54 protein-coding genes and 2 tRNA genes (2 of these 56 cut by a window edge) are annotated in these 56,732 nt (G+C 64.3%); 23 read left to right on the top strand and 33 right to left on the bottom strand.

The features are described from left to right. Positions 1-559: the final stretch of an exonuclease domain-containing protein gene (locus tag BG60_RS10455; RefSeq protein WP_034471356.1), read on the top strand. Its footprint begins 587 nt before the window's first position; only the last 559 of its 1,146 coding nucleotides appear in the window; its start codon lies off the left edge, out of view; the stop codon is at positions 557-559. Positions 560-566: 7 nt separating this feature from the next. Here BG60_RS10455 and BG60_RS10450 read toward each other — a convergent pair whose 3' ends face one another. After that, entirely contained in the window at positions 567-1,169 is a 603-nt protein-coding gene (locus BG60_RS10450) for a chorismate mutase (RefSeq protein ID WP_034471354.1), read from the bottom strand. Positions 1,170-1,403: 234 nt separating this feature from the next. Next, positions 1,404-1,553, bottom strand: a complete 150-nt coding sequence (locus BG60_RS38975; protein ID WP_008350916.1) for a hypothetical protein — start codon at positions 1,551-1,553, stop codon at positions 1,404-1,406. On the opposite strand from BG60_RS38975, the gene BG60_RS38180 reads away from it, so the two are divergent. After that, entirely contained in the window at positions 1,552-1,806 is a 255-nt protein-coding gene (locus BG60_RS38180; protein WP_144403752.1) for a hypothetical protein, read from the top strand. The genes BG60_RS38975 and BG60_RS38180 overlap by 2 nt on opposite strands. Before the next feature lie 377 nt (positions 1,807-2,183). On the opposite strand, the gene BG60_RS10440 is transcribed toward BG60_RS38180, so the two are convergent. The 3 genes from BG60_RS10440 to pepN form a co-directional block, all read right to left on the bottom strand. Continuing rightward, positions 2,184-2,259 (bottom strand) — tRNA-Thr (locus BG60_RS10440). 96 nt (positions 2,260-2,355) lie between these two features. After that, positions 2,356-3,375 carry a class 1 fructose-bisphosphatase gene (locus tag BG60_RS10435; protein WP_008350914.1) on the bottom strand — a complete coding sequence of 340 codons (1,020 nt, stop codon included), beginning with the start codon at positions 3,373-3,375 and terminating at the stop codon, positions 2,356-2,358. Between the two features lie 165 nt (positions 3,376-3,540). Then, complete coding sequence (gene pepN / locus BG60_RS10430; protein ID WP_034471352.1) at positions 3,541-6,258, bottom strand: aminopeptidase N; 2,718 nt, start codon at positions 6,256-6,258, stop codon at positions 3,541-3,543. A 200-nt stretch (positions 6,259-6,458) separates the two neighbouring features. Between pepN and BG60_RS10425 the strand changes: the two genes are divergently transcribed. The 8 genes from BG60_RS10425 to BG60_RS10390 all read left to right on the top strand — a co-directional run bounded on the left by BG60_RS10425 (position 6,459) and on the right by BG60_RS10390 (position 14,595). Continuing rightward, the gene (locus tag BG60_RS10425) at positions 6,459-7,178 is read left to right on the top strand and encodes a DUF4136 domain-containing protein (RefSeq protein WP_051079049.1); all 720 of its coding nucleotides are present in this window, start codon (positions 6,459-6,461) and stop codon (positions 7,176-7,178) included. Positions 7,179-7,365: 187 nt separating this feature from the next. Then, positions 7,366-8,064, top strand: coding sequence for a CDP-alcohol phosphatidyltransferase family protein (locus BG60_RS10420; RefSeq protein ID WP_008350908.1), 699 nt, complete (start codon positions 7,366-7,368; stop codon positions 8,062-8,064). Beyond that, positions 8,061-8,873 (top strand): HalD/BesD family halogenase, encoded by an 813-nt coding sequence (locus BG60_RS10415; protein ID WP_008350907.1) that lies wholly within the window; start codon positions 8,061-8,063, stop codon positions 8,871-8,873. The genes BG60_RS10420 and BG60_RS10415 overlap by 4 nt, the downstream gene beginning before the upstream one ends. Then, positions 8,870-9,886 (top strand): flippase-like domain-containing protein, encoded by a 1,017-nt coding sequence (locus tag BG60_RS10410; RefSeq protein WP_008350904.1) that lies wholly within the window; start codon positions 8,870-8,872, stop codon positions 9,884-9,886. The genes BG60_RS10415 and BG60_RS10410 overlap by 4 nt, the downstream gene beginning before the upstream one ends. A 24-nt stretch (positions 9,887-9,910) precedes the next feature. After that, positions 9,911-10,687, top strand: a complete 777-nt coding sequence (locus BG60_RS10405; protein WP_008350902.1) for a phosphocholine cytidylyltransferase family protein — start codon at positions 9,911-9,913, stop codon at positions 10,685-10,687. Beyond that, a complete protein-coding gene (aepX, locus tag BG60_RS10400) occupies positions 10,684-12,381 on the top strand; it encodes a phosphoenolpyruvate mutase (protein ID WP_034471350.1) in 1,698 nt (565 codons plus the stop codon). Before BG60_RS10405 ends, aepX begins: the two co-directional genes overlap by 4 nt. Beyond that, complete coding sequence (gene aepY, locus BG60_RS10395) at positions 12,374-13,531, top strand: phosphonopyruvate decarboxylase (protein ID WP_008350898.1); 1,158 nt, start codon at positions 12,374-12,376, stop codon at positions 13,529-13,531. The genes aepX and aepY overlap by 8 nt, the downstream gene beginning before the upstream one ends. Beyond that, positions 13,531-14,595, top strand: a complete 1,065-nt coding sequence (locus tag BG60_RS10390; protein ID WP_034471348.1) for a 2-aminoethylphosphonate aminotransferase — start codon at positions 13,531-13,533, stop codon at positions 14,593-14,595. Before aepY ends, BG60_RS10390 begins: the two co-directional genes overlap by 1 nt. Here BG60_RS10390 and BG60_RS10385 read toward each other — a convergent pair whose 3' ends face one another. From BG60_RS10385 to hemN, 8 genes are all read right to left on the bottom strand, one after another. After that, positions 14,596-15,030 (bottom strand): hypothetical protein, encoded by a 435-nt coding sequence (locus BG60_RS10385; protein ID WP_008350894.1) that lies wholly within the window; start codon positions 15,028-15,030, stop codon positions 14,596-14,598. A 149-nt stretch (positions 15,031-15,179) separates the two neighbouring features. Continuing rightward, entirely contained in the window at positions 15,180-16,508 is a 1,329-nt protein-coding gene (guaD, locus tag BG60_RS10380) for a guanine deaminase (RefSeq protein ID WP_034471346.1), read from the bottom strand. Between the two features lie 25 nt (positions 16,509-16,533). Further along, a complete protein-coding gene (locus tag BG60_RS10375; protein WP_034471344.1) occupies positions 16,534-17,904 on the bottom strand; it encodes an NCS2 family permease in 1,371 nt (456 codons plus the stop codon). 9 nt (positions 17,905-17,913) lie between these two features. Next, a complete protein-coding gene (locus BG60_RS10370; protein WP_008350888.1) occupies positions 17,914-18,936 on the bottom strand; it encodes an adenosine deaminase in 1,023 nt (340 codons plus the stop codon). 40 nt (positions 18,937-18,976) lie between these two features. Continuing rightward, on the bottom strand, positions 18,977-20,002 hold the full coding sequence (gene xdhC / locus BG60_RS10365; RefSeq protein WP_008350887.1) for a xanthine dehydrogenase accessory protein XdhC: 1,026 nt from the start codon (positions 20,000-20,002) through the stop codon (positions 18,977-18,979). 465 nt (positions 20,003-20,467) lie between these two features. Then, positions 20,468-20,986, bottom strand: coding sequence for a disulfide bond formation protein B (locus BG60_RS10360; RefSeq protein ID WP_033536679.1), 519 nt, complete (start codon positions 20,984-20,986; stop codon positions 20,468-20,470). Positions 20,987-21,131: 145 nt separating this feature from the next. Then, entirely contained in the window at positions 21,132-22,511 is a 1,380-nt protein-coding gene (locus BG60_RS10355; RefSeq protein WP_008350885.1) for an amidase, read from the bottom strand. 146 nt (positions 22,512-22,657) lie between these two features. Then, positions 22,658-24,040 (bottom strand): oxygen-independent coproporphyrinogen III oxidase, encoded by a 1,383-nt coding sequence (gene hemN / locus BG60_RS10350; RefSeq protein ID WP_034471342.1) that lies wholly within the window; start codon positions 24,038-24,040, stop codon positions 22,658-22,660. A 148-nt stretch (positions 24,041-24,188) separates the two neighbouring features. On the opposite strand from hemN, the gene BG60_RS10345 reads away from it, so the two are divergent. The 3 genes from BG60_RS10345 to BG60_RS10335 all read left to right on the top strand — a co-directional run bounded on the left by BG60_RS10345 (position 24,189) and on the right by BG60_RS10335 (position 26,038). After that, on the top strand, positions 24,189-24,476 hold the full coding sequence (locus BG60_RS10345; protein WP_033536695.1) for a YkgJ family cysteine cluster protein: 288 nt from the start codon (positions 24,189-24,191) through the stop codon (positions 24,474-24,476). Positions 24,477-24,548: 72 nt separating this feature from the next. Next, a complete protein-coding gene (locus BG60_RS10340) occupies positions 24,549-25,142 on the top strand; it encodes a DUF1439 domain-containing protein (RefSeq protein ID WP_008350882.1) in 594 nt (197 codons plus the stop codon). Positions 25,143-25,204: 62 nt separating this feature from the next. After that, positions 25,205-26,038 (top strand): undecaprenyl-diphosphate phosphatase, encoded by an 834-nt coding sequence (locus tag BG60_RS10335; protein WP_034471340.1) that lies wholly within the window; start codon positions 25,205-25,207, stop codon positions 26,036-26,038. Between the two features lie 69 nt (positions 26,039-26,107). Here BG60_RS10335 and trmB read toward each other — a convergent pair whose 3' ends face one another. From trmB to BG60_RS10320, 3 genes are all read right to left on the bottom strand, one after another. Beyond that, positions 26,108-26,848, bottom strand: a complete 741-nt coding sequence (trmB, locus tag BG60_RS10330) for a tRNA (guanosine(46)-N7)-methyltransferase TrmB (RefSeq protein WP_034471338.1) — start codon at positions 26,846-26,848, stop codon at positions 26,108-26,110. Positions 26,849-26,923: 75 nt separating this feature from the next. Beyond that, a tRNA-Gly gene (locus tag BG60_RS10325) sits at positions 26,924-26,998 on the bottom strand. Positions 26,999-27,052: 54 nt separating this feature from the next. Continuing rightward, the gene (locus BG60_RS10320; RefSeq protein ID WP_008350879.1) at positions 27,053-27,613 is read right to left on the bottom strand and encodes a YggT family protein; all 561 of its coding nucleotides are present in this window, start codon (positions 27,611-27,613) and stop codon (positions 27,053-27,055) included. A gap of 828 nt (positions 27,614-28,441) precedes the next feature. On the opposite strand from BG60_RS10320, the gene BG60_RS38970 reads away from it, so the two are divergent. From BG60_RS38970 to BG60_RS10310, 3 genes are all read left to right on the top strand, one after another. Continuing rightward, positions 28,442-28,603: a hypothetical protein gene (locus BG60_RS38970; protein ID WP_167354150.1), complete on the top strand. Its 162-nt coding sequence runs from the start codon at positions 28,442-28,444 to the stop codon at positions 28,601-28,603. A gap of 341 nt (positions 28,604-28,944) precedes the next feature. Next, the gene (locus BG60_RS10315) at positions 28,945-29,247 is read left to right on the top strand and encodes a hypothetical protein (RefSeq protein WP_034471336.1); all 303 of its coding nucleotides are present in this window, start codon (positions 28,945-28,947) and stop codon (positions 29,245-29,247) included. A 129-nt stretch (positions 29,248-29,376) separates the two neighbouring features. Next, positions 29,377-30,342 carry a threo-3-hydroxy-L-aspartate ammonia-lyase gene (locus BG60_RS10310; RefSeq protein WP_034471334.1) on the top strand — a complete coding sequence of 322 codons (966 nt, stop codon included), beginning with the start codon at positions 29,377-29,379 and terminating at the stop codon, positions 30,340-30,342. Between the two features lie 10 nt (positions 30,343-30,352). Here the strand turns inward: BG60_RS10310 and BG60_RS10305 are convergent, their stop codons facing one another. From BG60_RS10305 to BG60_RS10295, 3 genes are read right to left on the bottom strand one after another with little or no spacing between them, the layout of a single operon-like run. Further along, the gene (locus BG60_RS10305; protein ID WP_034471332.1) at positions 30,353-31,021 is read right to left on the bottom strand and encodes a LysE family translocator; all 669 of its coding nucleotides are present in this window, start codon (positions 31,019-31,021) and stop codon (positions 30,353-30,355) included. 4 nt (positions 31,022-31,025) lie between these two features. Then, a complete protein-coding gene (locus BG60_RS10300) occupies positions 31,026-32,024 on the bottom strand; it encodes an asparaginase (RefSeq protein WP_034471330.1) in 999 nt (332 codons plus the stop codon). Then, positions 32,021-33,616: a UbiD family decarboxylase gene (locus tag BG60_RS10295; RefSeq protein WP_034471328.1), complete on the bottom strand. Its 1,596-nt coding sequence runs from the start codon at positions 33,614-33,616 to the stop codon at positions 32,021-32,023. Before BG60_RS10295 ends, BG60_RS10300 begins: the two co-directional genes overlap by 4 nt. Before the next feature lie 587 nt (positions 33,617-34,203). Between BG60_RS10295 and BG60_RS10290 the strand changes: the two genes are divergently transcribed. Beyond that, positions 34,204-35,349, top strand: coding sequence for a lytic transglycosylase domain-containing protein (locus BG60_RS10290; protein WP_033536678.1), 1,146 nt, complete (start codon positions 34,204-34,206; stop codon positions 35,347-35,349). A 68-nt stretch (positions 35,350-35,417) separates the two neighbouring features. Here the strand turns inward: BG60_RS10290 and BG60_RS10285 are convergent, their stop codons facing one another. The 4 genes from BG60_RS10285 to ribBA are packed head-to-tail and all read right to left on the bottom strand — an operon-like array spanning position 35,418 to position 38,754. Continuing rightward, complete coding sequence (locus BG60_RS10285) at positions 35,418-36,611, bottom strand: pyridoxal phosphate-dependent aminotransferase (protein WP_034471327.1); 1,194 nt, start codon at positions 36,609-36,611, stop codon at positions 35,418-35,420. Continuing rightward, entirely contained in the window at positions 36,612-37,049 is a 438-nt protein-coding gene (nusB, locus tag BG60_RS10280; protein WP_008350865.1) for a transcription antitermination factor NusB, read from the bottom strand. Next, complete coding sequence (ribH, locus tag BG60_RS10275) at positions 37,046-37,555, bottom strand: 6,7-dimethyl-8-ribityllumazine synthase (protein ID WP_008350863.1); 510 nt, start codon at positions 37,553-37,555, stop codon at positions 37,046-37,048. The genes nusB and ribH overlap by 4 nt, the downstream gene beginning before the upstream one ends. A 35-nt stretch (positions 37,556-37,590) precedes the next feature. Then, positions 37,591-38,754, bottom strand: a complete 1,164-nt coding sequence (gene ribBA / locus BG60_RS10270) for a bifunctional 3,4-dihydroxy-2-butanone-4-phosphate synthase/GTP cyclohydrolase II (RefSeq protein WP_033536677.1) — start codon at positions 38,752-38,754, stop codon at positions 37,591-37,593. A 208-nt stretch (positions 38,755-38,962) separates the two neighbouring features. On the opposite strand from ribBA, the gene BG60_RS10265 reads away from it, so the two are divergent. After that, positions 38,963-39,298 (top strand): type II toxin-antitoxin system Phd/YefM family antitoxin, encoded by a 336-nt coding sequence (locus BG60_RS10265; RefSeq protein ID WP_409017137.1) that lies wholly within the window; start codon positions 38,963-38,965, stop codon positions 39,296-39,298. After that, positions 39,291-39,695, top strand: a complete 405-nt coding sequence (locus BG60_RS10260; RefSeq protein ID WP_034471421.1) for a hypothetical protein — start codon at positions 39,291-39,293, stop codon at positions 39,693-39,695. Before BG60_RS10265 ends, BG60_RS10260 begins: the two co-directional genes overlap by 8 nt. A gap of 19 nt (positions 39,696-39,714) precedes the next feature. On the opposite strand, the gene BG60_RS10255 is transcribed toward BG60_RS10260, so the two are convergent. The 4 genes from BG60_RS10255 to BG60_RS10240 all read right to left on the bottom strand — a co-directional run bounded on the left by BG60_RS10255 (position 39,715) and on the right by BG60_RS10240 (position 43,379). Beyond that, positions 39,715-40,329 (bottom strand): riboflavin synthase, encoded by a 615-nt coding sequence (locus BG60_RS10255; RefSeq protein WP_034471324.1) that lies wholly within the window; start codon positions 40,327-40,329, stop codon positions 39,715-39,717. A gap of 28 nt (positions 40,330-40,357) precedes the next feature. Beyond that, entirely contained in the window at positions 40,358-41,470 is a 1,113-nt protein-coding gene (ribD, locus tag BG60_RS10250) for a bifunctional diaminohydroxyphosphoribosylaminopyrimidine deaminase/5-amino-6-(5-phosphoribosylamino)uracil reductase RibD (protein ID WP_034471322.1), read from the bottom strand. 18 nt (positions 41,471-41,488) lie between these two features. Beyond that, positions 41,489-42,772: a glutamate-1-semialdehyde 2,1-aminomutase gene (gene hemL / locus BG60_RS10245; RefSeq protein WP_008350851.1), complete on the bottom strand. Its 1,284-nt coding sequence runs from the start codon at positions 42,770-42,772 to the stop codon at positions 41,489-41,491. 154 nt (positions 42,773-42,926) lie between these two features. After that, entirely contained in the window at positions 42,927-43,379 is a 453-nt protein-coding gene (locus BG60_RS10240; RefSeq protein ID WP_034471320.1) for a hypothetical protein, read from the bottom strand. A 146-nt stretch (positions 43,380-43,525) separates the two neighbouring features. Here BG60_RS10240 and BG60_RS10235 point away from each other — a divergent pair, with 146 nt between their 5' ends. Beyond that, complete coding sequence (locus BG60_RS10235; protein ID WP_008350845.1) at positions 43,526-44,737, top strand: Bcr/CflA family multidrug efflux MFS transporter; 1,212 nt, start codon at positions 43,526-43,528, stop codon at positions 44,735-44,737. Between the two features lie 428 nt (positions 44,738-45,165). On the opposite strand, the gene BG60_RS10230 is transcribed toward BG60_RS10235, so the two are convergent. The 6 genes from BG60_RS10230 to BG60_RS10205 form a co-directional block, all read right to left on the bottom strand. Further along, the gene (locus tag BG60_RS10230) at positions 45,166-45,369 is read right to left on the bottom strand and encodes a hypothetical protein (RefSeq protein WP_034471318.1); all 204 of its coding nucleotides are present in this window, start codon (positions 45,367-45,369) and stop codon (positions 45,166-45,168) included. Positions 45,370-45,458: 89 nt separating this feature from the next. Next, a complete protein-coding gene (locus BG60_RS10225; protein WP_034471316.1) occupies positions 45,459-47,570 on the bottom strand; it encodes a prolyl oligopeptidase family serine peptidase in 2,112 nt (703 codons plus the stop codon). A gap of 106 nt (positions 47,571-47,676) precedes the next feature. After that, positions 47,677-48,795 (bottom strand): ABC transporter ATP-binding protein, encoded by a 1,119-nt coding sequence (locus BG60_RS10220; protein ID WP_008350840.1) that lies wholly within the window; start codon positions 48,793-48,795, stop codon positions 47,677-47,679. Between the two features lie 30 nt (positions 48,796-48,825). Continuing rightward, entirely contained in the window at positions 48,826-49,683 is an 858-nt protein-coding gene (locus BG60_RS10215; RefSeq protein ID WP_008350838.1) for a carbohydrate ABC transporter permease, read from the bottom strand. Continuing rightward, positions 49,673-50,530 carry a carbohydrate ABC transporter permease gene (locus tag BG60_RS10210; RefSeq protein ID WP_235366287.1) on the bottom strand — a complete coding sequence of 286 codons (858 nt, stop codon included), beginning with the start codon at positions 50,528-50,530 and terminating at the stop codon, positions 49,673-49,675. Before BG60_RS10210 ends, BG60_RS10215 begins: the two co-directional genes overlap by 11 nt. A 255-nt stretch (positions 50,531-50,785) precedes the next feature. Further along, a complete protein-coding gene (locus BG60_RS10205) occupies positions 50,786-52,039 on the bottom strand; it encodes an ABC transporter substrate-binding protein (protein WP_008350833.1) in 1,254 nt (417 codons plus the stop codon). 586 nt (positions 52,040-52,625) lie between these two features. Here BG60_RS10205 and zwf point away from each other — a divergent pair. The 3 genes from zwf to BG60_RS10190 all read left to right on the top strand — a co-directional run. Further along, a complete protein-coding gene (gene zwf / locus BG60_RS10200; protein WP_034471314.1) occupies positions 52,626-54,086 on the top strand; it encodes a glucose-6-phosphate dehydrogenase in 1,461 nt (486 codons plus the stop codon). A 128-nt stretch (positions 54,087-54,214) separates the two neighbouring features. Then, the gene (gene pgl, locus BG60_RS10195; protein ID WP_034471312.1) at positions 54,215-54,925 is read left to right on the top strand and encodes a 6-phosphogluconolactonase; all 711 of its coding nucleotides are present in this window, start codon (positions 54,215-54,217) and stop codon (positions 54,923-54,925) included. Beyond that, on the top strand, positions 54,906-56,732 hold the 5' portion of the coding sequence (locus tag BG60_RS10190) for a bifunctional transcriptional regulator/glucokinase (protein WP_033536676.1). The gene runs 84 nt beyond the window's last position; 1,827 of the gene's 1,911 nt are visible here — the first part of the coding sequence; the start codon lies at positions 54,906-54,908; its stop codon lies off the right edge, out of view. Before pgl ends, BG60_RS10190 begins: the two co-directional genes overlap by 20 nt.

Raw genomic sequence — 56,732 nt, 5'->3', positions numbered from 1 at the left:
CGCGCACATCGACGAGGACACGATCGAGCAGATCGTTTCGGGCTGCGGCGTCTACATGTTTTATGGCGACGACGACGCGCCGCTCTACGCTGGCCGCAGCGTGCGCTTGCGTCAGCGTGTGCGTTCGCATCTCGTCGGCCCGCGGCGCTCGGCGAAGGATCTGCGTCTCTCCGCGCTGGTGCGTCGTCTCGAATGGAAGGCGACGGGCGGCGAAATCGGGGCATTGCTGGCCGAGGCGCAATGGATCGCGAGCGCGCGTCCAGCGCACAACCGCGCGCCGAAGTCGCGTTCCGGCGACGTTCGCGGCGCGCCTTGGCCGTATGCGGGTGCTATCGCGATCGAAGAGTGCGATGCGGCATCGGGGCAACGCGCGTGGCATGTCATCGACAACTGGCGCTATCTCGGCACGGCCGGCACGCTCGAGGAAGCCGGCGCGCTGCGCGCAAGCGCGGATTCTCCCGCGTTCGAGCTGTCCACTTATCGAATTCTGAGCGAGCGTCTCGCGCGCGGTCTCGTCGCGACACCGCTTGTCGCCGCAACGCTCGCGTCCGCCATCTGACGCGCCGTCACCCGACCGCGCCCACGCCGCCCGACGCGCAGACGTGCGACAGCGCGCGCATGAGCGGCGCGTTCATCGACGAGTTGTAGCGCGTCAGATGCTTCCATCGCGCGACGCTTTCCGCGAGCCGCACTGGGCAGTCTTCGGCATGGCGGATCGGCTCGACATGCGCGAGCGCCGAGACGAGCGACTGCGTCAGCCGATCGAGCTTCGGACGCGTGTCCTTGGCGAGATCGGGCGGCGCTTCTTCCGGCGCAGCTTTCAGCGCGCGCCAGTTCGCGAAGAGCGCGTTCTGCACATCCTTGCTGGCTTCGATCTGATCGCGAAAGAACTGACGCGCGAATTCGGGATCGACCTGCGCGGCGCCGGCCTTTTCCTCGACGTGCTTGAGCAACGCTTCTTCGCGCGGCGCATCGGTGATCGGCTCGTGATGCGCCCACTTCCAGCGCGCGACCGGCTCCGCGAGTGCGAGCCGTTGGGAGACGAGGGCGATGAGGTTGGTGAACGGAGTGTCGTCGCCGTCTGCATGCACGGAAGAGGGGGCGGCGAACGCAAGCGCACAGGCGAACGTGGTGGAGGCGAGGAGAGAAGGGGGCGATCGGCGGCGCATCGGGATCCGGGCAAAAGCGCCAGAATAGCGCACCGCGGTCAAACGGGAACGACGGCAGCCAACTGGCGGAGGGGATTTCACGAGGCGAGCCGTAGCGCACGACCCGCCCCGATGCGGTCATGAACGAGAGGCGCGACGCGTCCTGGCGTGAGCCATGTGCGGACCGGATGATCCGAGTGCGCCGCGCGCGGCGGGCGTCGTTCTCACGACGACGGCGTGATCCAGCGGGTCCGCCTACTTCGACTGCGCCGAGTCGCGCTGTTCGTCGAAGAACGCGCGCACATGCTCGGGCAGCTCCGTCGCGAGAAACTCGACGCCAACCGGTTCCGGATCCGGACAAAGCACCTTGTCGGGCGTCGGGATTTTCGTCGGTTTTGCGTCCATGATTTCTCTCCTGAATGACTACAACAATTGCGCTAACACGGTCGATGCGGCTATTGCGCCGCCGCATGCAGCCGAATTGCCGATTACGGTTCCTTCCATAGATGCGTTATCGGATCGCCACCGCTTCTGCTTGAGCCGAATCGGCGCGTTTCATCAAGAACGCATGATCGTTCGTGTCGGGACCGGAATGGCTTCGGTAATCGATTGCCGGCCGCTGTATTCGTTGCTGCAAAAACTACGTTTTATCGCCTAGCGACTGCCGCCCCGCGAGCCGCATCCAGCTTGGGCTGTACCCCGAAAGGCATCAGCGCGTACTTAAACTGTAGCTTTTCCTCTATGGATATAACGATACCGGGAAACCAGCGTTGACGCTTCATGGTGCGCAGCGGAAAATGGCTCGTTGTTGTACGAAAGCGCACATATAAGACGAATCAGGCGCGCGGGTGCTGCCGAATGTGAAATCGCTGAAGCCGATTTTCGGTTCGAATCGCAAACCTGTTGTCGCGATGGCGATCGTTGCGAAAGTGCGAAAGTGCGAAAGATTGCGGGGGTTTCGAGAAACGCGGCGCAAAAAGCAAAAACCCGCGACACATGCGTGATCGCGGGTTTTTAGAACTGCCTGAATTCTTGTGGTGCCGGAAAGAGGAATCGAACCCCCGACCTTCGCATTACGAATGCGCTGCTCTACCGTCTGAGCTATTCCGGCTCCGAATTTTTTCTTCGTTTTTTGCGTTCGTTTAGTTCGTCAGCAACGAAGAAGTGAGATTATGCAGAGCCTTTCTGGCTTTGGCAATACCTTAGATCAATTTTTCTTTTCGACGTGGTAGCGCGTCACGCGATCGACCTCGCTCTTCGAGCCGAGGAACACGGCGACGCGCTGATGCAGGCTCGTCGGAACGATATCGAGGATGCGCTGTTCGCCGTTGGTCGCGGCGCCGCCCGCCTGCTCGACGATGAACGACATCGGGTTAGCCTCGTACATCAGACGCAGCTTGCCGGGCTTCGACGGATCGCGCTTGTCGGCCGGATACATGAAGATGCCGCCGCGATTCAGAATGCGATGCACGTCCGCGACCATCGATGCGATCCAGCGCATGTTGAAGTCTTCCTTGCGCGGGCCGTCCTTGCCGTCGTTCAGCTCGCCGATGTAGCGCTGCACCGGCTCATACCAGTGACGGCTGTTCGACGCGTTGATCGCGTATTCGCGGGTCTCGACGGGGATTTTCATGTCGCGCTGCGTGAGCACCCAAGAGCCGAGCTCGCGATCGAGCGTGAAGCAGTTCACGCCGTGGCCGGTCGTCAACACGAGGACGGTTTGCGGACCGTACACCGCATAGCCCGCCGCGACCTGCTGCGAACCCGGCTGCATGAACGCCGCTTCGCTCGGATCGGCGCCGTCCGGGCAACGCAGCACCGAAAAGATCGTGCCGATCGACACGTTCACGTCGATGTTCGACGAGCCGTCGAGCGGATCGAACGTCAGCAGATAGTTGCCCTTCGGGTAGCGATTCGGAATCGGGAAGATCTTTTCCATTTCTTCCGATGCCATCGCGGCCAGATTGCCGCCCCATTCGTTGGCTTCGAGCAGGATTTCGTTCGAAAGCACGTCGAGCTTCTTCTGCACTTCGCCCTGGACGTTCTCGCTGCCCGCCGAGCCGAGCGCCTCGCCTAGGGCGCCCTTGCTGACGTGATAGCTGATCTGCTTGCAGGCACGCGCGACGACTTCGATCAACAGACGCAAGTCGGCAGGCAGGTTCTGATGTTCACGCTGCTGCTCGATCAGATACTTCGAGAGCGTGGTGCGGCTGGAAATGGAGGACATGCTTAGGCTCCGTGAGCGTTAGACGAATATTCACGATTCTAACCGCTCGACCCGGCCGCTCCATGTGACAGCGACCGCCTGCATCCGCCATAAGCGAGAACGGCCGCCGCGCGAGGTTCTCGCGCGGCGGCCGCTAAACACCAAAAACTCCCGACGAAACAGCGCTTAAGCAGCGAGCGCCTTTTCGACGACCTCGCGAACGTCGCGCGATTTCGCCTTCGCGGCGACGTCGCTCAACGCCGCGTGCATCTTCTCGCGCAACTGCGGCGTGAAGCGGCGCCACAGTTCGAGCCCGCGTGCGAGCCGCGCCGCGACCTGCGGATTGAGCGCGTCGAGCGCGATCACCTGTTCGGCCCAGAACGCGTAGCCGGAGCCGTCGGCGGCGTGGAATTGCGCGGGATTGCCGCTGCAGAAGCTGAAGATCAGCGAGCGCGCGCGATTCGGATTCTTGATGTTGAACGCCGGATGCTGCATCAGCTTGCGCACGATCTCGATTACCTTGCGATCCGGACCGCCGCGCTGCGTCGCCTGAAGCGCGAACCACTTGTCGATGACGAGCGCCTCGTTCTCGAAGCGGCGATAGAAGTCCGCGAGCGCCGCGTCCGCGACGGTCGCATCCGCGCCCTTGGTCGCGCTCGCAAGCAGCAGCGCGGAAAGCGCCGCCGAGCGGTCGGTCATGTTGTTGGCGGCGTCGTACTGCGCCTGCGCGAGCTTGACGGCGTCGCGCGGATCGTCGAGCTGGCTGAGATAGGCGAGCGCGAGGTTCTTCAGGCCGCGCTTGCCCGCGTCTTCCGGCGTCGGACGATATTCGCCCGGCGTGCGGTTCGCTTCGTACGTCGCGAGCCATTTGTCGCGCATTTGCGACGCGAGACGGCGGCTCATGAACACGCGCGCAGCGTGGACGGCGGCGGGATCGGACACGGTCATCTGCTCGGCCAGATAGCTCTCCGACGGCAGCATCAGCGCGAGCTCGCGGAAGGCGGGCGTGAGCGTGGTGTCGTCGAGCACGCGGGCGAACGCGGCGATCACCTGATCGTCGATGGCGAGCGCCTCGCCCTTGGCCGCGCGCTCGGCGAGCGCCAGCAACTCGCGCGTGGCGAGCCGCTGGCCGGCTTCCCAGCGGTTGAACGGATCGCTGTCGTGCGCGAGCAGGAACGCGAGTTCATCGTTCGTATAGTCGTATTCGACGATCACCGGCGCGGAGAAATTGCGCAGCAGCGACGGCAGCGGCGCCTCGTTCACGTCGACGAAAGTGAACGACTGCTCGCGCTCCGTGAATTCGAGCACGCGCGTCGTGCCGTTCGGTTCCTTCTCGCCTTCGAGGCGCAGCGGCAAGTCCGCGCCGTTCTGGCCGATCAGGCCGACCGAGAACGGAATCAGCAGCGGCCCCTTCTGCGTTTCGCGCGCAGCTTCCGACCCGTCGCCGTAACCCTGCGTGAGCGTCAGCGTGTAGCGCTTCGTCCCGGCGTCGTAATTTGCGCGCACCGACACGCGCGGCGTGCCCGCCTGGCTGTACCAGCGCTCGAATTGCGCGAGATCGCGATGATTCGCGTCGGCGAGCGCCTGGCGGAAGTCGTCGCAGGTCACGGCCTGGCCGTCGAACCGCTTGAAATACAGGTCCATGCCGCGGCGGAAGCCGTCGCGACCGAAAAGCGTCTGATACATCCGCACGACTTCCGAGCCTTTTTCGTAGACGGTCATCGTGTAGAAGTTGTTGATCTCGACGTAGCTTTCCGGGCGCACCGGATGCGCCATCGGGCCGGCGTCCTCGGCGAACTGCATTTGACGCAGCACGCGCACGTCCTCGATGCGCTTGGTCGCGCGCGCGGCGGCGCTCGCCGCGCCCTCGACGTCGCCGGCGGCCATATCGGCGGAAAATTCCTGATCGCGAAACACGGTCAGGCCTTCCTTCAGGCTCAACTGGAACCAGTCGCGGCAGGTTACGCGATTGCCGGTCCAGTTATGGAAGTACTCGTGGCCGACCACGGCCTCGATGTTGGAGAAGTCGGTGTCCGTCGCGGTTTCCGGGTTTGCGAGCACATACTTCGTATTGAAGATGTTGAGGCCCTTGTTCTCCATCGCGCCCATGTTGAAGTCGCTCACCGCGACGATCATGAAGCGGTCCAGATCGAGCTCGAGGCCGAAGCGCTTCTCGTCCCAGCGGATCGAGTTGATGAGCGAATCCATCGCGTGACGGGTCTTGTCGAGATCGTGCGGCTCGACCCAGACTTGCAGCAGCTTTTCCTTGCCCGAGCCCGATTCGATGCGTTCCTCGATGCACACGAGCTTGCCCGCGACGAGCGCGAACAGATAACTCGGCTTCTTGAACGGATCTTCCCATTTGGCGAAGTGGCGGCCATCGGGCAGATCGCCTTCCTCGATCAGATTGCCGTTCGACAGCAGCACCGGACACGCGGTCTTGTCGGCGCGCAGCGTGACGGTGTAGGTAGCCATCACATCCGGGCGATCGAGGAAGTAGGTGATGCGCCGAAAGCCCTCGGCTTCGCACTGCGTGAAGAAGTTGCCACTGGAGACGTAAAGTCCGGAGAGCGTCGTGTTCTCGGCCGGATTGCAGATGCTCTCGATGCTAAGCTCGAAAGCATCCGCGGGAATACTGCCGATGGACAGTCCGTTTTCATTGACGCGGACATCCGCGTGCGCGACGCCGTCGATCGCCGCGCTCACGAATTCGAGCTGCTCGCCCATCAGTTCGAGGCGCGATGCGTCGCCTTGGGCGTCGGGGTTGCGCCGCAGCTTCATCGTGTTCTTCACGACCGTGCGCGATGGCACGAGGTCGAATTCGAGCGCGACGGAATCGATCAGGAACGCGGGCGGCGTGTAGTCCTGGCGGCGAATCACAGCGGATGCGGTCGTGGTAGACATGGCAAGATCTTCATGTTTGGATTGAACGGCGCCGGCGTCTCGCGCGTGCGCGCCTGGTCGAATCATTGTACAAGCCGCCCGGCGATCGTGAATCGGGCGGCGCCACGCGTCGTGGACCCCACAAAACAAGGACGCCGCCATGCGACGCAAGGCGGTGCTGTCTATAACGGAGAAGGGTGCTGAACGAAGTGAGGACGACCATGAAATTCCCGATCAGGACGCTCGTCACATGGCCGCTGATGCTGGCGGCGATGTGGCTCGCCGGCTGCACGACCTACGTGCAGACGCAGGTCACTGCATTCTCCGACTGGAGCGGCAGCGACGCGACCCGCACCTACGCGTTCACGCGCAAGAGCGAGCAGCAGAACAGCATCGAGCAGACGACCTACGAGACGCTCGTCGCCAACGAACTCGCGAAGTACAACTTCCGTCAGGCGCCCGAGGCGAGCGCGAACTATCAGATCGCGATCGCCTATTCGGTTCGCGGCGACATGGTGACCGTGCGTCAACCGGTCTACTACGATCCGTGGCCGATGTACGGTCCGTGGGGCGCCGGCCCATACTGGGGCGGACCGTGGGGCGGGTGGGGGCCGTACGGTTCGTGGGGCGCGACGGGTTACGTCGATCAGAGCTATCCGGTCTATACGCACGCGCTGCAGATCCGCATGAACGACCGCAAGACCGGCCGCGAGACGTACAAGGTGACGGCGGTGAACGCGACGGGCGATCCGTCGCTGTATCAGGCGATGCCGTATCTCGTGCGCAGCGCGCTGGCGGACTTTCCGCTCGGTAACGGCACGGTCAGAACGGTGACGCTGCCGGTGGACAAGAGCGGCGGCATGTCGAACGAGACGGCCGCGTCGGCCGGACCGAACGAGCGCAGCGTCGCACCCGCGCCCGCAGCGAAAACCGTCGATTGATCGGGCCGTCGCATCGACGCGAAAACGGCATCGGAATTTTTTGCCGTCATGCGCAGTGAGCATTGCCTTTTACGGCTTCGGGAAATGTTTCAAACACGCCCGCCGCCCTTGACTAAACAGGGAAATATCGCGGCGGCGCCGGGCCGCAATATATGCAGCTTCGGTCAATTAGCGATATATTCCCGGGATGACAAAATCGTGTCCGCCCAATCCTGAAGCCGTTCCCGAGCCCACCACATGGGATGCGCGGCTCGCACGCCGTCTCGTCACGCCGCTCGTCGGCACGCCGGTAACGCCCAACCATCTGACCACGCTGCGCCTCGCCATCGGCTTGGCTGGAGCGTGGTATCTGTCGCTCGGCCAGTTCTGGATGTGCACGCTCGGCGCGCTTCTGATCGCGCTGTCGAATTTCGTCGATCACACCGACGGCGAACTCGCGCGCATCAGCGGCCAGTCGAGCAAGATCGGCCATTTCTACGATCTCGCGTGCGATGCGCTCGTGACGGTGCTGCTGTTCCTCGGCATCGGGTTTTACGTGGCCGTGCATCATCCGTCGATGATCGTGCCCGCCCAATGGCTCGGCGGCATGGCGGGCGTGGCGGTTGCGCTGATCTTTTTCCTGCGCATGCGTATCGAATCGATGATCGGCAAGTCGGGCACGAAACAGGCGTCGTTGGCCGGATTCGAAACGGAAGACGTGCTGTATCTGCTTCCGCTCGTGACCATTCTGAACGGCATGACGCCGTTTCTGATCGCCGCGGCGATCGGCGCGCCGCTCTTCGCCATTTATGTGGCGGTGGACTATCAGCGCGTCGTCGCGCAGACGAAACGCCGCGCGCAGGCCACGCATGCAAAAGACGACAAAGATTTCCAGGCGGTGAGATGAGCGATACGGCAACTCCGGAGAGCACGCTGACACAACCGGCGCAGACGGCGACGACCGCGCGCCCGTCGAAGCGCGATATCGATTCGACGATGAACGCGCGCCTCGCCGCGCTGCAGACGCCGAAGCTGCGCGACGAGTACGGTCAGCAAGGCTCGTTTCTCTATATCGAAGACTTCCTGCCGCGCGACTACACGGAGCGGCTGATCGCCGCCGTGCACGACGTGATGCCGTCCGTGAACCGCAACTATCTGCCGGGGCACAAGGCGGGCGGCAGCGTGAGCCGTCACACGCTCGACAAGCTCGCGCCGTTCATCGCCGACCTGTATCGATCGGAAGCGCTCATCAAGTGGCTGGAATCGATCACCGGCGACAAGCTGCAACTCTCGCCGGAGGACGATCCTCACGCCTACGCGCTTTACTTTTACACGAAGCCCGGCGACCACATCGGCTGGCATTACGACACGTCGTATTACGATGGCCGCCGCTACACGCTCCTGCTCGGCGTGATCGACGATTCGTCCTGCAAGCTCGATTACGAACTGCACACGAAGAATCCGGCGGTTCCCGATCAGCCGGGCTCCGTGCAATATCCGCCCGGCGCGTTCGTGTTTTTCGACGGCGACAAGCTGCGCCATCGCGTCACGCCGCTCGGCGAAAACGAGATGCGCGTGTCGCTCACGTTCGAGTACGTGACGAACCCGAACATGCGTCCGTTTCAGCGCTTCATCTCGAACATGAAAGACTCGATCGCGTATTTCGGATTCAGGCAGGTCTTTCGCCGCAAGGGCGGCAAGAACGGACAGGCATGAGCCGCGCGGGCACATTCCTGCTGTCGGTCGGCGTGGTGCTGTTCATCGCGCTGCTCGGCTGGCAAGGCTTCGGTTCGGTTGCATCGACGCTGGCCGCGGCGGGCTGGGGATTGATCGCGGTCGCGGCGTTTCACTTCGTGCCGCTCGTCGTCGATGCCGGCGCGATCAGCGTGCTCTTCTCCAGCAAGGAACGCGACGTGTCCCTGCGCGACGCCTTGCTCGCGCGCTGGGCCGGCGAATCGGTCAATAGCCTGATGCCAGCGGGCCAGATCGGCGGGCCGATGCTGATGGTCCGCTATCTCGCGCAGCGCGGCATGCGCGCGCGCGACGCGGCCGCCGTCATCACCGTCAGCACGACGATGCAGACCGTCGCGCAACTGATCTTCGCGCTGATCGGCGTCGTGCTGCTGACAGGCTATGCGGCGGGCGGCTCGTCATCGACGGTCACGATCGCCGTGCTCGCGGTGATCGGCGTGATCGGTCTGATGATCTTCGGTTTCTATCTCGCGCAGCGGCGCGGTCTCTTCGGCCGCGCGATGCGCTTTGCGTCCGGCATCGCCGCGAAGTTCTCGGCGAAGCGCGACTGGTCGTCGCTCGTCACGCGCGCCGAAGCCGTCGACGCCGCCGTCCACGAGATGTATCGCGAGCGCGGCAAGGTCGCGGCGAGCTTCGGGCTGAGTCTCGTCGGCTGGATCGTCGGCACGGGCGAAGTGTGGCTTGCGCTGCATCTGCTCGGCCATCCGGTCGGCTGGGCGGAAGCGTTGCTGCTCGAAAGTCTCGGCCAGGCGATTCGCGGCGCGGCCTTCGCCATTCCCGGCTCGCTCGGCGTGCAGGAAGGCGGCTATCTGCTGCTTGCGCGTCTGGTCGGCTTGCCGCCGGAAGCGGCGCTCGCGCTGTCGCTTGCTAAGCGCGCGCGCGAACTGCTGCTCGGCGTGCCGGGCATCGTCTATCTGCATTTCGTTGAAAAAGGCTGGCAGCGCCGCCGTCTCGCGCGCGTGCCGGATATCGACTGACCCACCCACGAAGGGAACACAAGCATGCGCGCAATTATTCTTGCGGCCGGGATGGGCTTGCGCCTCGTTCAGCCCGAAGGCCAGCAAAAGCCGAAGTGTCTGCTGCGCTTTGGTGATGCATCGTTGCTCGAACGCCATCTGCACTTTCTGAAAGCCGCGAACGTCGATGAAGTCGTCTTCGTGACCGGCTTCAAGAGCGAGCAGATCGAGGCGGAGCTTGCGGCGATCGACTGGAAGCCGAAGACGGAAATCGTCGTCAACGACGAATTCACGCTCGGCAGCGTGCTGTCCGTGCACACCGCGCGCGACGCGATGACGCGCGGCGGCGACGTCCTCCTGATGGACGCCGACGTGCTCTACGACGAACGCATCTTCGAGCCGCTCGTCGCGGGCGGCTCGTTGAATCGTCTGCTGATCGATCGCGATTTCGAAGCCGGCGACGAGCCGGTGAAGCTGTGCGTCGAGAACGGCGTGCCGGTCGAACTGCGCAAGCAGGTCGCGGCGGGGCTGAAGTACGACACGATCGGCGAATCTGTCGGCTTCTTCCGCTTCGATCACGCGACGGCCACGCGCCTCGCCGAAATCTGCGCCGATTATGTCGCGACGGGCCGCGCGAAGATGCCGCACGAAGAAGCGGTGCGCGACCTGTTGCTGGAAAAGTCCCACGCGTTCGATATCGCCGATGTGACCGGCGCGCCGTGGATCGAAATCGATTTTCAGAACGACGTGAAGCGCGCCGCGGACGAAGTGTTGCCGTCGCTCAACGCGCTGCGTCAGTTTGCAGGAGCCTCGCAACAATGAACGCACCCACGCAAATCCCGGTTGGCTACTCGCGCACGCTGCGCCTGCGCGAAATGCTGCAAAGCAACCGCCTCGAATTCCTGATGGAAGCGCACAACGGCATTTCGGCGCGCATCGCGAAGGAAGCCGGCTTCAAGGCGATCTGGGGCTCGGGCCTGTCGATCTCCGCGCAATTCGGCGTGCGCGACAACAACGAAGCGAGCTGGACGCAGGTCGTCGACAACCTCGAATTCATGGCCGACGCAAGCGATCTGCCGATCCTGCTCGACGGCGATACCGGCTACGGCAACTTCAACAACGTGCGGCGTCTCGTGCGCAAGCTCGAGCAACGCGGCATCGCGGGCGTGTGCATCGAAGACAAGCAGTTTCCGAAGACCAACAGCTTCATCAACGGCGAAGCGCAGCCGCTCGCGGATATCGACGAGTTCTGCGGCAAGATCAAGGCGGGCAAGGATTCGCAAAGCGATCCGAATTTTTCGATCGTCGCGCGCGTGGAAGCGCTGATCGCCGGCTGGGGCATGGAAGAGGCGTTGAAGCGCGCCGAAGCGTATCGCCAGGCGGGCGCCGATGCGATTCTCATCCACAGCAAGCTCTCGAAGCCCGACGAAATCCTCACGTTCGCGCGCGAATGGGCGGGGCGCGGTCCGCTCGTCATCGTGCCGACGAAGTACTACAGCACGCCCACCGATGCGTTCCGTCAGGCGGGCATCAGCTGCGTGATCTGGGCGAATCATCTGATTCGCGGCGCGGTTTCGGCGATGCAGGCGATCGCGAAGGAAATCCACGACAGCGAGACGCTCGTCAACGTCGAGGACCGCATCGCGTCGGTGAACGAGATTTTCCGTCTGCAGGACGCGGACGAATATTCCGCCGCCGAGAACATCTACCTGAGCGCGGCCAACGAGAAGCGCAGCGCGATCGTGCTCGCCGCGAGCCGCGGCGCGGGCCTCGAAGCGCTGACCGAAGCGCGTCCGAAGGTGATGCTGCCGGTCGCCGGCAAGCCGCTGCTGCGCCATCTCGTCGAGGCGTTCAAGAAGGAAAGCATCAACGACATCACCGTGGTCGGCGGATATCGCGCCGATGCGATCGAGAAGGGCGGCATCCGCCTCGTCGTCAACGAGAAGCACGAAAGCACGGGCGAACTTGCGTCGCTCGCGTGCGCCGTCCAGCACATGAACGGCGACACTGTGATTTCCTACGGCGACCTGCTGTTCCGCAGCTACATCCTGCGCGATCTGGTCGAGTCGGACAGCGACTTCTGCGTGGTCGTCGATTCGTCGCAGACGCTACAGGCGGGCGCGGCGGCAACCGATTTCGCGTACTGCTCGACCGCTGACGACCGCGCGCTCTTCGGCCAGAAAGTGTGGCTCGAAAGCGTGGTCGGCGCGGGCCAGATGATCGCCGATGGACGCGCGCCGCAAGGCCGCTGGATGGGCCTCGTCAAGGTGCGCGCCGCTGCGCGCGAACGCCTGCTCGCAACGCTCGGCACGCTGCAGCAACGCGCCGATTTCGACACGCTCGACACGGCCGCGCTTCTCAACGCGCTGATCGCCGATGGCCAGAAAATCGAAGTGCAATACGTGCACGGCCACTGGCGCGGCGTGAACGATCTCGACGATTTCCGTCGAGCGGGCGATTTCGCGCACGGTCAGACGCCGATCGGCTCGGAAAGCACGGAGAACGCGCGTGATTGAGGCCGCCCAGTTTGTCGAGGCGGCGCGCGAACGAGGCTTCGACTGGTATGCGGGCGTGCCGTGCTCGTTTCTGACTCCGTTCATCAACTACGTGTTGCAGGACGAATCGCTGCATTACGTGTCGGCGGCGAACGAAGGCGACGCGGTCGCGCTGATCGCCGGCGTCGCGTTGGGCGGCGGGAAGAAGCGTCGCGGCATCGCGATGATGCAGAACTCCGGTCTCGGCAATGCCGTAAGCCCGCTGACGTCGCTCACGTGGACCTTCCGTCTGCCGCAATTGCTGATCGTCACGTGGCGCGGCCAGCCGGGCGTCCACGACGAGCCGCAGCACGCGCTGATGGGCCCCATCACGCCGCAGATGCTCGAGACGATGGAAATCCCGTGGGAGCTGTTCCCCACGGAAGCCGGCGAGATCGGCCCGGCGCTCGATCGCGCGACCGACTACATGGACCGCACGGGCCGTCCGTACGCGCTCGTGATGCAAAAGGGCAGCGTCGCGCCTTACGAGCTGAAGAAAACCGGCTTGTCCGGCGTGCGCGTCAATGCGAATCCGGCGAGCGTGCAGCGCTTCGAAGGCGAGCGCGTGACGCGCCACGACGCGCTGCAAAAGGTCATCGCGAAGACGCCGAAGGATGCGACGGTCGTGCTCGCATCGACCGGTTTTTGCGGACGTGAGCTGTACGCGATCGACGACCGCGAGAATCAGCTCTATCTCGTCGGCTCGATGGGCTGCGTCACGCCGATGGCGCTCGGCCTCGCGCTTTCGCGTCCGGATCTGACCGTCGTCGCGCTCGATGGCGACGGCGCCGCGCTCATGCGGATGGGCGCGTTCGCGACGCTCGGCGCATACGGCCCGTCGAATCTCGTTCACCTGCTGCTCGACAACGGCGCGCACGAATCGACCGGCGGCCAGGCGACGGTGTCGCGCGAAGTCGATTTCGCGTCGATCGCATCGGCGTGCGGCTATGCGCTCGCGCTCGACGGCGACGACATCGGCGTGATCGATCGTCTCTTCGAAGCGAAGGATGTCGGCGGCGTGCGTTTCGCGCGGCTGTCGATCAGAACCGGCACGCCCGCCGACTTGCCTCGTCCGAAAATCACGCCCGAGGATGTACGCGCGCGTCTGCAACAACACATAGGAGGCCGTTGATGCTGCTGCTCAATCCGGGCCCTGTCACGCTGAGCGAACGCGTGCGCAAGAGCCTGCTGCAAACCGACTTGTGCCATCGCGAGCCGGAGTTCTTCGATCTGCAGGACGAAGCGCGCGAGCGTCTCGTCGCCGCTTACGCGCTCGATCCGGCCGTGTGGAGCGCCGTGCTGATGACCGGTTCGGGCACGGCAGCGGTCGAAAGCATGATCGCCGGGCTCGTGCCGGAAGGCGGGCGGCTGCTCGTCGTGGAAAACGGCGTGTATGGCGATCGCATCGCGCAGATCGCGAAGCAGTACGGGATCGATCACGAGGTCGTCAAATACGAGTGGATGCAGGCGCCGGACATCGACGCGATCGTCGGCCTGCTCGACACGAAGAAGTTCAGCAATGTCGCGATCATTCATCACGAAACGACGACCGGCCGCCTGAACGCGATCGATCAGCTTTCGCGCGCGTGCAAGGAACGCGGCGTCGGTCTGTTGCTCGACGCGGTGAGCAGCTTCGGCGCCGAAGCGATCGATTTCGCGGGCGGCGGCATCGCCGCGATTGCCGCGACCGCGAACAAGTGCCTGCACGGCGTGCCGGGCGCGGCGTTCGTCATCGCGCGTCGCGATGCGCTGGCGCAGGCCGCGAGCCGCAACTATTACCTCGGCATCGCGCGTCTCGCGAAGCTGCAGGACGAGCGCAACACGCCGTTCACGCCGTCGGTGCATGCGTATTACGCGCTCGTCGAGGCGCTGCGCGAGTTCGAGGAAGAAGGCGGCTGGCGCGCGCGGCATCAGCGTTACGCGAAGCTCGCCGAACAGGTGCGCGCGGGGCTGGCTGCGCTCGGCATCGAGAGCGCGTTGCCGCTGGAAGAGTCGTCGGTGGTGTTGCGTGCGTATCGGCTGCCGAGGGGCGTCACGTATGAAACGCTGCACGACGCGCTCAAGGCGAAGGGCTTCGTGATTTATGCGGGGCAGGGCGGCCTGTCGAAGGAACTGTTCCGCATCTCGACGATGGGCGCGCTCGACGCGAACGACATGGATCGCCTGATTTCGTCGTTCGTGACGCTGCTGCGCTGATTACAGCTTGCAGAAAATCGCCGTGATGAAGGGCGCGACGTGGCGCACGACCGCGTCGCTGCCCGCCGCGCGCACTTTCTGCTCGACTTCGGCGTCGCCGCCCCAGACGACCGCGCCGTATGCCGCATCCCCGATCGGCTCGCCCTTGCCCTGCCTGAAGAGCGGATCGTCCTTCTGATACGCCACCAGCGCGTAGACCTTGAATCCATATGCCGTCAGCGTCGCGCCTTTCGCCGCGCGGAACGCGTTGATCGAGTTCGGCTCGACGCGCATCGGCTTCTTTTCCAGCAAATTGTTTTCTTGCAGCGGCGCGATGAAAGCGTGCGGCGTCGACTTGCAATCGAGTTGCGCATCGAGCGCTTCCGCGTGGGCGAGCGCGGCCAGCGACGCGAGCGTCATCGGCAGAACAAAGCGAACGAGTCGGGCAGCGATCATGGCGAAGCAGCGAACGTAACAGCCAGCACTTTAACGAGATTGCAACAAAAGTGCTCATTCCGTCGAGTGGATCGTCGCGGTTTGCGTGACGCTACATACAAAAACGCCCTTCGAAGGAAGGGCGTCGGTTGCGCGGATTCCTGAACGCGTCAGGCCGCCAGTTCCAGCTTCGCCGTGTTGCGCGTGTCGCGCGCGTGCACGCGCTTGCCGGCCGCGTAGGTCTCGAAGACCGCGCGATCGTCGCCGAGCAGCGCGAACGCGAACAGCAGTTCTTCCAGTGATTCGGTGCGCGACGTCCGGCGCGCGAGCAGCGGCGTCGAGTTCGGATCGAGCACGACGAAATCCGCCTCGCTGCCGGGCGCGAGCGTGCCGATCCTGTCGTCGAGTTCGAGCACTTGCGCGGCGCCTGTCGTCGCGAGCCAGAACATGCGCGTCGCGGTCAGATGATGGCCGGTGAGACGCGCGATCTTGTGCGCGGCGCCCATCGTCTGAAGCATGGAGAAGGACGTGCCGCCGCCGACATCCGTCGCGAGCGCGACCGGCATGTTTGACTCGCCAGCTTTCTCGAAATCAAACAAGCCGCTGCCGAGGAAGAGGTTCGAAGTCGGGCAGTGCGATGCAACCGAGCCCGTTTCCGCCATGCGCGCGCGGTCCTTGTCGTCGAGATGGATGCAGTGGCCGTACACCGCGCGGCGACGCAGCAAGCCGTAGTGATCGTAAATGTCGAGATAGCTGCGATGTCCCGGAAACAGGCTCTCGACCCATTTGATCTCGTCGGTGTTTTCCGCGACGTGCGTCTGGATGAACACGTCGTTGTGCTTTTGCGCGAGCACGCCGCATGCTTCGAGTTGGGCTTCCGTCGATGTCGGCGCGAAACGCGGCGTCAGCGCGTACTGCTGACGGCCGCGCCCGTGCCAGCGCGCGATGAGTTCGGCGCTGTCGTCGTAGCCGGATTGCGCCGTGTCGCGCAGAAACTCGGGGCAGTTGCGGTCCATCAGCACCTTGCCCGCGATCATGCGCGTGCCGCGCGCTTCGCTTTCAGTGAAGAACGCATCGGCGGATTGCTTGTGAACCGTGCAGTAGACGAGCGCGGTCGTCGTGCCGCACGCGAGCAGCTCGTCGATGAAGAAGCTCGCCGTCTCGCGCGCCACGGCGGGATTCTCGAAGCCGCGCTCGGTCGGAAACGTGTACGTGTTGAGCCACGGCAAAAGGCCCGGCGCGGGCGACGCGATCATGTCCGTCTGCGGATAGTGGATGTGCGAGTCGATGAAACCCGGCACGATCAGCTTGTCGCGCATCGTGTGGACGGTCGCGTCGGCGGCGAGCGTGTCGCGCAGCGACGCATACGCGCCTGCCGCGACCACTTTGCCGTCATCGACGACGAGGAGGCCATCGGCCTCGTACACCGCGCCGTCGGCGGCATGCGCGGGGTCCTCGCGAAAGGTCAGCAATTGGGCGCGGTAGGCGGTCTGAGTCATGGTGCAACGTCTCCGTAACTGATTTTCAAAGCTGCGAAAGCAGGACTAACGAGAAAGCCGCGATGATCCACATCGCCGGCCTGATCTCACGCGCGCGCCCGGTCGCCGACTTCAGCACGACGAACGCGAGAAAGCCGTACGCGACGCCATCGGTGATCGAGTACGTCAGCGGGATCAGGATCATCGCGAGGAACGCGGGAATGGCTTCGTCGAAGCGATGCCATTCGATCTTCGTGATCGCTTCCATCATGAACACGCCGACGAGCACGAGCGCGGGCGCGGTCGCGATCGCCGGCACGAGCGACAGGAGCGGCGAAAGGAACAGGAACGGCAGGAAGCACAAGCCGGCGACGACCGCGACGAGACCCGTGCGTCCGCCCGCCGAAATGCCCGCCGCCGATTCGATGTACGCGTTCGCCGGGCTCGTGCCGAGCGGCGCGGAAATGAGCGCGGAGAAGGAGTCGACCATCATCGATTGGCGGATGTTGCGCGGATTGCCGTCCTTGTCGTAGAGCTTGCCGGCTTCCGAAATCGCCATGAACGTGGACAGCGCGTCGAAGAACGACGTGAACAGCATCACGAAGATGAACGGCCAGTAGATGACCTTCAGCGAGCCCATCAGATCGAGCTGCCCGAGCGCCGAAAAGTCCGGCGCGGCGAAGAGGCCGTTCCAGTTGACGAGCGTTTTCGTGGCGATGGCGGCGGGCCAGTAGGCGGTGCCGTCGCCGTAGAAGCGGCCGATCGGAATCGCGATGATCGTCGTGAACACGATGCCGAGCATCAGCGCGCCCGTGACCTTGCGCGCGACGAGAATCGTCGTGACGGCGAGGCCGATCAGAAACGTGACGACCACCGGATTGAGCGACGCCGAATGCACGATCGTCACCGGATCGCCGACGACGAACTTCGCGTTCACGAGCCCGATCAGGCTGATGAAGAGTCCGATGCCGCACGAGACCGCGTGCCGCAGATTCGCGGGGATCGCATCGACGACGAGCTTGCGCGCGTTGAACGCCGCGAGAATCGCGAAGATCACGCCGGACCAGAACACGCAGCCGAGCGCGGTCTGCCACGGCATCTTGCCGCCGTGAACCATGACGAACGCAAAAAGCGCGTTCATGCCCATGCCGGGCGCGACGAGCACCGGATTGCGCGCATACAGGCCCATTGCGCAGCTGCCGAGAAAGCTGACGATGACCGTGGCGGTGAGCGCCGCCGGAAACGGCACGCCCGCCGCCGACAAAATGCCCGGATTGACGACGATGATGTACATCGCCGTGAGGAACGTCGTGATGCCCGCGACGATTTCCGTCTTCGTGCGCGAGCCGGCCGCGCGAATGCCGAAGAATCGTTCGAGCGCGGTGCTGTCTTGTTGTGTTGTTGCGGTTGTTTCCATCGTGCTTGCTTACTGCTTCCAGTGCTGATCCAGGCGCGCGACCATCGCGTCGCGTTCTTCTTCGGTGACGAACGAGGCTTCGAGGCTGTTTTTCAGCAGCGTGTAGACCTCGTGATCGGTGAGCTTCAACGCATCGACGATCGCGAAGTAATTCGCGTTGACGTAGCCGCCGAAGTACGCCGGATCGTCGGAATTGATCATCACCGCGACGCCCTGATCGAGCAGATCCTTCAGCGTGTGCTTCGTCATGTCGTCGAATACGCAGAGCTTGATGTTCGAGAGCGGGCACACCGTCAATGCGATGCGCGCATCGGCGAGACGCGCGACGAGCGCCGCGTCCTCGATGCTGCGCACGCCGTGATCGACGCGATCCACTTTCAGCAGATCGAGCGCTTCGTAGACATACGACGGCGGTCCTTCTTCGCCCGCATGCGCGACGAGCTTCAGACCGCGTTCGCGCGCTTTCGCGAACACGCGCTCGAATTTCGACGGCGGATGGCCGCGTTCCGACGAATCCAGCCCGACGCCGATCAGCCGATGCGCGTACTTGTCGAACAGCGGCAACGCGCTGTCGAAGGTGGCGAGCGCGTCGTCTTCGGACAGATGGCGCAGGAAGCAGAGAATCAGCTTGCTCGACAAGCCGCGCTTTTCGCCTTCCGCGAGCGCGGCGTCGATGCCCGCGACGACCGTTTCGATCGGCACGCCGCGTTCCGTGTGCGTTTGCGGATCGAAGAAGATTTCCGCATGCACGACGTGATCCGCGAGTGCGCGTTCGACGTAGGCCATCGTCATGTCGTAGAAATCCTGCTCCGTGAGCAGCACGCTCGCGCCCGCATAGTAGATGTCGAGAAACGACTGCAAGTCGGTGAACGCGTAAGCCGCGCGAAGCGCATCGATCGAGTCGTACGCGAGCTTCACGTTATTGCGCTTCGCGAGCGCGAAGATCAGTTCCGGCTCTAGCGACCCTTCGATATGGATATGCAACTCGGCTTTCGGCGCGTGCGCAATCTTGTCGGCGAGTGTGGGATTCATTTGGGCTTTTGAGTTTTGGGGCTACAAGTTCGCCTGTGGGTCAGGCGGTCTGTTGCGACGACGCATGGCTCGAAGCGTTGGCTTCGACCGCCTGCAGCAGTTGGGCTGCCGCTGCAACGGCGATCACTTCGGGCGCTTTGTCGACGATGCCGTCGATGCCGATCGGACACACCATCCGCGCGATGCGCGCCGGGTCGATGCCGCGCGCCGCGAGCCGATGCTCGAACTGCTTCTTCTTCGTGAACGAGCCGATCATGCCGAAGAACGCAAAGTCGCCGCGCCGCAGGATGCATTCGGCCAGCGCGAGATCCACCGTGTGGTTGTGCGTCATCACGATGAAGTACGCGTTGGGCGGCGCATTATCGACAGCTTCGTCGGGCGCGTCGGTCGGCTCGATCGTCACGTTATCGGGCACGAACTGCGGTGCGGGAAATGCCGCATCGCGCTCGTCCACCCAGGTCACGTGACACGGCAGCGTCGCGAGCACGCGCACGAGCGCTGCCCCGACATGGCCCGCGCCGAACAGCACGACCTGAAAGTCGTTCGGTGCGATGGTCTCGGTCAAAAGCGCGCCGCGCTCGTCGAAACCGGCGCCGTCCCACAGCAGGCAGTCGGCGTCGGTCGCGCCCGGTTCGGGATCGGAGAGCATCACCGCATCGCGAAGCTCGGGATCCGGCGCGAAGGAAACGCTGCGCACGGTCGATAAACCTTGCGCGGTGCGCTTGCCGAGCGTCGTCACCCAGTTCAGATCCGCGACGTCGAGCCGCTCGAATGCGAGCACGACGGCGCCGCCGCAGCACTGGCCGAGGCTCGGGCCGAGCGCGAAACGCTCGAGTCTGCGCATGCGCGGGCTGCGCATGCCGTCCTTCAGCACTTGCCGTGCGGTTTCGATGGCCTTCCATTCCAGATGGCCGCCGCCGATCGTGTAACGCGCGTCCTCGCGGGTGACGATCATCTTCGTGCCCGGCTCGCGCGGCGCGGAGCCTTCGACACGCGCGACCGTCACGAGCACGACGGCGTCGCCGTGCGCGAGCAGGTGTTGCAGGTCGTTCAGCCAAACTTGCATCGAGTGAGCTCCGGAAGTGATCGGGTTTGTGCGGGGTTTGCGCGGATTTGCGTCGTCGCAGACGCTAGTTTACCGGGCGATGGACATCCCATCGGCCAGCGAGAGAAAAGCGGGAAAAGCGCGCACACGCAAACGCGTGCGAGCGCATAGGAATAGGGCGCAGAGCCGAAGGGAAGCGGATGGTTTGCGTTGTCATGATTCAGGAAGACATTGCGGACCGGGCGCGCGTTACGCGGTTTCCGTTCGTTTCATGCGTTACCGTGAAAAAAACCGGTTGCCTTTGAGCGAAGCGGACTGCGCGCACGTAGATCGCCATCCAGACACGACCTTAACACCGCAATATCTCAAAAACATTGCGGCAGACGTATCAAGATTATGCGGATGCGCTGATGCGGGAAAGAGAAAGCGCGCAAAGCGCGATGAAGCGGGGAAGGACGGGCGGCGCGGACGGCCGCCCGGAACACATTACCGGACGGTCGAGCGCAGTTTGCGCTTGAATCGCAGGCTGGCCGCGACGAGCACGAAGATCAGCGCGAACGCGATCAGCGACCACTGCGGCAGCGAGAGTCCGAGGATCGGCGGATACGGCGTTTCGCACAGACCGGCGACCTTGAACACTTGCGGCAGCCAGCTTGCGGGCGGCAGGCCGTCGACGATCGGTTGCAGCGCGTCGAAGCCGCAACTGAAGCCGGGATGCGACTGCACATAGACGTGGCGAATCGCGGTGATGAGACCGCCGAGCGCCGAAATCGCGACCAGCGTCTCTAAAAGCGCGATGCCGCGCCAGTTGCGGAATGCCGCGCCGAGAAACGCGAAGATCGCGATCAGCACGAAGAAATAGCGCTGGATGATGCAAAGCGGGCAGGGATCTTCGTTATGGAAGAACTGCAGATACAGCGCACCGCCGACGAGACCGAGACTGACCAAACCGAGCAGCACGAGCAGGCGGCGCTCGCGGCGCATCACCCGGTCGTCCTGATGCATCGTGAAGTGATGTAAAGAGTTGTTCATTATTTCGCAACGATTCGAGAAGGAAGCACCTGAGTTGCGCGGGGATCGCGGGGAATTCTAGCGCGAACGCCCGGTGCGCAAAATCAGCCGCGACGATTGGCCGAGTTTCCCGGCCCGTTCAGCGCGTCGTTTCCAGCACCGCTTCGACCGCCCGTCCGATCGACAGCAACGTGTCGTCGGAGTTCGGCGCGCCCGCGAGCATCAGGCCGACGGGCGCCTCGCCGCGCGGATGGCAGGGGAGCGAGAGCGCGCAGGCATCGAGAAAATTGAACGCGGTCGGATTGCGCAGGATCAGCGCGTTGGTGCGCGTGAAGGCGTCGTCATCCGATTCGAGATCGGCGATGCGCGGCGGCAGCACCGGCACCGTCGGGCAGAGAATCGCGTCGAAACGTTGCCAGAGCGTCGTGCGCGCGGCTTCGATCATCGCGGCGCGCGCCTCGCACAAGTCGATGTAATCCGCCGCGCTCGCCGCTTCGGCGCGTTGCAGGCGCGCCAGCACGCGCGGATCGTAATCGGCGCCGCGCTCGGCCATCAGCTTGCGATGCCATGCATACGCTTCGATCGCGACGAGCGGATAGCGATTGATCTCCGGCAGACGATCGAGCGGCGCAAAGCGCACGTCTTCCACGAGCGCGCCGGCCGCCGCGAGATGATTGACGGCCGCGGCGACGGCGCTGGCGACGCTCGCCTCGACGCCATCGGTGACGTAGTTCGTCAGCACGCCGAGGCGCACGCCTTCGAGCGGGCGCGTCGCGGGCACACCGGGATCGCGCCCCGCGAGAATCCGGTCGACGAGCGCGCAGCATGCGACCGACACGCCGATCGGACCGAACGAATCGAGCGTTTTAGACAGCGGCACGCCGCCTTGCTTCGGGATGCGGCTCGCGGTCGGCTTGAAGCCGGTGAGGCCGCACAGCGCGGCCGGAATGCGGATGGAGCCGCCGGTGTCGGTGCCGAGCGCGACGGCTGCCATGCCATCGGCGACCGATGCCGCCGCGCCCGACGACGAGCCGCCCGCGATGCGCGCGTCGCCCGGCACGTTCGCGCGCCACGGCGAGCGCGGCGTGCCGTAATGCGGATTGAGCCCGAGGCCCGAGAACGCGAACTCGCTCATGTTGGTGCGCCCGACGATCACCGCGCCCGCACGGCGCAGGCGCGCGACGGTCACGGCGTCGGCGCTGGCGGGCGCGTTGTCGGCGAGCGCCTTCGAGCCGGCGCGCGTCACCTGGCCTTCGACATCGAAGAGATCTTTGATCGACACAGGAATGCCCGCGAGCGGCGAGAGCACGGTCCCGGCGCGGCGCAGCGCGTCGTGCGCATCGGCGGCGGCGCGTGCGTGATCGGCATCGACATGCAGGAAAACGGTCGAGCCCTGGCCCGCCGGGTCGGCGATCCGTTCGAGCGCCGTCTCGACGAGCGCGCGGCTCGTCGTGCGGCCGCTTTTCAGATCGGCGGCGAGTTGGGCGAGAGGGGCGAACTGCGGCGAAGTGGTCGGCATGGCGTCGGGCAGTGGCGTCGCCGTCTGCGAGAAGCCGGCAATGCCCGGCGCTTCGCATCGGCAGTGAGTGGATGGACGCCGCAGCCGAAAGCCGGGGCGTCCAAGGTGGCTGTCATTCTAAGCCACCGACGCCGATCGAACACCGCTCAGATCGTGCGCGAGAAGCGCCGCAGACTCGATTGACCCAGATAGCGGTCGAATACCGATGCGACGTTGCGCACCAGCATGCGGCCAGCGGGCAGCACGCGGATCGCGTCGCGCGAGAGATCGATGAGGCCATCGCCGGCCATCGGCGCGAGGCGCGCGAGTTCGTCGGCGAAAACGGCGGGGAATTCGATGCCGTGCGCGTTCGCGACATCGTCGAAGCGCAGCTCGCCGCCGCACATGAGACGCATGATGACGTCGCGGCGCAGTGCATCGTCGGCGGACAGGCGCACGCCGCGCGCGATGGCGAGCCGCCCCGCGTCGATTGCCGCGGCATAGTCGGCGAGTTCGCGGGCGTTCTGCGCATAGACATCGCCGATCTTGCCGATCGACGACGCGCCGATGCCGATCAGATCGCAATCCGCATGCGTGCTGTAGCCCTGGAAGTTGCGCTGGAGCGTGCCGGCTTCGAAGGCGCGCGCGAGCTCGTCGCCGGGCAGTGCGAAATGATCCATGCCGATGTACACGTAGCCCGCGTCGCTCATGCGCCCGATCACGCGCTCGAGAATCGCGAGACGCACGGCCGGTGAAGGCAGCGCGCTTTCGTCGATCTGCCGCTGCATCTTGAAGAGTGCCGGCATGTGCGCGTAGCCGAACACGGAGACGCGATCCGGTTTCAGATCGACGATCGCGTCGAGCGTGCGCGAAAAGCTTTCGACGCTCTGATGCGGCAGGCCATAGATCAGATCGACGCTCACCGACTTGAAACCGTTCGCGCGCGCGGCGTCGAGCACGGTTTCGGTCATTTCGCGCGGCTGAATGCGATTGACGGCGCGCTGCACGCGTTCGTCGAAGTCCTGCACGCCGAGGCTCAGGCGGTTGAAGCCGAGTTCGCGCAGCAACGCGATGGTTTGCGCCGACGCCTCGCGCGGATCGACTTCGATCGAATATTCCGCGCGCTCGTCGGAAACGAGATTGAAGTGCTCGCGCGTCGCGGACATCAGCTCGGCCATCTCGTCGTGCGAGAGGAAAGTCGGCGTGCCGCCGCCCCAGTGAAGCTGCGTCACCGGGCGCGACGTATCGAAAAGCGCTGCTTGCAGCGCCAGCTCGCGCTTCATGCGATCGAGGTACGGGCGAGCGTGCGCGCGATTCTTCGTCGCGACCTTGTTGCAGCCGCAGTAGAAGCAGACGGTGTCGCAGAACGGAATGTGGAAGTAGAGCGAGAGATCGGCGTTCGCGTTGGACTGGCTCGCGGCTTCGCGATAGTGCGCGGCGTCGAAGGAATCGGTGAACTGGACGGCGGTCGGATAGGACGTGTAGCGCGGACCGTGCGCGTCGTAGCGCGCGAGCAGGTCGGGGCGAAAGAGCGGGGCGGCGGGAGTCATGGCGGACCTCGGGGGGAACGTCCGAGTGTAGTCGGACGATGCGCGCGAACATTGCGTGATAAGGTCGCAGCCCAATGGCAGCATTTGACGAACCGCAAAGAAGAGGCATGAGAAAATGCCGGTTCTCTTTGCGCTGTTCAGTCACGCCATGTCGATCGATTCTTCGCCCCATGCCTGCCGCGAGGGCTGCGGCGCCTGTTGCATCGCGCCGTCCATCTCGAGTCCGATTCCGGGGATGCCGGATGGCAAGCGCGCGGGCGAACGCTGCGTTCAATTGGGCGACGATCTGCGCTGCAGGATTTTCGGCGATCCGCGCAGGCCGGCGTGCTGCGGCGGATTGCAGCCTTCGCACGAGATGTGCGGCGAGACGCGCGAATATGCGCTGACGTGGATCGAGCGGCTCGAAACAGCGACGCAGCCGACGCAACTGTCGTGACGATCGACAGTCCAATTCGCGGACCGCGCCGAAGACGGCGCAGATTCGAAGAAGAACACTGGAGGATCAAGCATGACGGAACCCGTCGCGCCGCTGCGGCGCCGGTTCGTGCGGGCAGGGCTGATGGCGCTGCCCGCGCTCGCACTCGCATCGAAGGCCCACGCGGCCTCGAACTCGATATTCCCCTTCATTCCGGATCACTACACATTCTCGACGCAGCAGGTGCAAGCCGCCGTCGCGCGCAAGTTCCCGCTGCAACGCACGGCTTCGCAGATTTTCGACGTCGTCCTGAGCAATCCCGTCGTCGGGATGGCGCCGGATCGAAATCGCGTGACCGTGCGCGTCGATGCGCGACTTTCGACGCCGTTCATGCCGAATCCCGTGATCGGCGCGTTCACGCTCTCGACGCAGCTCGGCTACGATGCGCCGAGCCGTTCGGTCATTCTCGTGTCGCCGTCCGTCGACGATGCGCAGTTCACGGGCGATGCCGCGCAATATAACCAGCAGATCGCGTCGGTCGGCGCGCAACTCGCGGCGCAATTGCTCGACCGCTATCCGATCCACACCTTCAAGCCCGAGGAGCTCCAGTTCGCCGGGGTGTCTTACGAACCCGGTACAATCACAGTCCTTACAAACGGCATACGTGTGCAGATTGTCGAGAAGTGAATCGAAATCGCTGCGCAATGTGCATCAAAACCTACGGCTACACCGCGAACAAGGGCTGACGGATGGACTGGATATTGATGGTGAAGGCGCTCATCCTGGGCGTCGTGGAGGGCTTGACCGAATTTCTGCCGGTCTCGAGCACGGGGCATCTGATCGTGGCGGGCAGCTTGCTGAATTTCACCGACGCGCAATCGAAAACCTTCGACGTCGTCATCCAGTTCGGCGCGATTCTCGCGATTTGCTGGGAATACCGCGCGAAGATCGGCTCCGTCGTCGCCGGCCTGCCCGCACGCTCCGACGCGCGGCGCTTCACGCTCAACGTCATCATCGCGACGATTCCGGCCATCGTGCTCGGTCTCCTGCTCGAAAAGCACATCAAGGCGGTGCTGTTCTCGCCGGTGCCGGTGTCGGTCGCGCTGATCGTCGGCGGCATCGTCATTCTCTGGGCGGAGTCGCGCCAGCGCGAGCGGGGCGTCATCACGCGCGTGCATTCCGTCGACGATCTTTCCTATGGGGATGCCTTCAAGGTCGGCCTCGCGCAATGTTTCGCGCTGATTCCGGGCACCTCGCGTTCGGGTGCGACGATCATCGGCGGCATGTTGTTCGGGCTCGAACGGCGCGTGGCGACGGAGTTCTCGTTCTTCCTCGCCATTCCGATCATCTTCGGCGCGACGCTCTACGAAATGGCCAAGTACTGGCGCACGCTGACCGTGAACGATATCGGGCTGTTCGTCATCGGGCTCGTCGCGGCTTTCGTCAGCGCGTTCGTCTGCGTGCGCTGGCTGCTGCGCTACGTCGCGTCGCACGATTTCACGGCGTTCGCGTGGTATCGCATCGGCTTCGGCTTGCTGATCCTGATCGTCGGATACAGCGGCGGATTGAGCTGGGCCGACTGATCCCGCTCTCGCCACGCAAAGGAAAACGCCACGGCTTGCCGTGGCGTTTTCCTTTCTGCGCGATGCCGTTCAGCGGCGGCGGAACATCAGATCCCAGACGCCGTGGCCGAGCCGCAGGCCGCGCCGCTCGAACTTCGTGACCGGGCGGAAATCGGGGCGCGGCGCGTAGCCGTCGGCGGTGTTTTCGAGCGCCGGTTCCGCCGACAGCACTTCGAGCATCTGCTCGGCATAGTTCTGCCAGTCGGTCGCCAGATGGATATAGCCGCCCGGCTTCATGCGCGACACGAGCAGCGCGACGAACTTCGGCTGAATCAGGCGGCGCTTGTGATGGCGCGCCTTGTGCCACGGATCCGGAAAGTAGATGTGCACGCCGTCGAGACTGTCGGGCGCGATCATGTGTTCGAGCACTTCCACGGCGTCGTGCTGGAGGATGCGGATATTGCCGAGCCTTTGCTCGCCGATCAGCTTCAGCAGCGCGCCGACGCCCGGCTCGTGCACTTCGACGCCGATGAAGTCATCGCCCGGACGCGCGGCCGCGATTTCCGCCGTCGTCGCGCCCATGCCGAAACCGATCTCGAGCACGCGCGGCGCGTGGCGGCCGAAGTGCGCGTCCCAGTCGGCGAGCTGCGGCGTGTAGGGCACGACGTAGCGCGGGCCGAGATCGTCGATCGCGCGCTGCTGGCCCGGCGATACGCGCCCCGCGCGCGTGACGAAGCTGCGGATGCGCCGATGCCGCAGCGTGGCGTTTTCGTTGACGTCGGACGGGTGCGTGCCGTTGTCGTCGGCTTCGTCTTGGGGATCGTGGCTCATGAGGCGATGCTGGAACAGATGCGCGAAACTAAAAAGCCGCCCAAACGTGACTTGGGGCGGCTTTCGCTGGGATTCTGGAGCGGGCGATGGGAATCGAACCCACGTCTGTAGCTTGGGAAGCTACGGTAATAGCCATTATACGACGCCCGCATGAGCCGGCTATTGTAAGCGCAACGCGTCCCGAGGCGCAATTGCGCGCGGGTTTCAGATGCCGAAGAGCGTCATCGAGACGGCGACGCGCGTCACGACCATCAGCAGCACCTGGACGATCACGAAGAGCAGAATCGGCGAAAGATCGATGCCACCGAGTCGCGGCAGGATGCGCCGCAGCGGATCGAGAAACGGCGCGGTGATCTGATACAGCAGCGGCATCGCCGGCGACTGCGGATTGAGCCACGACAGGAGCGCCATGAGGATCGTCACCCAGATAATCAGGTTCAGCGCCCATTTGACGACGGTCAGCAACGCGACGAGCAGAAGGGTCGGCGCCATGAGTGTCGGATCGACGCCCGCGAGCACGACCATCAGCGTCACGTAGACAGCCGAGGCGATGAACGCCGCGACGATGCTCGCCCAGTCGATCTTCCCGCCGGGAAGAATCTTGCGCAGCGGCAGCACGAGCCAGTTGGTCGCCTGCATCACGGCGTTCGACACGGGGTTGTAGGGCGGCATCCGCACGACCTGGATCCATGCGCGCAGCAGGAGCGCCGCGCCGAACAGGGTGAAAAGGGTGTTGAGCAGAAAACGGGCGATATCGCCGAACATCTCGGGTCCTCTAGGATGCGTGCGCAGTGTTGCGACGTGCGCCGGGTCGGGTTAAGCGAAAGGTGAAGGGAGACGAAAGGCGCTAGCGGGCGCAGAGCCGCCCGCGAGTGATGTCTGGATGGCGGCCGTCCGCGCGGCGCGAATCTTGAATGCTGACCTTGATCATTGTTCGTTCTCTGGACTGAGTATCTCGTCGAAGTCATCGCGGCGCGCGGCGCATCATGCGCGTTTGCGCGCCCGTCGCACGCACGCCGTTAGACGAAGCTTCGCGTTTTTCTGTTCTCGGCGATTCGAACTCCCCGCCCAACAGGCTTGCCTGATGGGGCGCCGGACGTCACCTTAACATGGCTTTGCAGCCGCTTGGGGACGTTGTCGCACGCGCCGCGCGCGATTGGTCGGGCGATTGCGTGAAAGGTACGCGAAAGTTAATCGCAGGAGACTCATCCGCATGAAACGCCAGTGTCGGAAAACCCTAGTGTTGCCATTTTGAGACGATCGCGAAAAGCGTATTTCACGCAAAACTGGCAGGATATAAAGACGGAAAGCGAAAGGGCCGAGCGCTTCATTGGGCGGGATTGTTTCCCTTCGAATGAGTGGGCGAGAAATCAGACAGGACGAATTTTCCGGCCAAGAAGCATGCTTTTCGCTGAATGTGGTTTAACACACATCAATCGCATATCGACGTGAAGGCTTGGTTTCTTTGCGTACATTGAGGAACGAACAGGGCGCTCGATACTAAAGAGAAGACGATTTCAGCGGGAGCGCAGGCGCGGCGGGATGCGGCCGGCTCTCCCATCAAGGTTTCATTCGCTACGTTCGGAGGTTGCCGTGAGCATTTTCTCTTATAGAAAGCATCTGCGATTTTTGAGCCAAGCCCAACGGCGCCGCTGGTGGGATCAGAAAAAGCGCCTGACGCCTCGCGTCGTTATCGGCGCGGCTTATGTGCCGCCGAACGTCACGCGTGAATTCGCTTATGTCAAAGTGGGTTGAACGACGCTTCGAGCTTTTAAGAATCTCGCGCATTACATGAGAAGCCCCGGCGGACGCATTGTCCGTCGGGGCTTTTCCGTTCTTTTGTAAATAGACGTTACGCCGTTTTTTAACTTATGGCGTATATCGAGTCGAGCCACCGCGCGCAGGTCCGCCGAACGGTCGATCGGAGCCTGTTTGCGGCCATCGCCCGGCTTTCGGTCTCCTGGCAGCGTTAAGCATCTTGCAATTTGCAACAAATGACTCCGCCGACCGATCTGCTTTTTCGATAAATTCGACTCATACCGTCGCTCGTGAGCCGCCTGGACCGGCCATCATGCGTAGCGGCGAGGAGAACGAAAGTGAAAAAGCTCGGTGGTTTGTTGGTCGCTGGTGCGCTCGGCGTGGGATTCGTCGGTGCAGCGCAGGCGCATGTGTCGGTGGGCGTGGGTATCGGGGTGCCGGCCTATCCGGTCTATGCGGCGCCGCCGGCTCCTGTCTATGTCGCGCCGCCGCAGCCCGTTTATGTCGCGCCGCCGCCTGTCATGTATGCGCCGCCGCCCGCGGTGGTTTATGGCGGCTACGGCGGCTATGGCTACTACGGCCGTCCGTATTACCGGCATCACGGTTACTACCGTCACGGACCGGGCTACTGGCGCCGCTGATCGGCCCGAACGGCTTATTCCGAAGGCGATGCATGCATGCATCGCCTTCTGCGTTTACGGGCCGATTTCTGGATTTTTGCGACGGAACTGGGACAATGATGATCCTCCTCACCTCACGCTCTCACGCCGATGTCCACTCTTCCCGCCCCGACTTTCGATGACGTCGCCGACGCCGCCCGGCGCATCGAAGGATTCGCCCATCGCACGCCCGTCCTGACTTCCCGCACCGCCGACGCCATCGCGGGCGCGTCGCTCTTCTTCAAGTGCGAGAACTTCCAGCGCATGGGCGCGTTCAAGTTCCGCGGCGCCTACAACGCGCTCTCTCATTTCAACGACCGCCAGCGCGCAGCGGGCGTCATCACGTACTCGTCGGGGAATCATGCGCAGGCGATCGCGCTGTCCGCAAAGCTCGCCGGCATCCGCGCGACGATCGTCATGCCGGAAGACGCGCCCGCCGCGAAGATGGAGGCGACGCGCGGCTACGGCGGCGAAGTGATCACCTACGACCGCTACACGCAAAATCGCGAGGAAATCGGCCGCAAGCTCGCCGAGGAACGCGGCATGACGCTGATTCCGCCCTACGACCATCCGCATGTGATCGCGGGGCAGGGCACGGCGGCGAAGGAACTGATCGAGGAAACCGGTCCGCTCGATTATCTGTTCGTGTGTCTGGGCGGCGGCGGGCTCATCGGCGGATGCGCGCTCGCGGCGGCGGCGTTGTCGCCGGACTGCAAGGTGATCGGCGTCGAGCCGGAGGCGGGCAACGACGCGCAGCAATCGCTCGCTCGCGGCGAAATCGTGCATATCGACGTGCCGCGCACGATCGCCGATGGCGCCGCTTCGACGCACGTCGGCGAATACAACTTTCCGATCATCCAGCGTCACGTGGACCGGATCGTCACCGTGAGCGATGCGCAATTGATCGACACGCTGCGCTTCTTCGCGCAGCGCATGAAGATGGTGGTCGAGCCGACCGGCTGCCTCGCGGCGGCCGCCGTGCTGCAGAAGGTCGTGCCGGTCGAAGGCAAGCGCGTCGGCGTGATCGTGTCGGGCGGCAACGTCGATTTGCCGAAGCTGTCGCAGTATCTCGCGTGATGGCGGATCGTCACGACGCTGCGTTGACGATCAGATCGCGGTAGCCGTTCACGATCACGCTGTACGCGAAGTACGCGAACAGCACGGCGGACATCACGTGGCACGCGCGCAGGAGCTGCGTGCCGGCGCGCTTTCGGCCGTGGCTCGCGAGCGTGCAAATGAAGATCGTCCAGCCGAGTCCGCCGCAGAAGAAGCCGATCAGAAACACCGACGCGCTGACGGGACTCGTCGCGCCGGCCTTGGCGATGAGCGCGCCGCCGACCGCCGCAAACCACAATATCGCGCTCGGCGACGACACCGCGAGCAGGCATCCGCGCACGAAGCTTCGCCAATGCTTCGGGCGCGGCACGGTGAGATCCGCTTCGCCTTCGACGGGCGGCGCCGACGCCGGGTTGAGCGCTTCACGCGCCATCTTCCAGGTGAGAAAGAGCAGCACGACGGCGCCGCCGATCCACACGACCCAGCGCACGGCGGAGAACTGCAAGAGCGCGGACATGCCCGCGAGCGCGAGCGCCGCATAGAACAGATCGCCGAAGCACGTGCCGAGGCCGAGCACCATCCCCGGCTTGAATCCGTGCGACAGGGCGAGCGAAATGATCGCGACGTTGGCGATCCCGATATCCAGACACAACGACAGCGACAGAAAGAACCCGTCCGACAGCAACGACCACGAATGCATGTTGTTATTGATGGTTGTGAAGCGTGAAGCTGACATCGAGACGGCCGGTCGGCACGTTCATCGTGTTGCGTGTGGGCGGATTACGGAAGGCGGCGAGCGCATCGCGCTGTGCTTGCGTGCCGATGCCGAGCGCATCGAGCAGATGGACGACGACCGCGTTCACCACGGCCGTATTGCCGTCCTCGACTTTCACCGCGATGCCGATCGGACCTGTCTCGCGGCGCACGCCGATCGCGTAACTCGCGTCCGCGCCGGTCTTGGCGACGAGCGCGCCGCCGAACGCCTGCATCAGTAGCGTGCAGAAGCGGCCTTCGCCCGCGACGAGTTCCGGATGCGACGTCATCGCGCGATGGACGCGTGCGAGCGGCGAGCCGTCCGACGCGGCGGCGATGTTCATATAGAGCCGCGCGAGACGTTCGAGCGGGAAGGCGGGCGTCGGCAGATTGCAGCCGTCGATGGCCCATTGCACTTCGTCATCGGCGAGATCGACGGCGCGCGCCACCGTGCGCTTCACATGCGCCTGCAGCGGATGACCGGGCAAGTGGTAATCGGCGAGTGGCGCGTTCATCGCGCGCGCGCCCGCGAGCATGCCGGCGTGCTTGCCGGAGCAATTGCTGCAGACGGCGGTCGGCGTGAAATCGCGCCGGATCCAGTCCTTGTAAACGGCGTCCGAAATCGGCGGATGGCCGCCGCAGCGCAGATCGCTTTCTCGCGCGTTCGACTTTGCGAGCATCGCGAGCGCGCGCTCGATATGACGCGGCTCGCTGCTGTGCGATCCGCACATCAGCGCGAGGTCCTCGTCGGTGAAGCCGAAGCGTTCGAGCGCGCCCGTTTCGATGACGGCGAGCGCCTGCGCGGGCTTCGCGGCCGAGCGCGGCAGCGTCACGCGGCGCGGATCGCCGAAAGAATGGATGAGGCGGCCATCGGCATCGACGACCGCGACATGCGCCGCGTGCGTGTTCTCGATGACATCGCCTCGATAGAGCGTGGCCGCGATCGTCATTTGTCGAGTCCGAGTTCGGTCCAGAGCGTATCGACGCGGCGCTTCACGGCTTCGTCCATGACGATCGGGCGGCCCCATTCGCGATTCGTTTCGCCGGGCCACTTGTTGGTCGCGTCGAGTCCCATCTTCGAGCCGAGACCCGCAACCGGCGACGCGAAATCGAGATAATCGATCGGCGTGCTGTCGACCATCACGGTGTCGCGCGTCGGATCGACCCGCGTCGTGATCGCCCAGATCACTTCCTTCCAGTCGCGCACGTTCACGTCTTCATCCACGACGACGATGAACTTCGTATACATGAATTGCCGCAGGAAGCTCCAGACGCCGAACATCACGCGCTTCGCGTGGCCGGGATAGCTCTTCTTCATCTGCACGATCGCCATGCGATAGCTGCAGCCCTCGGGCGGCAGATAGAAATCGGTGATCTCGGTGAACTGCTTCTGCAACAGCGGCACGAAGACTTCGTTCAGCGCGACGCCGAGCACGGCAGGCTCGTCCGGCGGTTTGCCTGTGTAGGTGGAATGGAACAGCGCGTCGCGGCGCATCGTGATCTTCTCGACGGTGAAGACCGGAAACCATTCCTGCTCGTTGTAATAGCCGGTGTGATCGCCGTACGGGCCTTCGAGCGCGTGCTCGTATTTCGCCGACGCCCCCGCCGACGGACGCGGCGGCGCGCCTGCGGGCGCGGGCGGCGGCGCGCCGTCCTGCGGATAGATGAAACCTTCGAGCACGATTTCCGCGCGTGCCGGCACCTGCAATGCATCGACGCCCGGCGTCAGGCATTTCGCGAGTTCGGTGCGCGATCCGCGCAGGAGACCGGCGAACTGATATTCGGACAACGAATCGGGCACGGGCGTCACTGCGCCGAGAATCGTCGCGGGATCGGCGCCGAGCACGACCGCCACGGGATACGGCTTGCCGGGATTCGCGAGCGCAAACTCACGGAAATCGAGCGCGCCGCCGCGATGCGCGAGCCAGCGCATGATGAGCTTGTCGCGCCCGATCAGCTGTTGCCGATAGATGCCGAGATTCTGACGCGGCTTGTTCGGCCCGCGCGTGACGGTGAGGCCCCAGGTGAGCAGCGGACCGGCGTCGCCGGGCCAGCATGTCTGGATCGGCAGCCGATTGAGATCGACGTCGTTGCCTTCCCACACGATTTCCTGACAGGGCGGCGCGCTGACCGACTTCGGCGCCATGTCCCACACGGCCTTCGCGAGCGAGAGCAGCTTGCCGGCATCCTTCAGGCCCTTCGGCGGCTCGGGCTCCTTGAGCGCGGAAAGCAGCCTGCCGACATCGCGCAACGAACTCAGCGCGGCGACGTCGCTGCCGAGACTCACATCGGAACCGCTTTGCGCGTCCGTCTCGATGCCCATGCCGAGCGCGACGCGCCGCGTCGTGCCGAACAGGTTCGCGAGCACGGGCATCGTGTGACCGGTGGGTGCTTCGAACAGCAGCGCCGGTCCGCCGGCGCGCAACACGCGATCGGAGACTTCGGTGATTTCGAGAACGGGAGAGACGGGCTGCCGAATGCGGCGGAGTTCACCGAGCGCTTCAAGGCGGGCGGTGAAGTCGCGCAGATCTTTGTATTTCATCGATGGTCGGAAGTGGACTCGAAGGCGCCCGGAGGCAGAACTCGCCGGGCGGGACGGCTGCGCGCTAAGCGATTGTCGATTTTACCTGCGTCGGCGTCCGTGCGTTGGGCGACATTCAGCGAAAACCGCTTGGAATCGCCCGGGAGACGTGGTTTTCGGCTGCTGAACACTGTTCAATATAACTGTAAGTAATTGAAACCAAAGTCTATAGCATTGACGGATCATTAAACCCTGTTAGAATCGCTTGGCATCCATTGCAGGTTTTGAAACTTTTTACCTTAGCCTCAGGTCTGTCAGACGCCAATGCGTCGCCTGCGCCGCTCCTGCCCGGCGATCCATGGCTGTTGGTTGTCATTGCCGGCGTTTCACACGCCGGTTTTTCGCGTGGAAAGCCACGTGCGCGTTCAGGGCATGCAGTTCGTGCCGCGCAACCCGGCGGATTTTTGCCGGATCGGCTTTTCAGACGGCGCTTGCCGTATCCCCGATGCCGCTGACGCTTACCGAGAGTGAGCGGTGTCTGATTTGTCTTTCGAGTACGTGCTTCATTCGTATTCATCTGCGCAAATCATGCAACATTGGGAGTATCGATGAATGCTTCGGTTTGGTGGGGTTCCGACTCCCGCGCCGCGCAGGTTGTGCGCGTAGCGCTACGTCGCGGACGCCGTTTGAGTCACCATCTCTTCGCCGTGGTCGGTTGCGCGGCCGTTGTCAGTGCGCTCGCGCTCTGGCTGGCGCCTTCCTGGCGCACGACGTTCGCCGCAAAGATCATGCCGTTCGTGTCGGCCGCGGTCCAGGCCGGTCCGGCGCGTTTGCTCGCCGGCCAGCCGCTGCCGCCGTTCTCGGCGGTGCATCGCGCGCCCGGCGACGCCGCGCTGCCCGTGAACGTGGCCGCTAACACGGCGGCGCCCGAAATTGCCAAGGCGCCGGCCGCCGTGACCCCGTCGCTCGGCGCGGCGGCCAGCGACGACGCCAGCACCCGTCAGCTCACCGGCGGCATCAGCCTGGCCGTGTCGCCCAACGGGCTCGATCCGCGCACGATGCCGTCCGTCGGCATGCTGGCGAACCTGATTCCTGCGCAACGCGTCGTCGCGGATGCGCGCGATGACCGCGTGCTCGTCTCGGCGCGTGAGCAGAAGCTCGTCGCGAATTTCATCGCGCGTCGCTATCGCGTGGCGCAAGAGCCGGTCACGGAACTCGTGCGCGCCGCGTTCGATACGGGTCGCGAAGTCGGCCTCGATCCGCTGCTGCTGCTTTCGGTGATGGCGATCGAATCGGGCTTCAATCCGTATGCGGAAAGCGGCGTCGGCGCGCAGGGCCTCATGCAGGTCATGTCGAAGGTGCATTCCGACAAATTCGAGTACTTCGGCGGCTCGCACGCGGCGCTCGATCCGCTCGCGAACATCAAGGTCGGCGCGCTCGTGCTGAAGGATTGCATCGCGCGCGGCGGCTCGGTGGCGGGCGGCTTGCGCTACTACGTCGGCTCGACGACGCAGGACGACGGCGGTTACGGCGCGAAGGTGCTGGCCGAGCGCTCGCGTCTGCGCGATGTCGCGCGCGGCCGCAATGTGCCGATCAACGCGCCGCAGGCGCCGGTCCAGGCCGCGCCGAAGCAGGTTCTCGCCTCGACGTCCGCGGACAAACGCGTTCACGCGACGATCGAATCGCCGAAGAAATCGCAGGACGATGGCGACGGGGAGACGAAGCACGTCGCATCGGCGGAGCTGGGCGCGTAAGGCTTTCGGCAGACGTAAAAAGGAAAGGGCACCCGCGGGTGCCCTTTTTGTTGCGTGTGCCGTCGCGATTATCGACGGAACAGCGTGCCCAGTCGCTGGACCGCTTCTTCCAGCTTCGCCTGCGACGTCGCATACGACAGCCGGATGTAGCGCTGCGGCGCGTGGAAACCGAAATCCGCGCCCGGCACGAGCACGACGCCCGCGTCGTGGAGCATCGAATGCGTGAGCGCATCGCTGTCGCCGGCGGCGGGGTGATGAACCGTCGTCGTGTCGGCGTAGACGTAGAACGCGCCGTCCGGCACGACCGGCACGCCGAAACCGAGCGAGCGCAGCGCCGGCACGATGTAATCGCGACGCCGCTTGAACTCCAGTCGCCGTGCTTCGTAGATCGCGATCGTCTCCGGCTCGAAGCACGCGAGCGCCGCATGCTGCGCGAGCGCCGACGCGCAGATGAACAGATTCTGCGACAGCTTTTCGACCGCGCTGACCATCGCGTGCGGCACGACGAGCCAGCCGAGCCGCCAGCCGGTCATGTTGAAGTACTTCGAGAAGCTGTTCACGGTGACGACGTCGTCGCCGAAGGAGAGCGCGGACACGGGTTTCGCGTCGTAACTCAGGCCCTGGTAAATCTCGTCGACGATCGTGAAGCCGCCGCGCGCGCGCACCGTGTCGACGATGCGCCGCAGTTCGTTCGGCTCGATCGACGTGCCCGTCGGATTCGACGGCGACGCGAGCAGCACGCCGCGCGTCTTCTCGCTCCAGTTCTCCTCGACATGCTCGGCCGTCAACTGGAAGCGCTCGGCCGGGCCGCTCGCGATGAGCACCGGCTTGCCATCCGCCGCCGACACGAAATGCCGGTTGCACGGATAGCAGGGATCGGGCATCAGGACTTCGTCGCCGTTATCGACGAGCGCCATGCACGCCAGCAGCAGCGCCGCCGACGCGCCCGCCGTCACGACGATCCGCTCGGGGTCGACGGCCAGGCCGAAGGTATCGCGATAATGCTGCGAAATCGCCTCGCGCAGCGCGTGGATGCCGAGCGCGTTGGTGTACTGGGTCACGCCGCGCTTCAGGGCATCGGCGGCGGCGTTCGTGACCGGCTCCGGCGCGGTGAAATCCGGCTCGCCGATGCTCATGTGGATGATGTCGCGGCCCGCGCGCTCGAGCGCCTGCGCCTCTTTCATCAGCTCCATCACGTAGAACGGCTCGATTGCGTCGACGCGCGACGCCAGCCGCACGAGCGGTTCGGCTGTCTGGTTCATTTATGCTCCGCGGCCGCGCGCCTGCGCTTCGGTGGGCCGCATCACGACGGCGAGCTTGTCCAGCACGCCATTGACGTACTTGTAGCCGTCGGAGCCGCCGAAAGTTTTCGTCAACTCGACTGCTTCGTTGATGACGACGCGATACGGCACGTCGATGTGATGCTTGAATTCGAAGGCGGCAACCAGCAGCACCGCGCGCTCGACCGGCGACAGCTGCTCGATCGGACGATCGAGGCACGGCTGCAACTCGGCCGACAGCGCGTCGGATTCCTTGATCACGCCGTGCAGGATCGCATCGAGATGATCCTTGTCGGCCTTGTCGAAACCTTGAGAATTGCGCAACTGCGCGTCGATTTCGCCGGCGGGCGCGCCCGACAGCAACCACTGGTAAAGCCCTTGCGTCGCGAGTTCGCGCGAACGGCGTCGTGCGCTCTTCATGCGCGGTCCTCGTCTTCTTCGTCTTCGTCTTCATCGTCGCCGCCGAGCTGCTCGAGCGCGACGGACAGATTCGCCATTTCGACCGCCACGCGCGCGGCGTCGCGACCCTTTTCGGTCATGCGGGCGACGGCTTGCTCGTCGTTCTCGGTCGTCAGCACGGCGTTCGCAACCGGAATGCCGAAGTCGAGCGCGATGCGCGAGATGCCCGAGCCGCTTTCGTTCGACACGAGCTCGAAGTGATACGTCTCGCCGCGCACGACGGCGCCGAGCGCGATCAGCGCGTCGAACTGGCCGGATTCCGCGAGCTTTTGCAGCGCGAGCGGAATTTCGAGCGCGCCGGGCACCGTGACGAGCAGCACGTCCTGGCCGATCACGCCGAGGCGTTCCAGCTCCTCGATGCAGGCGTCGGCGAGGCCGTTGCACACCGGTTCGTTGAAGCGCGACTGCACGATGCCGATGCGCAGGCCGTCACCGTCGAGGTTCGGCTGGTATTGTCCGATTTCCATGAATGATTTCCGTTGGTTCAGATTGGGTTTGGCGTTCAGGCCGAGCGCAACTGCGTGATGCTCGTATCGGCGGGCGCGGCGGTGGCGGGGCAGCCGGGCATCGGCACGAAGCCTGTCACTTCCAGGCCGTAGCCCGACATGCTGCCGAGCTTGCGCGGATTCGCGAGCACTTCCATCTTGCCGACGCCGATATCGCGCAGAATTTGCGCGCCGATGCCGTAGGTCTTGAAGTCGATCGGGCGGCGCTTGAGTTCCGCCGCCTTGTCCTTCTGGTCGAACGCGCGGAACACGTCGACGAGATGTTCCTTCGTGTCGCCGCAATTGAGCATGACGATCGCGCCGAGATCGCGCGCGGCGATTTCCTTCATCGCGGCGTCGATGGTCCAAGAGTGCGTCGACGAGTCGATTTCGAGCAGATCCAGCACGGAGAGCGGTTCGTGCACGCGCACCGGCGTGTCGCGATCCGGACGCGGCGTGCCGCGCACGAGCGCGATGTGCGGCGAACCGGTGGGCTCGTCGCGATACAGCAGCGCGCGGAACGGACCGTGCGCGGTCTGCATCGTCCGCTCGCAGACTTTCTCGATGATCGATTCGGTGCGGCTGCGGTAGTGGATCAGATCGGCGATGGTGCCGATCATGATGCCGTGCTGCTGGCCGAACTCGATGAGGTCGGGCAGACGCGCCATTTCGCCGTCGTCCTTGATGATCTCGCAGATCACCGCGGCGGGCGTGAGACCCGCGAGCGCGGTCAGGTCGCAGCCGGCTTCCGTATGGCCCGCACGCACGAGCACGCCGCCCGGCTGCGCCATGATCGGGAAGACGTGGCCCGGCTGAACGATGTGCTCGGCGCGCGCATCGTGCGCGACGGCCGCGGCGATGGTTTTCGCGCGGTCGGCGGCCGAGATGCCGGTCGTCACGCCCTCGGCGGCTTCGATGCTCACCGTGAACGCCGTGCCGTACTGCGTGCCGTTGCGATGCGTCATGAGCGGCAGGTTCAACTGCTTGCAGCGTTCCTGCGTGAGCGTGAGGCAAATGAGGCCGCGGCCGTGCTTCGCCATGAAGTTGATCGCTTCGGGCGTGACGAATTCGGCGGCGACGACGAGATCGCCTTCATTCTCGCGGTCTTCTTCGTCGACGAGGATCACCATCCGGCCGGCTTTCAGTTCAGCGATGATCTCAGGAGTGGAGGCGAGCGACATGATGACGTCCCGAGCGGGCTCTGATTTGGGGAAAGCGCGTATTTTACGCCACGGCTGGTGGAGCGTCGGGGAAATCGACTCTCTTCGAGAGGTGGAGGTTTCCTAAGCCATTCGGACGAATGGCGCGACGGGCAAGCGTTTGGGAAACTGTCCTCACTGTAACTTTAAAGCGGATGGGTTTTGTACAATGTTGTGTACATTAAACTTAATGGGGCCGAACATGGCTTATAGGGCAAGGGACATCATTCCGCTCTCTCAGGCGCGTGCAAATCTCTCTGAACTCGTCGACGAGGTTCGCGGCGGCAATGAAAAGATCATCACGAAGAACGGAGAAAGCTATGCCGCGTTGATCAGCGCGGAAAAGCTCGAAGCGTTCTACCGCATGGAGAGGTCCCGCATTCATCTGGTGCTGCTGAACGACGCGTTGACCGCTCTGAAGAGCCTCGACAAGAACGAAACGGAAGATGCCGACGAGTACTTCATCCGTCTGAAAGCGCGTCTGGGAGCGCCGCAAACCGATGACGGAGAGTCGGACCGTGAATGATGAACGCAAGCGCACGACCATCCGAATCTCGAGCGAATTCAATGCCCGACTCACGGATATCGAGCGCTACTGGAACCGCGTAGACCGGCCTGAAATCTTCCTTCGGCTAGTCGAGGCGATCGAAAAGAAGGTCGTGCCGGTGCTTCGGCGCTTTCCGGCTCTTGGACGACGCCTTCTCAATTCGAAGCCGGATACGGTCGATGCTTTGCTGACGATCGAGGAGATCGTGGACGTCACGAAGTCGGGCGCGCCTCATCAAGGCGAGCTACACGAACATCTGTTCGATGACTACGTGCTGCTCTATCTGTTGTCCGGTGACACGATCACTTTCTTGTCGCTCCGGCACATGAAAGAGACTTCCTCCGAATTCAGGGACCTGTGGGGTCCGGAGCGCTAGGTCAGGACAACGCGAGCATTCACCCCGCACTCATCATCCGCTCCACATACCGCGCGATCAGATCGATCTCCAGATTGACCTTCGCGCCTTTGGCAAGGGCCCTGAGCGTCGTCACTTCGACGGTATGCGGAATCAGATTGATGGAAAACTCGCAGCCGTCGGCGCTGTCGCTGACGGAATTCACCGTGAGGCTCACCCCGTTCACCGTCACCGAGCCCTTGTAAGCCAGGTACTTGCCGATATCCTTCGGCGCCACGACGCGCAATTCGTGCGATTCGCCCACCGGCTCGAACTTCGACACGACGCCCAGCCCATCGACGTGACCGGATACGAGGTGCCCGCCAAGCCGGTCGTGCGCGCGCAACGCCTTTTCCAGATTCACGCCGGCGCCCGCATCGCCGAGTCCGACGGTCTTGTTGAGACTCTCGCGCGACACTTCGACGTCGAACCTGCCGGCCGATTTCTCGACAACCGTCATGCACGCGCCCTGAATCGCGATGCTGTCGCCGAGCTCGACGTCGGCGAGATCGAGATCGCCCGCGGTGACCGTCAGACGCACGCCCGCTTCCGGCTCGGCACCGAGCGGCGTGACTTTTTCGATTCGGCCCACGGCCGCGACAATTCCTGTGAACATCGGTCGGATTCCTCGATTCGGTGCTGGGTCAGCTCGCCACGTTGGCTTCGGCAAAACGCGCAAGTATGCGCAGATCGTCGCCGAGCCGGTCGATGCGATGAAATTTCAGATGCGGCCGCGCATCCAGCGTGTCGGGCGGCGCGAAGTCGAACATGCCGGGCGCGCTGCCGAGCAGGCTCGGCGCGAGATAGATCAGCAGTTCGTCGACGCAGCCTTCGCGCAGCAGCGAGCCGTTCAGCTTGTGGCCCGCTTCGACATGCAATTCGTTGATGCCGCGATCGGCGAGCGCCGTGAGCATCGCGGGCAGATCGACCTTGCCGTACTCGTTCGACAGCTCGATCAGATCCGCGCCTTTCTCGCGCAACGCGTCGATGCGCGCCGGATCGGCGTCGGCGGAATGGAAAATCCAGGGCGGCGCGCCGTCGAGGATGCGCGCGTGCATCGGCACATCCAGCCGGCTGTCGATCAGCACGCGTTGCGGCTGGCGCGGCGTGTCGACCGCGCGCACGGTCAGTTGCGGATCGTCCTCGCGCACCGTGCCGATTCCCGTGAGAATCGCGCAGGCGCGGGCGCGCCACGCGTGGCCGTCGGCGCGCGCGTCTTCGCCCGTGATCCACTGACTCTCGCCCGTCGGCAAACCGGTACGGCCGTCCAGCGTGGCCGCGACCTTCATTCGCACCCACGGACGGCGGCGCGTCATACGCGACACGAAGCCGATGTTCATCTCGTGCGCCTCGTTCGCGAGCAGTCCGCAACGCACGTCGATGCCGGCGTCGCGCAGCATCGTCAAGCCGCGGCCGGACACCGACGGGTTCGGATCTTCCATCGCGGCGATTACTTTCTCGACGCGCGCATCGATGAGCGCATGCGCGCACGGCGGCGTGCGGCCGAAGTGACTGCACGGTTCCAGCGACACATACGCGGTCGCGCCGCGCGGATCCTTGCCGCGCGAACGGGCGTCCTTCAGCGCCTGCACTTCGGCGTGATCCTGGCCGGCCGGCTGCGTGTAGCCCATGCCGATCACTTCGCCGTTCTTGACGAGCACGCAGCCGACGCGCGGATTCGGCGTCGTCGTGTACATGCCCTTCGAGGCGAGCGCGAGCGCGCGCTCCATGTGCGTGAAGTCGGTTTGCGAGAACATCGGCGCGGCCCGGAAACGTCAGGCGGCGAGCGACGCGAACGCGCCGCGCGCCGCGTCGATCGTCGCGTCGATGATCGCGTCGTCGTGCGCGCTCGACACGAAGCCCGCTTCGAACGCGGACGGCGCGAAGTACACACCGGCATCGAGCATCGCGTGAAAGAACGCATTGAAGCGCCTCGTGTCGCCTTGCTGGATCTGCGCGAAGCTGCCCGGCACGCTGTCCATGAAATACAGGCCGAACATGCCGCCGATCGAATCGGCGGAGAAGGGCACCTTCGCGTCGCGGGCGGCGCCGGTGAGGCCGTCGACGAGCTTGCGCGTCTGCTTGGCGAGATCGTCGTAGAAACCGGGACGCTGGATCAGTTGCAGCGTCTTCAGGCCCGCGGCCACCGCGATCGGATTGCCCGACAGCGTGCCCGCCTGATAGACGCCGCCGAGCGGCGCGAGATGAGCCATGATGTCGCGGCGTCCACCGAACGCGGCCGCCGGCATGCCGCCGCCGATGACCTTGCCGAGACAGGTGAGATCGGGCTTGATGCCGTAGACCTGCTGCGCGCCGCCGAGCGCCACGCGAAAGCCGCACATGACTTCGTCGAAGATCAGCACGGAGCCGTATTCGTTGCACCGTTCGCGCAGCGCGTTGAGAAACTCGGGCGTCGCGCGCACGAGATTCATGTTGCCCGCGACCGGCTCGACGATCACCGACGCGATTTCCGGCCCGAATGCCTTGAACGCCTCGTTCAATTGCTCGACGTTGTTGTACTCGAGCACGGTCGTGTGCTTCGCGATGTCGGCGGGCACGCCGGCGGAAGTGGGATTCCCGAACGTGAGCAGACCGGAGCCGGCTTTGACGAGCAGGCTGTCCGCGTGCCCGTGATAGCAACCTTCGAACTTGACGATGCGGCTGCGGTTCGTGAAGCCGCGCGCGAGGCGCAATGCGCTCATCGTCGCTTCGGTGCCGGATGACACCATCCGCACCTGTTCGATCGACGGCACGAGCTTGCAGATTTCCTCGGCGATTTCGATTTCGGCTTCGGTCGGCGCGCCGAACGAGAAGCCGTTCGCGAGCACGCGTTGTACGGCGCCGAGCACTTCCGGATGGACATGGCCGAGAATCATCGGGCCCCACGAGCCGATGTAGTCGATATAGCGCTTGCCATCCGCATCCCAGAAATACGCGCCTTCTGCGCGCTCGATGAAGCGCGGCGTGCCGCCGACCGAGCGGAACGCCCGCACCGGCGAGTTCACGCCGCCGGGAATGGTTCGCTGCGCGCGTTCGAAGAGAGCTTGATTCTTGGACATGGATGGAAGCCTGCACTGAAAAGTGGATGCGGGAGTCGCGAGGACACGCGCCCGGCTGCCGCTGCAACGTCTGCACGGCGCGCGAAACGCGCCGTCCGGCGCGAAAAACGATGCTGAAATTGTACCGGAGTCGTTGCAATGCAACCGTGTCCGGCTAGGGTCGCATCGAGCGCCGTCCGGTGCGTGCGGCCCACAGTTTTTCCAGCGCGCCCTCGGCGATCGGCTTGATGAGCGTGCCGGACATCTGCGCGTCCCACGTCTGCACGGAGAACGGATGCGCGCGCAATTCGTCGCGCGTGACGACGACCTGCTCGCGCGCATCGACGAGCCAGTCATAAACGAAGTCGATGCGCAGCCGATAGCCGCGCTTGGCTCCGGCATCCGGCACTTCGTACGGCGCGCGCGTCACCCAGCCCGACGCGAACACGCCCCTGGGTTCCTGCGACACGCGATGCACGAAGACCCGGTCGCCCGGCAAGAGTCCGCGCGCGGTGCCGCAGCCCCATACGTCGGCAACGGCATCGCCTGCGGCGACGCGCCGCGCGAACTCGGGCAAGTCGGGCCACGGCCATTTCTTTGGGCTCCAGATCAGCAGAAAGGCGGTCATGGGTTCGGTCGGACGAGAAGAGAGCGATGAGCTTAACGCAGCGTCGCGACCGGGGCCGGATCGCGGCAAGGGCTCGCGTACAATGTTTGCTCCTTGCGCGGTAAGGATGCCGCGCGGCCTCAACGCTTCCCCGTCTCCCGAACCCCATGTCCGACACCACCCGGCGCCGGCCCGATGGCCGTTTGATCCTTCTGCTCGGCGCGCTCGCCGCGTGCGGCCCGCTGTCGATCGACATGTATCTGCCGAGCCTGCCGTCGCTCGCCGCCGCGTTCGGCACGAGCCCGGCCGCCGCGCAAAGCACGCTGACGAGCTTCATGTTCGGCTTCTCGTTCGGCATGCTGCTCTACGGTCCGATGTCCGACGCCTATGGCCGCCGCCCCGTCCTGCTCGGCGGCATCGCGCTGTACGCGCTCGCGAGCATCGGCTGCGCGGCGGCGTTTTCCATCGACGCGCTCGTCTTCGTGCGCTTCCTGCAGGCGCTCGGCGCGGGCGCGGCGTCGGTGCTCGCGCGCGCGATCGCCCGCGACGCCCACGCGCCGACCGACGCGGCACGCGTCCTGTCGATGCTGTCCATCGTCACGTCGATCGGACCGTTGCTCGCGCCGCTGATCGGCGGGCAATTGCTGCTGCTGGGCAGCTGGCGCGTCGTGTTCGTCGCGCTGACGCTCTTCGGCGTGACATGCGCGGTGACGGCGTATCTGCGCGTGCCGGAGACATGGCCTAAGGAAAGGCGCGCGAGCGCGGCGGTCGGCAAATCGTTCGCCGCTTACGGGCATCTGCTGACCGATCCCGTCACCTGGGGCCACATGATGTGCGGCGGCATGGCTTTCGCGTCGATGTTCGCGTACATCACCGCCACGCCGTTCGTCTATATCGATTACTTCCACGTCAGGCCGCAGTATTACGGGCTGCTGTTCGGCCTGAACATCGTCGGCATCATCGCGGGGAATGTGCTCAACACGAAGTTCGTCGGCCGCGTCGGCGCGATGAAGATGATTTCGGCTGCATCGTTCGTGAGCGTCGCGGCGGCGCTCGCGGTCGCGTTCGTGGCGCTGACGGGCTTGGGCGGCCTGTGGTCGATCGTCGTGACGCTGTTCTTCGTGGTCGGCGTGGTCGGACTGCTGTCGGCCAATTGCACGACCGAGCTGATGCATCGGTATCCGCACAACGCGGGCGCGGCCGCCGCGGTTTTCGGCGCGATGCAGCTCGCGCTCGGCGCGCTCGCGAGTCTCGCCGTCGGCTTGTTTCACGATGTTTCGCCGCATGGCATGGGCATCGTGATAGGCGTGTGCGGCGTGCTGACATTCGCCGGGCGCACGCTGGTGCTGCGCTCGCACGCGGCGCCCGTGAAGGTCTGAACGGCGCGCAGAAACAAAAAAGCCTCGCTATGTGGCGAGGCTCAACATTTGATGCTCGTTTTTGCGGTCTCGAATCAGATGTGCCTGGGTCAAAGGTGCTTCCTGGGTCGATCGCAGTTGTTTGTCGATTCGGTAACTTACTGGGTCAAAGTTGTTTACCGGCTCGCTTCGGTCGCAGGGGCAATAGGCATGTTCTCCAGATGAGCGATCAGTGGTGCCTGGGTCAAAGGTGCTTCCTGATCGGGTTCGTGTCGATTCGGTTATTCCTCGTTGCCGTTTCAGCCTTGTCGACGAAGCTGGACTGCATCAAGGAATGAGACGAGTGTAGGCCGTCGTCGAACGACGACATATCGAAGGAGTTCGAATCGGTGGGCAAGGCCGCGTGACGGCCGAAACGCGCTGTTGCGCGCCGTGAAACCGATGTTCGCCTAAACTGCGCGCGCGAGCGTCGGCATGGGCGGCGCGAGACGAATGCCGCGCGCCGCGAGCGCGGACAGCGTGGCCTCGTTGACATCGGAGATCACGCAGAGCGCGACGATCTCATGCAGGTTCGACGTGACGAAGGCGCGTTCGCCGGCGGCGAACGCATCGGGGTCGAGCGTGAAGCGTGTCGGCGGGATCGGGATCGGCATGACTCGGGAAGCGCATTGGAAGGGTCCAGATCCTGCAGAATGCGTTCGCGCTTCTCGATAGGCATCGACTGAAACGTCCCCGCGTGCTGCTATTCGAGGGGGCCGATCGTCGCCGCGAGAAACGTGAAGGCCGCGGCTTCCGCCTGCGCGACCGCTCCGGGTTCGACGCCCGCGCCGTGCCCGCCGTCGCCGGTCTCCTGATACCAGACGTCGGCGTGGCCTTGCGCCTGCATCTTCGCGGCCATCTTGCGCGCGTGGCCGGGATGCACGCGGTCGTCGCTCGTCGATGACGTGAACAGCGCCGGCGGATACGTCACGTCGGCCTTCACGTTCTGATACGGCGAATACGCCATCAGATGATGAAGATCGCCGGCGTCGTCGGGATCGCCGTATTCGTCGATCCACGATGCGCCTTGCAACAGCAAGTGAAAGCGCGCCATATCGAGCAGCGGCACTTCGGACAGCACGGCGCCGAAAAGCTCGGGCCGTTGGACCATGCACGCGCCGGTGAGCAGGCCGCCGTTGCTGCCGCCCCGAATGGCGAGCTTCTTCGGCGTCGTGACGCCGCTATCGACGAGCGCTTGCGCCACCGCGGTGAAATCATCGAACGAAATTTGACGGTTCTCGCGCAATGCCGCCTGATGCCACGCCGGGCCGAACTCGCCGCCGCCACGGATATTCGCGACCGCGTACAGCCCGCCGCGTTCGAGCCACGCGATGCCCGTGGTTGCGTCGTAGCCGGGGTCGAGCGCGACTTCGAAGCCGCCGTAGCCGTAGAGCAGGCAAGGGCGCGGTTCGGCGGTGGTCTCGATGTCTCTTCCGATCAGCCAGTACGGAATGCGTTCGCCGTCCGGCGCGATCGCGTGGCGGCGCACGGCGGCGAGACCGGTTGCGTCGAATTGCGCGGGAAGGCGCGCGAGCAGTCGCCAGGGCGCGTCGCTGGCGAGATCGGCGTGATAGAGCGACGGCGGCAACAGAAAATGCTCGACGTGGATGAGCACGGTGTCGTCGCGTTCGCTGTCGATCGAATCGACCCATGACTGGCTCGCTTCCGGCAGCGCGAATTCGCGCGCCTGCCATGCGTCATCGGGATTCGCGTCCGGGCGCAGCAGCGTGACGCGCGGCGTGCCGTCATCCATCTGCGAAACGATGAGGAACTGCTTCGTGAAGTCGATGCCCGCGAGGACGAGGCGTTCCGACGGCGTGAAAAGCGCCGTGAACCGGCGCGAGCCGGCGAGAAACGCGTCGCGGCGGATGACGGTCAGCGTGCCGGGCGCGTAGCGGCGCCCGCCCGCGTTCCAGAACTTGCGCGGCGTGACGAAGAGCCAGCCGTTCCAGTGCTCGATTTCCGCGTGCGACGGCAGATCGTACTGGCGCCATTCGTTGGCGGTTTCGTCGAGCCAGTAGTTGAGCGTGTCGTAGAACGTGACCGCGCGCGACGCGAGATGCAGCTTCTCGATCGGATCGTAGTCCACGCCCGCCGACACGTCGCGCCGATTGCCTTCGAACACGACTGGCGCATCCGCGAGCGGCGTGCCGCGCTTCCAGCGACGCGCCTGCCGTGGAAATCCGGATGTCGTCAGCGCGGGGCTCGGGTTCGTCTTGCTGTCGTCCCAGCCGACGTACACGGTGTCGCGATCGATCCACGAGATGTCGTGCTTGCCGACATCGGGCAATGCGAAGCCATCCGCGACGAACGTTTTCGACGCGATCTCGAACTCGCGCACCATGCACGCGTCCGAGCCGCCCGGCGACAGGCTCACGAGCGCGCGATCGTAGTCGGGATAGAGCATGTCGAAGTCGGCGAGGGCCCAGCGTGTGTCGCCCACCGCGTCGGTGTTCAGGTCGAGCGCGTCGACGTCGAGGATCGTTTCCCATGCGGGCTTGCCTTCGAGCCACGCAGACCACGGCGTGCGGCGTACGATGCCGAGCGGATGCGCGTCGTCCTGCCATGTGTTGTAGCCCCAGTCGCCGTAACGCGAACAGGCGACGATGCGGTCTTTCGACGTGTACGCCTTTTCGAGCCGGCCGGCGAGGGCGCGCGCGTCGGGCGTGTTGCCGAACGCGGCTTCGGTGCGGCGGTTCTGGGCGTCGATCCACGACTGCACGCGGGCGTCGTCGAGCGCTTCGAGGCCGATGAAGGGATCGGGGCCGTCGGAGGGCGGCCAGGCGAGTTCGGGATTCTGATCGAGGATAGTCATGCGGAATCGGAGCTTCGAAAGGCAAAACGCCGATTGTGCCTGTTATGGCGGCGCAATGAAAAAGCCGCGCATCAGCGCGGCTTTCGACTTGAACGACCAGGCAGACTCAAGCCAGCCGCTCTTCCGTCTGCGGATCGAACAGCACGGCCTTCGACACATCGAACAGCAGGGTCATGTTCGTCATCGGCTGCGGATTGCTCGCAGGGTGCACGCGCGACACGACGCGCTTGCCGTTCACCTGCGCGAACACGAGCGTGTCCGGGCCGGTCGGCTCGATCACGTCGACGCGCACGTCGACCGGCTGCAGGCTCGCATCCGACACATCGTGCGCGCTGCGCGAATCGGTGATGCGCTCCGGACGCAGGCCCAGAATCACATCCTGCCCGACCTTGCTGCGCAAACGACCCGCATCGAACGGCAGATTCAGCACCTTCTGCGTGACGCCCGTATCGAGTTGCAAACCGACGCCCGAACCCGACTCGACGAGCTTGCCCGTGATGAAGTTCATCGGCGGCGCGCCGATGAAGCCCGCGACGAACAGATTCGACGGCGAATCGTAAATCTCCTGCGGCGCGCCGAACTGCTGCACGATGCCGTCCTTCATCACCGCGATGCGATCGCCGAGCGTCATCGCTTCGATCTGATCGTGCGTCACGTAGACGATCGTCGTGCCGAGGCGCTGATGCAAGAGCTTGATCTCCGAACGCATCTCGATGCGCAGCTTCGCGTCGAGGTTCGAAAGCGGCTCGTCGAACAGGAACATCACCGGATCGCGTGCGAGGGCGCGGCCCATCGCGACGCGCTGACGCTGCCCGCCCGACAGTTGCCCCGGCTTGCGATCGAGCAGATGACCGATCTGCAGCGTCTCCGACACGCGATCGACGATCTTCTTCTGCTCGTCCTTCGGCACCTTGCGAATGTTGAGACCGAACGAGATGTTGTCGCGCACGCTCATCGAAGGGTAGAGCGCGTAGGACTGGAACACCATCGCGATATCGCGGTCCTTCGGCGAGAGGTCGTTGACCGTCTTGCCGTCGATCATGATGTCGCCACGGGTCACGGTCTCCAGACCCGCGATCATGTTCAGCAGGGTCGACTTGCCGCAGCCCGAGCCGCCGACGAGGATCAGGAACTGACCGTCCTCGATATCGATATTGACGCCCTTGAGAACCGGCACCCCGTTCGGGTAGGTCTTGTACACGTCACGGATGGAAAGGCTTGCCATGTGAATCCTCTATCTCTCGATACTGCTCGTTTAACCCTTCACCGCGCCGGCCGTCAGCCCGCGCACGAAATAACGTCCCGCGATCATGTAGACGAGGATCGTCGGCAATGCGGCGATGATCGCGCCGGCCATGTCGACGTTGTATTCCTTCACGCCCGTCGATGTGTTCACGAGGTTGTTCAGCGCCACCGTGATCGGCATGGAATCCACGCCCGAAAACACGATACCGAACAGGAAATCGTTCCAGATCTGCGTGAATTGCCAGATCAGGCACACCATGAAGATCGGCAGCGACACCGGCAGCAGAATCTTCGTGAAGATGGTGAAGAAACCCGCGCCGTCGATGCGCGCCGCCTTCACGAGCTCGGCCGGAATGCTCACGTAGAAGTTGCGGAAGAACATCGTCGTGAACGCGATGCCGTAGATCACATGCACGAGCACGAGGCCGGTCGTCGTGTTCGAAAGGCCGAGAAAGCCCTGCAGACGCGCCATCGGAAGAAGGATCGCCTGGAAGGGGATGAAGCAGCCGACGAGCAGCATCGTGAAGATGGCGTCCGCGCCGCGGAAGCGCCAGTGCGTGAGCACGTAGCCGTTGAACGCGCCGATGAACGACGAGATCAGCACGGCGGGGATCACCATGCGGACCGAGTTCATGAAGAACGGCTCCATGCCGTCGCAGCGCACGCCGGTACACGCTTCCTGCCACGCTTTGACCCACGGCGCGAACGTGAAGTGCGTCGGCGGCGTGAGCAGATTGCCCGTGCGAAGCTGGTCGAGATCCTTGAACGACGTCGACAGCATCACGTAGATCGGGAACAGGAAGTAGAGCGCGAAAAGTATGAGCACCGCGTAGATGACGGCGCGGCTCAGGGTCATCTTAGGCTGCATTGCGGGTGCTCCTCGATTCGAGATACATGAGCGGCACGAGCACGGCGACGACGGTGGCGAGCATCATCATCGACGATGCGGCGCCCACGCCCAGTTGCCCGCGATTGAACGAGAACGTGTACATGAAGATTGCCGGCAGCGACGACGACGTGCCCGGACCGCCCGCCGTCAACGCGACGACGAGGTCGAAGGTCTTGATCGTGATGTGGCAGAGGATCAGCAGCACGGAGAAGAACACCGGGCGCATGCTCGGAATCACGATCTTGCGGTAGATGGTCGGCAGCGTCGCGCCATCGACTTGCGCGGCCTTGAAAATTTCGCCGTCGACGCCGCGCAGACCGGCGAGGAAGAGCGCCATCACGAAGCCCGTCGATTGCCACACCGCGGCGATCACGACGCAGAAAATCGCCTTGTCCGGGTCGCCGAGCCAGTTGAACGAGAAACTCGTCCAGCCCCAGTCATGAAACACTTTCTCCAGACCGAGGCCGGGGTTCAGAATCCACTGCCACGCGGTGCCGGTCACGATGAACGAAAGCGCCATCGGATAGAGGAAGACCGCGCGCAATGCACCTTCGTTGCGGATCTTCTGGTCGAGAAGGATCGCAAGGAAAAGGCCGAGGAACACGCAAATCCCGATGAACGGAATGCCGAACCAGCCGAGGTTGGCGGCGGAAGTCCACCAGACATCGTTGGCGAAAAGCTGTTTGTAGCGGTCGAAGCCCGCGAAATCGTAGCGCGGCATGAGCCGCGATTCGGAAAGCGACAGATACCCGGTAATGGCGATGAAGCCGTACACGAAAACGAGCGCGATCACGACGCTGGGAGCGAGCACCAGCTTCGGAATCATGCGATCGGCGAGCGCCGCCGTCGGTGACGCGCGACGGGGCGGGTTTTGCGGTTTCTTGTCCGCGGCGATGGAGGCAGTCACGACTCGACTCCTGGAAGATGCGCCGGCGCTTTTCGTGCGTTTAGGTGCACTGACTGGCGCTTCTGTGGCGAATGCCTGCTGGCGCTGAAATGTTGCGACGTTACAGATGCAGTCCTGCTCTGTCTTGCCCCGCCCGGCGCATGCCTTTCGCACACGCGCCGGGCGGATGCGGCCTTACTTCGTCTTGGCGGCGTTCGCGAGTGCGGCAACCGCGCTCTTCGAATCCTGCGACGAATTCATGAACTTCGTCACGACGTCGGTCATCGCGCCGGCGACGGCATCGCCCTGAGCCATGCCGTGCGCGAGCGACGGAACATAGCCGCCCGATTTGATCGCCGTCTGTTCATCAGCGTAGGACTTCTTCGCGCAGTCGTCGAACTTATCCATCGGGACGCCGAGACGCACCGGGATCGACCCCTTGTTCAGACTGAACTGCTCCTGGAATTCCGGCGTCATGATGGTCTTCGCGAGCGCGAGCTGGCCCGGCGTCGCAGCCTTCTGGCCCTTCTGCTGGAAGAACACGAACGAGTCGACGTTGAACGTGTAGGCCTTCTCCGTGCCCGGCACCGGCGCGCACACGTAGTCCGTGCCCGCCTTCTTGCCGGCGCCGGCGAATTCGCCCTTCGCCCAGTCGCCCATGAACTGCATGCCGGCCTTGCCGTTGATGACCATCGCGGTCGCGAGGTTCCAGTCGCGGCCCGTGCGGCCGCTATCGAAGTAGCCCTGGATCTTGCGGACCGTGTCGAACACCTGAACCATCTTGTCCGAGGTCAAGGTCTTCTGATCGAGATCGACGATCGCCTTCTTGTAGAAGTCCGCGCCCTGCGACAGCACGACGTCTTCCCACAGCGTCAGGTCCTGCCACGGCTGGCCGCCCATCGCGATCGGCATGATGCCCGCGGCCTTCATCTTGTCGGCGACCTGGAAGAACTCGTTCCAGTTGGTCGGGACCTTGCCGCCCGCCTTGTCGAGCGCGGCCTTGTTGATGTACAGCCAGTTCACGCGATGCACCGAGAAGGGCGCGGCGACGTAGTGGCCGTCGGCGTGGATGATCTTGTCGATTTCCGGCGGCAGGTTCTTTTTCCAGTCGCCCGCGACGGAATCGATCGGCACGAGGACGCCTTGCTCGGCCCATTCCTGGATCAGCGGACCCTTGATCTGCGCCGCCGACGGCGCGTTGCCCGAGATGACCTGCGTCTTCAGCGCGGTCATCGCGGCCGCGCCCGCACCGCCCGCGACAGCGAAGTCCTTCCAGGTGTAACCCTGCTTCGTCATGTCGTCCTTGAGCACGCCGACAGCCTTGGATTCGCCGCCGGACGTCCACCAGTGCAACACGGAAACGGCCTCGGCAGCCTGAACCGCCGACGCCGTCGCGCCGCACAGAAGACCTGCGGCGCACAGCGCGCCCATGAGCTTACGGACTTTCATTGTTTATCTCCTCCAGACACCTGACAAGAAACGATTGGCTCCCGATGCAGCCAGAAGCATGGCTAAGAAGCGGTGGTCGAAAAAACGGCAAAACTGGATGGCCGGGAATCGGCGGTGTCGGCGGGGATGCGGCAGGCGCGAGTCACGACGGACGCGACGTGCCGGGCCGGCAGACCGATAGTCGGCCGCACGGCGCTCAAGAGATGAGTGGGTTGAATCGCAACGGCTGTCTCCTCTTTTGATTTTTACCCGTTCGTTCGAGCGTTGCCCCGAAAGACGCACTCGACGGCGAGGCGCGAGGCCTGAACGATCGTGAGCCGCAAGGGGCGCTTTCCGTGGAAAGCGGCGCGCCGCGCGCTCCGTTAACATGCGCTCAGAACGATCATCTGTAAAAAAGCTCGTCACCAGACTTGTCTGATTGACTTTGGCAATTTTCTGTAGATGACATTTCCTCTTGATTTGGATTGTAGTTAAACTACAATTCAGTGTCAAAAAAAATTTTATCGGACTACGCTGTCATCCGTAGTCACCCGGGCGACTCGCCCCGATTCGACTCACATCCGCTCTCGAACCCACGTAGAGACTCATGCAAAGCGACTCGAACTTCACCTTCGTACTCTTCGGCGGCACCGGCGACCTCTCCATGCGCAAGATTCTTCCCGCGCTCTTCGAGGCGCATCGCGCGGGCATGCTCAATCCGGCGGGCAGAATCGTCTCGGTCGCGCGCGAGGCCAAGCAGCAAGAGGAATACCGCGCGTGGGTCGAGGATCACGTGAAGCCGCATGTAGCGAAGAACGGCATCGATGGAGCCGCGTGGCAGAGCTTCATCGAGCGCTTCGAGTACGTCGGGCTGGACCTGGGACGTCCGGAGGACTTCGTCGTCTTGCGCGACGCGCTCGCCCGGTTCGACGGCACGCGCGTCTTCTATCTGGCGACGGGGCCGTCGCTGTTCGTGCCGATCTGCCGGGCGCTCGCCGATGTCGGCCTGAACCAGAACGCGCGCATCGTGCTCGAAAAGCCGCTCGGCTACGACCTGAAGTCGTCGAACGCGATCAACGACGCCGTCGGCGAAATCTTCCAGGAAGAGCAGATCTATCGGATCGATCACTATCTCGGCAAGGAGCCGGTGCAGAACCTGCTCGCGCTGCGCTTCGGCAACGCGCTTTTCGAGCCGCTGTGGCGGCGGGAATGGGTCGAGAGCATCCAGATCACGATCGCCGAGGAACTGGGCGTGGAAGCGCGCGGCGACTTCTACGACAATACGGGCGCGCTGCGCGACATGGTGCAGAACCACTTGCTCCAGTTGCTTTCCATCGTGACGATGGAGCCGCCGCACTCGATGGACTCCGACTCCGTGCGCGACGAGAAACTGCGCGTGCTGCGCGCGCTCAAGCCCGTCGACGAGCGCGACATCAGCCGCGTCGCGGTGCGCGGGCAATATCATGCGGGTGTGATCCGCGGTACGGCGGTGCCCGCGTACGTGACCGAGCCGGGCGTGCGCCCCGACAGCACGACGGAAACTTTCGTCGCGCTGAAGGTGGAGATCGAGAATTGGCGTTGGGCGGGCGTGCCGTTTTTCCTGCGCACGGGCAAGCGGCTCGCGGATCGCGTCGCGGAGATCGTCGTGAATTTCCGCGCGGTGCCGCATTCGGCGCTCGGCGCGAACGCATTGCGCGCGGGCGCGAACCGTCTCGTGATCCGGTTGCAGCCGAACGAGTCGATTCGTCTCTACTGCCTGGCGAAGCAGCCGGGCGAGGGCATGAACCTCGCGAGCGTACATCTGGATCTCGCGTTCGATCAGTTCTTCAAGGAAGGACAGATGGAGGCGTATCAGCGGCTTCTGCTCGATGTGATTCACGGCCGCCTCGCGCTTTTCGTGCGGCGCGACGAGCAGGAAGCGGCGTGGCGCTGGGTCGAGCCGATCCTGAACGCGTGGGCATCGGCGACCAGCAAGCCGAAGCCGTATGCGGCGGGCACGTGGGGACCGGCGGCATCGAGCGCGATGCTCGCGCAGGCGGGCACGTGCTGGCTGGAAGAAGAGAATTGAGGGAGTGACGCCGACGCAGCCCGCAAGAGGCGCGCGGCGCGCACGAAGATTCAGGACACCGCTTCGCCCGTCATTGCGACGGCGCGAACAGAAAGCGGATCGATAAACCAGAACAAGCAGGAGGAGCAGTGATCGAGCTTCATACTTTCGACGATCCGCGCGCCCATTCGAACGCGCTGGCGAAAGCCGTGAGCGACGCGCTGAAAGCGTCCCTCGCGGCAAGAGGCGCGGCATCGGCCGACGCCGCCGGACAAACCGCTCACGCCACGCTGGCGGTCTCGGGCGGCACGAGTCCGAAACCGTTCTTGCAGTCGCTCTCGCGCGAGCCGCTCGACTGGGCGCACATCGACGTGACGCTCGTCGACGACCGCTGGGTGCCCGAAACCGATTCCGCGAGCAACGCGCAGCTCGTGCGCGACACGCTGCTGCAGAACGCGGCGGGGTCGGCGTATTTCCTGCCGCTCGTCGATACGGCCAAGCCGCTCGAGGCGCACATCGCCGAACTGAACGCCGATCCGCGCCGCCGTTTGCCGGACGTGGCCGTGCTCGGCATGGGCGAGGACGGCCACACGGCCTCGATTTTCGCCGACGCGCCCGAATGGGATTTCGCGATCTCCACGCCGGACCGGTTCATCGCCGTGCATCCGGGCGCGGCGCCGCATGCGCGCGTGAGCCTGTCGATGTCGGCGCTCAAGCAGATCGGGCAGTTGTATCTGTTCATCGCCGGGCAGAAGAAACTCGACGTCCTGAACGCGGCGCTCGCCGCGCCGCAAAAAAACGCCATCTCGACGCTGGCCCACGCTGAAGGAGTGAAGCTCGATGTCTACTGGTGTGCATAAGACAGCGGCTCAGCACGCCGACGGACCGCGGCTTCTGGCCGACATCGGCGGCACGAACGCGCGCTTCGCGCTGGAGACCGCAACCGGCGAGATCGGGCAGATCCGCGTGTATCCGGGGGCAGATTACCCCGGCATCGCGGAGGTGATGCAGCAGTATCTGAAGGACACGAAGGTCGGCCGCGTCAATCATGCGGCGATCGCGATCGCGAATCCGGTCGACGGCGATCACGTGAAGATGACCAATCACGACTGGAGCTTCTCGATCGAGGCGACGCGCCGCGCGCTCGGCTTCGACACGCTGCTCGTCGTGAACGACTTCACCGCGCTCGCGATGGCGCTGCCCGGCCTGACCGACGCCCAGCGCGAACAGGTCGGCGGCGGCTCGCGGCGGCAGAACAGCGTGATCGGTCTGCTCGGCCCCGGCACGGGTTTGGGCGTCTCCGGGCTGATTCCGGCGGACGATCGCTGGATCGCGCTCGGCAGCGAAGGCGGCCACGCGACGTTTTCGCCGTTCGACGAGAACGAAGACCTCGTCACCCGCTATGCGCGCCGCAAGTTTCCGCACGTCTCGTTCGAGCGCGTGTGCGCGGGGCAGGGGCTGGAGCTGATTTACCGGGCGTTCGCGGAGCGCGACAACGTCACGGTCGCCGACACCTTCACCGCCGCCGATGTCACGACGCGCGCGCTGCAAGGCGAGCCGCTCGCGCTCGAAACGGTGAACTGTTTCTGCGCGATCCTCGGCACGTTCGCGGGCAATATCGCGGTGACGCTGGGCGCGCTGGGCGGCATTTACATCGGCGGCGGCATCGTGCTGAAGCTCGGCGAGCTGTTCCACAAGTCGCCGTTTCGCGAGCGCTTCGAGTCGAAAGGGCGCTTCCAGCAGTATCTGTCGGGCATTCCGACGTACATCATCACGGCGGAATATCCGGCGTTTCTCGGCGTGTCGGCGATTTTGTCGGAGCAGTTGTCGAATCGCGCGAACAGCGGTTCGTCGGCCGTGTTCGAACGCATCCGCCAGATGCGTGACGCGCTGACGCCCGCCGAGCGGCGCGTCGCCGATCTCGCGCTGAATCATCCGCGCTCGATCATCAACGATCCGATCATCGACATCGCGCGCAAGGCCGACGTCAGCCAGCCGACGGTGATCCGCTTTTGCCGCTCGCTCGGCTGCCAGGGCTTGTCCGACTTCAAGCTGAAGCTCGCGACCGGCTTGACCGGCACCATTCCGGTGAGCCACAGCCAGGTGCATCTCGGCGATACGGCCACGGACTTCGGCGCGAAGGTGCTCGACAACACCGTGTCGGCGATCCTGCAGTTGCGCGAGCATCTGAACTTCGAGAACGTCGAGCGCGCGATCGATATCCTCAACGGCGCGCGGCGCATCGAGTTCTACGGGCTCGGGAATTCTAATATCGTCGCGCAGGACGCGCACTACAAGTTCTTCCGCTTCGGCATTCCGACGATCGCGTACGGCGACCTGTACATGCAGGCGGCGTCCGCGGCGCTGCTCGGCAAGGGCGATGTGATCGTGGCGGTGTCGAAGTCGGGGCGCGCGCCGGAACTGCTGCGCGTGCTCGAAGTGGCGATGCAGCAAGGCGCGACGGTCATCGCTATTACGTCGAGCAACACGCCGCTCGCCAAGCGCGCGACGGTCGCGCTGGAGACGGATCACATCGAGATCCGCGAGTCGCAGCTTTCGATGATCTCGCGCATTCTGCACCTCGTCATCATCGACATTCTCGCGGTCGGCGTCGCGATTCGCCGTGCCGCGCCGAAGCCCGGCGCGAAGATCAGCGAGACGGTCGCG

This window comes from Caballeronia zhejiangensis (assembly GCF_000698575.1).
Lineage (GTDB): Bacteria > Pseudomonadota > Gammaproteobacteria > Burkholderiales > Burkholderiaceae > Caballeronia > Caballeronia zhejiangensis.
The sequence above is the reverse complement of the archived record's forward strand: the minus strand, read 5'-3'. Positions and strand labels throughout refer to the sequence as shown.

Coding starts and splice junctions, on each gene's coding strand:
- BG60_RS10405 (WP_008350902.1), top strand. CDS start 9,911: ATGCGCGCAATTATTCTTGCGGCCGGGATGGGCTTGCGCCTCGTTCAG.
- BG60_RS10355 (WP_008350885.1), bottom strand. CDS start 22,511: ATGCCGACCACTTCGCCGCAGTTCGCCCCTCTCGCCCAACTCGCCGCC.
- BG60_RS10435 (WP_008350914.1), bottom strand. CDS start 3,375: ATGTCCTCCATTTCCAGCCGCACCACGCTCTCGAAGTATCTGATCGAG.
- aepX (WP_034471350.1), top strand. CDS start 10,684: ATGAACGCACCCACGCAAATCCCGGTTGGCTACTCGCGCACGCTGCGC.
- BG60_RS10360 (WP_033536679.1), bottom strand. CDS start 20,986: ATGCATCAGGACGACCGGGTGATGCGCCGCGAGCGCCGCCTGCTCGTG.
- BG60_RS10340 (WP_008350882.1), top strand. CDS start 24,549: ATGACGGAACCCGTCGCGCCGCTGCGGCGCCGGTTCGTGCGGGCAGGG.
- ribBA (WP_033536677.1), bottom strand. CDS start 38,754: ATGTCGCTCGCCTCCACTCCTGAGATCATCGCTGAACTGAAAGCCGGC.
- BG60_RS38975 (WP_008350916.1), bottom strand. CDS start 1,553: ATGGACGCAAAACCGACGAAAATCCCGACGCCCGACAAGGTGCTTTGT.
- BG60_RS10235 (WP_008350845.1), top strand. CDS start 43,526: ATGTCCGACACCACCCGGCGCCGGCCCGATGGCCGTTTGATCCTTCTG.
- guaD (WP_034471346.1), bottom strand. CDS start 16,508: ATGACTCAGACCGCCTACCGCGCCCAATTGCTGACCTTTCGCGAGGAC.
- hemL (WP_008350851.1), bottom strand. CDS start 42,772: ATGTCCAAGAATCAAGCTCTCTTCGAACGCGCGCAGCGAACCATTCCC.
- nusB (WP_008350865.1), bottom strand. CDS start 37,049: ATGAAGAGCGCACGACGCCGTTCGCGCGAACTCGCGACGCAAGGGCTT.
- BG60_RS10425 (WP_051079049.1), top strand. CDS start 6,459: ATGAAATTCCCGATCAGGACGCTCGTCACATGGCCGCTGATGCTGGCG.
- BG60_RS10335 (WP_034471340.1), top strand. CDS start 25,205: ATGGACTGGATATTGATGGTGAAGGCGCTCATCCTGGGCGTCGTGGAG.
- BG60_RS10345 (WP_033536695.1), top strand. CDS start 24,189: ATGTCGATCGATTCTTCGCCCCATGCCTGCCGCGAGGGCTGCGGCGCC.
- BG60_RS10370 (WP_008350888.1), bottom strand. CDS start 18,936: ATGAATCCCACACTCGCCGACAAGATTGCGCACGCGCCGAAAGCCGAG.
- BG60_RS10290 (WP_033536678.1), top strand. CDS start 34,204: ATGAATGCTTCGGTTTGGTGGGGTTCCGACTCCCGCGCCGCGCAGGTT.
- BG60_RS10225 (WP_034471316.1), bottom strand. CDS start 47,570: ATGACTATCCTCGATCAGAATCCCGAACTCGCCTGGCCGCCCTCCGAC.
- BG60_RS10375 (WP_034471344.1), bottom strand. CDS start 17,904: ATGGAAACAACCGCAACAACACAACAAGACAGCACCGCGCTCGAACGA.
- BG60_RS10205 (WP_008350833.1), bottom strand. CDS start 52,039: ATGAAAGTCCGTAAGCTCATGGGCGCGCTGTGCGCCGCAGGTCTTCTG.
- zwf (WP_034471314.1), top strand. CDS start 52,626: ATGCAAAGCGACTCGAACTTCACCTTCGTACTCTTCGGCGGCACCGGC.
- BG60_RS10210 (WP_235366287.1), bottom strand. CDS start 50,530: ATGATTCCGAAGCTGGTGCTCGCTCCCAGCGTCGTGATCGCGCTCGTT.
- BG60_RS10215 (WP_008350838.1), bottom strand. CDS start 49,683: ATGCAGCCTAAGATGACCCTGAGCCGCGCCGTCATCTACGCGGTGCTC.
- BG60_RS10310 (WP_034471334.1), top strand. CDS start 29,377: ATGTCCACTCTTCCCGCCCCGACTTTCGATGACGTCGCCGACGCCGCC.
- pepN (WP_034471352.1), bottom strand. CDS start 6,258: ATGTCTACCACGACCGCATCCGCTGTGATTCGCCGCCAGGACTACACG.
- BG60_RS10305 (WP_034471332.1), bottom strand. CDS start 31,021: ATGCATTCGTGGTCGTTGCTGTCGGACGGGTTCTTTCTGTCGCTGTCG.
- ribH (WP_008350863.1), bottom strand. CDS start 37,555: ATGGAAATCGGACAATACCAGCCGAACCTCGACGGTGACGGCCTGCGC.
- BG60_RS10320 (WP_008350879.1), bottom strand. CDS start 27,613: ATGTTCGGCGATATCGCCCGTTTTCTGCTCAACACCCTTTTCACCCTG.
- hemN (WP_034471342.1), bottom strand. CDS start 24,040: ATGACTCCCGCCGCCCCGCTCTTTCGCCCCGACCTGCTCGCGCGCTAC.
- BG60_RS10265 (WP_409017137.1), top strand. CDS start 38,963: ATGGGGCCGAACATGGCTTATAGGGCAAGGGACATCATTCCGCTCTCT.
- BG60_RS10390 (WP_034471348.1), top strand. CDS start 13,531: ATGCTGCTGCTCAATCCGGGCCCTGTCACGCTGAGCGAACGCGTGCGC.
- xdhC (WP_008350887.1), bottom strand. CDS start 20,002: ATGCAAGTTTGGCTGAACGACCTGCAACACCTGCTCGCGCACGGCGAC.
- BG60_RS38180 (WP_144403752.1), top strand. CDS start 1,552: ATGATTTCTCTCCTGAATGACTACAACAATTGCGCTAACACGGTCGAT.
- BG60_RS10295 (WP_034471328.1), bottom strand. CDS start 33,616: ATGAAATACAAAGATCTGCGCGACTTCACCGCCCGCCTTGAAGCGCTC.
- ribD (WP_034471322.1), bottom strand. CDS start 41,470: ATGTTCTCGCAAACCGACTTCACGCACATGGAGCGCGCGCTCGCGCTC.
- BG60_RS10420 (WP_008350908.1), top strand. CDS start 7,366: ATGACAAAATCGTGTCCGCCCAATCCTGAAGCCGTTCCCGAGCCCACC.
- BG60_RS10240 (WP_034471320.1), bottom strand. CDS start 43,379: ATGACCGCCTTTCTGCTGATCTGGAGCCCAAAGAAATGGCCGTGGCCC.
- BG60_RS10220 (WP_008350840.1), bottom strand. CDS start 48,795: ATGGCAAGCCTTTCCATCCGTGACGTGTACAAGACCTACCCGAACGGG.
- BG60_RS10255 (WP_034471324.1), bottom strand. CDS start 40,329: ATGTTCACAGGAATTGTCGCGGCCGTGGGCCGAATCGAAAAAGTCACG.
- BG60_RS10230 (WP_034471318.1), bottom strand. CDS start 45,369: ATGCCGATCCCGATCCCGCCGACACGCTTCACGCTCGACCCCGATGCG.
- BG60_RS10415 (WP_008350907.1), top strand. CDS start 8,061: ATGAGCGATACGGCAACTCCGGAGAGCACGCTGACACAACCGGCGCAG.
- BG60_RS10450 (WP_034471354.1), bottom strand. CDS start 1,169: ATGCGCCGCCGATCGCCCCCTTCTCTCCTCGCCTCCACCACGTTCGCC.
- BG60_RS10285 (WP_034471327.1), bottom strand. CDS start 36,611: ATGAACCAGACAGCCGAACCGCTCGTGCGGCTGGCGTCGCGCGTCGAC.
- BG60_RS10300 (WP_034471330.1), bottom strand. CDS start 32,024: ATGACGATCGCGGCCACGCTCTATCGAGGCGATGTCATCGAGAACACG.
- BG60_RS10385 (WP_008350894.1), bottom strand. CDS start 15,030: ATGATCGCTGCCCGACTCGTTCGCTTTGTTCTGCCGATGACGCTCGCG.
- trmB (WP_034471338.1), bottom strand. CDS start 26,848: ATGAGCCACGATCCCCAAGACGAAGCCGACGACAACGGCACGCACCCG.
- BG60_RS10410 (WP_008350904.1), top strand. CDS start 8,870: ATGAGCCGCGCGGGCACATTCCTGCTGTCGGTCGGCGTGGTGCTGTTC.